The organism is Vibrio mytili, from assembly GCF_000830505.1.
Lineage (GTDB): Bacteria > Pseudomonadota > Gammaproteobacteria > Enterobacterales > Vibrionaceae > Vibrio > Vibrio mytili.
On the sequence record NZ_JXOK01000049.1, the window covers coordinates 173,015 to 230,685 of the forward strand.

54 protein-coding genes, 1 tRNA gene, 6 pseudogenes and 2 riboswitches (2 of these 63 running past the window's edge) are annotated in these 57,671 nt (G+C 42.2%); of the genes and pseudogenes, 26 read left to right on the forward strand and 35 right to left on the reverse strand.

The window, feature by feature from the left end:
- Both SU60_RS13065 and SU60_RS13070 read right to left on the reverse strand, forming a co-directional pair.
- On the reverse strand, positions 1-199 hold the start of the coding sequence (locus SU60_RS13065; RefSeq protein WP_041155885.1) for a beta-glucoside-specific PTS transporter subunit IIABC. Its footprint begins 1,697 nt before the window's first position; 199 of the gene's 1,896 nt are visible here — the first part of the coding sequence; the start codon lies at positions 197-199; its stop codon lies off the left edge, out of view.
- Positions 200-634: 435 nt separating this feature from the next.
- The gene (locus SU60_RS13070; RefSeq protein WP_041155886.1) at positions 635-1,747 is read right to left on the reverse strand and encodes an alkene reductase; all 1,113 of its coding nucleotides are present in this window, start codon (positions 1,745-1,747) and stop codon (positions 635-637) included.
- A gap of 144 nt (positions 1,748-1,891) precedes the next feature.
- Here SU60_RS13070 and SU60_RS13075 point away from each other — a divergent pair, with 144 nt between their 5' ends.
- Positions 1,892-2,806, forward strand: a complete 915-nt coding sequence (locus SU60_RS13075; protein ID WP_041155887.1) for a LysR family transcriptional regulator — start codon at positions 1,892-1,894, stop codon at positions 2,804-2,806.
- A gap of 248 nt (positions 2,807-3,054) precedes the next feature.
- Here SU60_RS13075 and SU60_RS13080 read toward each other — a convergent pair.
- The 4 genes and pseudogenes from SU60_RS13080 to SU60_RS13095 form a co-directional block, all read right to left on the reverse strand.
- A pseudogene (locus SU60_RS13080) lies at positions 3,055-4,577 on the reverse strand (DEAD/DEAH box helicase).
- 181 nt (positions 4,578-4,758) lie between these two features.
- Entirely contained in the window at positions 4,759-5,472 is a 714-nt protein-coding gene (locus SU60_RS13085) for a lipoate--protein ligase family protein (RefSeq protein ID WP_041155888.1), read from the reverse strand.
- A 114-nt stretch (positions 5,473-5,586) separates the two neighbouring features.
- Complete coding sequence (locus SU60_RS13090) at positions 5,587-6,615, reverse strand: hypothetical protein (RefSeq protein ID WP_041155889.1); 1,029 nt, start codon at positions 6,613-6,615, stop codon at positions 5,587-5,589.
- 363 nt (positions 6,616-6,978) lie between these two features.
- Complete coding sequence (locus SU60_RS13095; protein ID WP_041155890.1) at positions 6,979-8,130, reverse strand: aminotransferase-like domain-containing protein; 1,152 nt, start codon at positions 8,128-8,130, stop codon at positions 6,979-6,981.
- Between the two features lie 127 nt (positions 8,131-8,257).
- Here SU60_RS13095 and SU60_RS13100 point away from each other — a divergent pair, with 127 nt between their 5' ends.
- Together SU60_RS13100 and SU60_RS13105 are read left to right on the forward strand one after the other, a co-directional pair.
- On the forward strand, positions 8,258-9,127 hold the full coding sequence (locus SU60_RS13100) for an AraC family transcriptional regulator (protein WP_041155891.1): 870 nt from the start codon (positions 8,258-8,260) through the stop codon (positions 9,125-9,127).
- Between the two features lie 123 nt (positions 9,128-9,250).
- Positions 9,251-9,490: an HP1242/YdcH family protein gene (locus tag SU60_RS13105; RefSeq protein ID WP_041155892.1), complete on the forward strand. Its 240-nt coding sequence runs from the start codon at positions 9,251-9,253 to the stop codon at positions 9,488-9,490.
- Positions 9,491-9,551: 61 nt separating this feature from the next.
- Here the strand turns inward: SU60_RS13105 and SU60_RS13110 are convergent, their stop codons facing one another.
- On the reverse strand, positions 9,552-10,199 hold the full coding sequence (locus SU60_RS13110; RefSeq protein ID WP_041155893.1) for a cupin domain-containing protein: 648 nt from the start codon (positions 10,197-10,199) through the stop codon (positions 9,552-9,554).
- A 245-nt stretch (positions 10,200-10,444) separates the two neighbouring features.
- Here SU60_RS13110 and SU60_RS13115 point away from each other — a divergent pair.
- A pseudogene (locus SU60_RS13115) lies at positions 10,445-10,939 on the forward strand (glutathione S-transferase); the annotation flags it as partial.
- Positions 10,940-11,098: 159 nt separating this feature from the next.
- Positions 11,099-11,959 carry a glutathione-dependent disulfide-bond oxidoreductase gene (gene yghU / locus SU60_RS13120; protein ID WP_041155894.1) on the forward strand — a complete coding sequence of 287 codons (861 nt, stop codon included), beginning with the start codon at positions 11,099-11,101 and terminating at the stop codon, positions 11,957-11,959.
- Between the two features lie 89 nt (positions 11,960-12,048).
- Here yghU and SU60_RS13125 read toward each other — a convergent pair whose 3' ends face one another.
- Positions 12,049-12,594, reverse strand: coding sequence for a hypothetical protein (locus SU60_RS13125; RefSeq protein WP_041155895.1), 546 nt, complete (start codon positions 12,592-12,594; stop codon positions 12,049-12,051).
- 1,127 nt (positions 12,595-13,721) lie between these two features.
- Here SU60_RS13125 and SU60_RS21020 point away from each other — a divergent pair.
- The 5 genes from SU60_RS21020 (at position 13,722) to SU60_RS13150 (ending at position 16,212) form a co-directional block, all read left to right on the forward strand.
- Positions 13,722-14,621, forward strand: coding sequence for a hypothetical protein (locus tag SU60_RS21020; RefSeq protein ID WP_052481534.1), 900 nt, complete (start codon positions 13,722-13,724; stop codon positions 14,619-14,621).
- Positions 14,622-14,661: 40 nt separating this feature from the next.
- On the forward strand, positions 14,662-14,874 hold the full coding sequence (locus tag SU60_RS13135; RefSeq protein WP_041155896.1) for a hypothetical protein: 213 nt from the start codon (positions 14,662-14,664) through the stop codon (positions 14,872-14,874).
- A gap of 26 nt (positions 14,875-14,900) precedes the next feature.
- Positions 14,901-15,260, forward strand: a complete 360-nt coding sequence (locus SU60_RS13140; protein WP_041155897.1) for a ubiquitin family protein — start codon at positions 14,901-14,903, stop codon at positions 15,258-15,260.
- 157 nt (positions 15,261-15,417) lie between these two features.
- A complete protein-coding gene (locus tag SU60_RS13145; protein WP_041155898.1) occupies positions 15,418-15,804 on the forward strand; it encodes a hypothetical protein in 387 nt (128 codons plus the stop codon).
- 57 nt (positions 15,805-15,861) lie between these two features.
- Positions 15,862-16,212 (forward strand): hypothetical protein, encoded by a 351-nt coding sequence (locus SU60_RS13150; RefSeq protein ID WP_052481535.1) that lies wholly within the window; start codon positions 15,862-15,864, stop codon positions 16,210-16,212.
- A 60-nt stretch (positions 16,213-16,272) separates the two neighbouring features.
- Here SU60_RS13150 and SU60_RS13155 read toward each other — a convergent pair whose 3' ends face one another.
- The 3 genes from SU60_RS13155 to SU60_RS13165 all read right to left on the reverse strand — a co-directional run bounded on the left by SU60_RS13155 (position 16,273) and on the right by SU60_RS13165 (position 18,993).
- Complete coding sequence (locus SU60_RS13155) at positions 16,273-17,700, reverse strand: zincin-like metallopeptidase domain-containing protein (RefSeq protein ID WP_041155899.1); 1,428 nt, start codon at positions 17,698-17,700, stop codon at positions 16,273-16,275.
- Between the two features lie 82 nt (positions 17,701-17,782).
- Complete coding sequence (locus tag SU60_RS13160; RefSeq protein ID WP_041155900.1) at positions 17,783-18,400, reverse strand: hypothetical protein; 618 nt, start codon at positions 18,398-18,400, stop codon at positions 17,783-17,785.
- Positions 18,355-18,993 (reverse strand): hypothetical protein, encoded by a 639-nt coding sequence (locus SU60_RS13165; protein ID WP_041155901.1) that lies wholly within the window; start codon positions 18,991-18,993, stop codon positions 18,355-18,357. Before SU60_RS13165 ends, SU60_RS13160 begins: the two co-directional genes overlap by 46 nt.
- 444 nt (positions 18,994-19,437) lie before the next feature.
- On the opposite strand from SU60_RS13165, the gene SU60_RS13170 reads away from it, so the two are divergent.
- The 5 genes from SU60_RS13170 (at position 19,438) to SU60_RS13190 (ending at position 22,074) form a co-directional block, all read left to right on the forward strand.
- Complete coding sequence (locus tag SU60_RS13170) at positions 19,438-19,821, forward strand: MazG nucleotide pyrophosphohydrolase domain-containing protein (protein ID WP_041155902.1); 384 nt, start codon at positions 19,438-19,440, stop codon at positions 19,819-19,821.
- Positions 19,822-19,885: 64 nt separating this feature from the next.
- Complete coding sequence (secG, locus tag SU60_RS13175; RefSeq protein WP_041155903.1) at positions 19,886-20,182, forward strand: preprotein translocase subunit SecG; 297 nt, start codon at positions 19,886-19,888, stop codon at positions 20,180-20,182.
- Positions 20,183-20,190: 8 nt separating this feature from the next.
- A tRNA-Leu gene (locus tag SU60_RS13180) sits at positions 20,191-20,274 on the forward strand.
- A 227-nt stretch (positions 20,275-20,501) separates the two neighbouring features.
- Positions 20,502-20,879, forward strand: a complete 378-nt coding sequence (locus SU60_RS22780) for a hypothetical protein (protein WP_041155904.1) — start codon at positions 20,502-20,504, stop codon at positions 20,877-20,879.
- A 187-nt stretch (positions 20,880-21,066) separates the two neighbouring features.
- Complete coding sequence (locus SU60_RS13190) at positions 21,067-22,074, forward strand: DNA cytosine methyltransferase (RefSeq protein WP_041155905.1); 1,008 nt, start codon at positions 21,067-21,069, stop codon at positions 22,072-22,074.
- A 93-nt stretch (positions 22,075-22,167) separates the two neighbouring features.
- On the opposite strand, the gene SU60_RS13195 is transcribed toward SU60_RS13190, so the two are convergent.
- The 3 genes from SU60_RS13195 to mobC all read right to left on the reverse strand — a co-directional run bounded on the left by SU60_RS13195 (position 22,168) and on the right by mobC (position 25,350).
- On the reverse strand, positions 22,168-23,058 hold the full coding sequence (locus SU60_RS13195; RefSeq protein WP_052481536.1) for a hypothetical protein: 891 nt from the start codon (positions 23,056-23,058) through the stop codon (positions 22,168-22,170).
- An 85-nt stretch (positions 23,059-23,143) separates the two neighbouring features.
- Entirely contained in the window at positions 23,144-24,991 is a 1,848-nt protein-coding gene (locus SU60_RS13200; RefSeq protein WP_084735807.1) for a relaxase/mobilization nuclease domain-containing protein, read from the reverse strand.
- Positions 24,991-25,350: a plasmid mobilization relaxosome protein MobC gene (gene mobC / locus SU60_RS13205; RefSeq protein WP_041155906.1), complete on the reverse strand. Its 360-nt coding sequence runs from the start codon at positions 25,348-25,350 to the stop codon at positions 24,991-24,993. Before mobC ends, SU60_RS13200 begins: the two co-directional genes overlap by 1 nt.
- A gap of 369 nt (positions 25,351-25,719) precedes the next feature.
- Here mobC and SU60_RS13210 point away from each other — a divergent pair, with 369 nt between their 5' ends.
- Positions 25,720-26,127, forward strand: coding sequence for a hypothetical protein (locus tag SU60_RS13210; RefSeq protein WP_245228408.1), 408 nt, complete (start codon positions 25,720-25,722; stop codon positions 26,125-26,127).
- 121 nt (positions 26,128-26,248) lie between these two features.
- Here SU60_RS13210 and SU60_RS13215 read toward each other — a convergent pair whose 3' ends face one another.
- Entirely contained in the window at positions 26,249-27,997 is a 1,749-nt protein-coding gene (locus SU60_RS13215) for a recombinase family protein (RefSeq protein ID WP_245228409.1), read from the reverse strand.
- A 50-nt stretch (positions 27,998-28,047) separates the two neighbouring features.
- Between SU60_RS13215 and SU60_RS13220 the strand changes: the two are divergent.
- Positions 28,048-28,422 (forward strand): annotated as a pseudogene (locus SU60_RS13220) (glutathione S-transferase C-terminal domain-containing protein); the annotation flags it as partial.
- A gap of 223 nt (positions 28,423-28,645) precedes the next feature.
- Here SU60_RS13220 and SU60_RS13225 read toward each other — a convergent pair.
- The 4 genes and pseudogenes from SU60_RS13225 to cspE all read right to left on the reverse strand — a co-directional run bounded on the left by SU60_RS13225 (position 28,646) and on the right by cspE (position 31,611).
- Positions 28,646-29,118, reverse strand: a pseudogene (locus SU60_RS13225) (redoxin family protein).
- Between the two features lie 87 nt (positions 29,119-29,205).
- Positions 29,206-30,213 (reverse strand): adenosine deaminase, encoded by a 1,008-nt coding sequence (locus SU60_RS13230; RefSeq protein ID WP_041155908.1) that lies wholly within the window; start codon positions 30,211-30,213, stop codon positions 29,206-29,208.
- A gap of 116 nt (positions 30,214-30,329) precedes the next feature.
- Positions 30,330-30,429: riboswitch (purine riboswitch) on the reverse strand.
- A gap of 303 nt (positions 30,430-30,732) precedes the next feature.
- A complete protein-coding gene (locus SU60_RS13235; protein ID WP_041155909.1) occupies positions 30,733-30,873 on the reverse strand; it encodes a hypothetical protein in 141 nt (46 codons plus the stop codon).
- 528 nt (positions 30,874-31,401) lie between these two features.
- The gene (gene cspE / locus SU60_RS13245) at positions 31,402-31,611 is read right to left on the reverse strand and encodes a transcription antiterminator/RNA stability regulator CspE (RefSeq protein WP_041155911.1); all 210 of its coding nucleotides are present in this window, start codon (positions 31,609-31,611) and stop codon (positions 31,402-31,404) included.
- A 470-nt stretch (positions 31,612-32,081) separates the two neighbouring features.
- Between cspE and SU60_RS13250 the strand changes: the two are divergent.
- Positions 32,082-32,932: pseudogene (locus SU60_RS13250) on the forward strand (pirin family protein).
- Between the two features lie 111 nt (positions 32,933-33,043).
- Here the strand turns inward: SU60_RS13250 and SU60_RS13255 are convergent.
- From SU60_RS13255 to SU60_RS13310, 11 genes and pseudogenes are all read right to left on the reverse strand, one after another.
- On the reverse strand, positions 33,044-33,892 hold the full coding sequence (locus SU60_RS13255; RefSeq protein ID WP_041155912.1) for a patatin-like phospholipase family protein: 849 nt from the start codon (positions 33,890-33,892) through the stop codon (positions 33,044-33,046).
- 314 nt (positions 33,893-34,206) lie between these two features.
- Positions 34,207-34,638: a YccF domain-containing protein gene (locus tag SU60_RS13260; protein WP_041155913.1), complete on the reverse strand. Its 432-nt coding sequence runs from the start codon at positions 34,636-34,638 to the stop codon at positions 34,207-34,209.
- Between the two features lie 277 nt (positions 34,639-34,915).
- Positions 34,916-35,842, reverse strand: coding sequence for a Gfo/Idh/MocA family protein (locus SU60_RS13265; protein WP_041155914.1), 927 nt, complete (start codon positions 35,840-35,842; stop codon positions 34,916-34,918).
- Between the two features lie 81 nt (positions 35,843-35,923).
- On the reverse strand, positions 35,924-36,229 hold the full coding sequence (locus SU60_RS13270; RefSeq protein WP_041155915.1) for an isoamylase early set domain-containing protein: 306 nt from the start codon (positions 36,227-36,229) through the stop codon (positions 35,924-35,926).
- A 278-nt stretch (positions 36,230-36,507) separates the two neighbouring features.
- The gene (gene ribB, locus SU60_RS13275) at positions 36,508-37,164 is read right to left on the reverse strand and encodes a 3,4-dihydroxy-2-butanone-4-phosphate synthase (RefSeq protein ID WP_041155916.1); all 657 of its coding nucleotides are present in this window, start codon (positions 37,162-37,164) and stop codon (positions 36,508-36,510) included.
- A 157-nt stretch (positions 37,165-37,321) separates the two neighbouring features.
- A riboswitch (FMN riboswitch) is annotated at positions 37,322-37,462 on the reverse strand.
- A gap of 178 nt (positions 37,463-37,640) precedes the next feature.
- Positions 37,641-38,258 carry a lipase family protein gene (locus tag SU60_RS13285; protein ID WP_041155918.1) on the reverse strand — a complete coding sequence of 206 codons (618 nt, stop codon included), beginning with the start codon at positions 38,256-38,258 and terminating at the stop codon, positions 37,641-37,643.
- 87 nt (positions 38,259-38,345) lie between these two features.
- Positions 38,346-40,205: an MFS transporter gene (locus SU60_RS13290; RefSeq protein ID WP_041155919.1), complete on the reverse strand. Its 1,860-nt coding sequence runs from the start codon at positions 40,203-40,205 to the stop codon at positions 38,346-38,348.
- 144 nt (positions 40,206-40,349) lie between these two features.
- Positions 40,350-41,099 (reverse strand): helix-turn-helix domain-containing protein, encoded by a 750-nt coding sequence (locus tag SU60_RS13295; RefSeq protein WP_041155920.1) that lies wholly within the window; start codon positions 41,097-41,099, stop codon positions 40,350-40,352.
- A gap of 432 nt (positions 41,100-41,531) precedes the next feature.
- Positions 41,532-42,877: pseudogene (locus tag SU60_RS13300) on the reverse strand (magnesium transporter).
- A gap of 194 nt (positions 42,878-43,071) precedes the next feature.
- Entirely contained in the window at positions 43,072-44,388 is a 1,317-nt protein-coding gene (locus tag SU60_RS13305) for an ABC1 kinase family protein (RefSeq protein ID WP_041155921.1), read from the reverse strand.
- 151 nt (positions 44,389-44,539) lie between these two features.
- Positions 44,540-45,211, reverse strand: a complete 672-nt coding sequence (locus tag SU60_RS13310) for a pyridoxamine 5'-phosphate oxidase family protein (RefSeq protein ID WP_041155922.1) — start codon at positions 45,209-45,211, stop codon at positions 44,540-44,542.
- A 103-nt stretch (positions 45,212-45,314) separates the two neighbouring features.
- On the opposite strand from SU60_RS13310, the gene pdxR reads away from it, so the two are divergent.
- Complete coding sequence (gene pdxR, locus SU60_RS13315; RefSeq protein ID WP_041155923.1) at positions 45,315-46,745, forward strand: MocR-like pyridoxine biosynthesis transcription factor PdxR; 1,431 nt, start codon at positions 45,315-45,317, stop codon at positions 46,743-46,745.
- On the opposite strand, the gene yjeH is transcribed toward pdxR, so the two are convergent.
- Positions 46,737-47,999 carry an L-methionine/branched-chain amino acid transporter gene (gene yjeH / locus SU60_RS13320; RefSeq protein WP_041155924.1) on the reverse strand — a complete coding sequence of 421 codons (1,263 nt, stop codon included), beginning with the start codon at positions 47,997-47,999 and terminating at the stop codon, positions 46,737-46,739. The two genes, pdxR and yjeH, sit on opposite strands and share 9 nt — an antisense overlap.
- A 178-nt stretch (positions 48,000-48,177) precedes the next feature.
- Between yjeH and SU60_RS13325 the strand changes: the two genes are divergently transcribed.
- The gene (locus SU60_RS13325) at positions 48,178-48,639 is read left to right on the forward strand and encodes an Lrp/AsnC family transcriptional regulator (RefSeq protein ID WP_041155925.1); all 462 of its coding nucleotides are present in this window, start codon (positions 48,178-48,180) and stop codon (positions 48,637-48,639) included.
- Positions 48,640-48,662: 23 nt separating this feature from the next.
- Complete coding sequence (locus tag SU60_RS13330; RefSeq protein WP_041155926.1) at positions 48,663-49,277, forward strand: LysE family translocator; 615 nt, start codon at positions 48,663-48,665, stop codon at positions 49,275-49,277.
- 95 nt (positions 49,278-49,372) lie between these two features.
- Here SU60_RS13330 and SU60_RS13335 read toward each other — a convergent pair whose 3' ends face one another.
- Together SU60_RS13335 and SU60_RS13340 are read right to left on the reverse strand one after the other, a co-directional pair.
- Positions 49,373-49,594 (reverse strand): hypothetical protein, encoded by a 222-nt coding sequence (locus tag SU60_RS13335; RefSeq protein WP_041155927.1) that lies wholly within the window; start codon positions 49,592-49,594, stop codon positions 49,373-49,375.
- Positions 49,595-50,110: 516 nt separating this feature from the next.
- Positions 50,111-51,544 carry a glyceraldehyde-3-phosphate dehydrogenase gene (locus SU60_RS13340; protein WP_041155928.1) on the reverse strand — a complete coding sequence of 478 codons (1,434 nt, stop codon included), beginning with the start codon at positions 51,542-51,544 and terminating at the stop codon, positions 50,111-50,113.
- A gap of 514 nt (positions 51,545-52,058) precedes the next feature.
- Here SU60_RS13340 and SU60_RS13345 point away from each other — a divergent pair.
- Positions 52,059-53,066: a Gfo/Idh/MocA family protein gene (locus SU60_RS13345; RefSeq protein WP_041155929.1), complete on the forward strand. Its 1,008-nt coding sequence runs from the start codon at positions 52,059-52,061 to the stop codon at positions 53,064-53,066.
- Positions 53,067-53,215: 149 nt separating this feature from the next.
- Here the strand turns inward: SU60_RS13345 and SU60_RS13350 are convergent, their stop codons facing one another.
- Positions 53,216-54,541: an MATE family efflux transporter gene (locus SU60_RS13350; protein ID WP_041155930.1), complete on the reverse strand. Its 1,326-nt coding sequence runs from the start codon at positions 54,539-54,541 to the stop codon at positions 53,216-53,218.
- 148 nt (positions 54,542-54,689) lie between these two features.
- Positions 54,690-55,010 (reverse strand): DUF496 family protein, encoded by a 321-nt coding sequence (locus SU60_RS13355; protein ID WP_041155931.1) that lies wholly within the window; start codon positions 55,008-55,010, stop codon positions 54,690-54,692.
- A gap of 253 nt (positions 55,011-55,263) precedes the next feature.
- Between SU60_RS13355 and SU60_RS13360 the strand changes: the two genes are divergently transcribed.
- The 4 genes from SU60_RS13360 to SU60_RS13375 all read left to right on the forward strand — a co-directional run.
- Complete coding sequence (locus tag SU60_RS13360) at positions 55,264-55,479, forward strand: hypothetical protein (protein WP_052481540.1); 216 nt, start codon at positions 55,264-55,266, stop codon at positions 55,477-55,479.
- A 154-nt stretch (positions 55,480-55,633) separates the two neighbouring features.
- Positions 55,634-56,284, forward strand: coding sequence for a YceH family protein (locus SU60_RS13365; RefSeq protein WP_041155932.1), 651 nt, complete (start codon positions 55,634-55,636; stop codon positions 56,282-56,284).
- Complete coding sequence (locus SU60_RS13370) at positions 56,281-56,595, forward strand: GIY-YIG nuclease family protein (RefSeq protein WP_041155933.1); 315 nt, start codon at positions 56,281-56,283, stop codon at positions 56,593-56,595. Before SU60_RS13365 ends, SU60_RS13370 begins: the two co-directional genes overlap by 4 nt.
- A gap of 88 nt (positions 56,596-56,683) precedes the next feature.
- Positions 56,684-57,671, forward strand: partial view of an autoinducer 2-binding periplasmic protein LuxP gene (locus tag SU60_RS13375; protein WP_041155934.1) — the 5' portion only. Its footprint extends 119 nt past the window's final position; only the first 988 of its 1,107 coding nucleotides appear in the window; it begins with the start codon at positions 56,684-56,686; the stop codon falls past the right edge of the window.

The window sequence follows — 57,671 nt, forward strand, 5'->3', positions numbered from 1 at the left end:
CCTGGAACTGTCCGCCACTCATAACCACTGTAATCACGCCAGGCATTTCTTTAATTTTTTCTGCCGCGCTTTCCGGGACTTCTTTTAAAACCAAGCGTAGGCGGGTCGCACAGCGCGAAAATCGAGTTAAGTTTTCTTGTCCGCCCACTTCTGAAAGTATGTCTTTCGCAAGCTGAGTATAATCTCTGACCGCAGCCATATATTCACCTTTCCCTTATCCTGTCACTTATTATTAGATTGTTGGAACCGGTTACAAGATTAAGCTGCAAAGACTTTTTTCATCAACAGAGATAAAAAATAATAAAGAAACGGATCACACAAAAGAGCAAGTTTAGAGATAAAAACGTAACCAGGATCGCTTTTTAATGCAGGGATATTCTGATGCGAAAAGTGTTTACTTTATGCCATCAGGAAGTTTTTCCATAACGCGTTGTTACCGGTTCCATCTTGTGTTTAATCGTATAAAAGCGCATTTCACAGCCAAATAAACGACAAAAGTGAAATGTAGAGATAGAAAAAAGTTGGTGGAACACAGTGAATAACAAAGTTTTTCCTGAAGGTTTTTGCGGGATAGGAACCGCGTCAACTAAATTCGTTTGCTGACAGCCCCAACCATTCGGTTGGGGCTTGTTTGTTAAGCGTGTTCTGCACACTCTTGAAGTAGTGAAGGATAATCCGTGTAGCCACGTTCGTTTCCTCCAAACAGTGTTGAACCATCAAGCTCTGCGAGGGGGTGACGATGTCGTAAGCGAGAAACTAAATCCGGATTTGCTACAAACGGTCGCCCAAATGCGACGAGATCGGCATACCCTTTCGCGATGACTTCTTGTGCACGTTCTTGATCATAGCGGCCCGCCACAATTATCGTGTTGCTAAAGCGTTTTCTTAGCTCAACGCGAAACGCCTCTGGGATGGTTGGCGCATCTGCCCAGTCGGCTTCAGATAAATGTAGGTAAGCGATGTCGCGCGTTTGCAACTGGCGAGATGCTTCTAAAATTGTCGGCACGATATCAGGGCAGTCCATGTCTTTAAAGGTAATAAAGGGTGCCAATCTAACGCCTACTCTGTGTGCACCAACAGTAGCAATAACGGCATCTACGACTTGGATAAGAAAACGAATACGATTTTCTCGAGAGCCTCCGTAGCTGTCGGTACGATGATTTGAGTTGGTTCTTAGAAACTGGTCGATAAGGTATCCATTGCCACCATGAATTTCTACACCATCAAAACCTGCATCGATGGCACGTTTTGCTGCGTTGGCAAAGTCGCTGACAACGCGATCAATATCTTGTTGGGTCATTTCTCGAGGCTCAACACAATCAACCATATTACCGTTGCCTTGCTCATCAGCAATCCAAACTTGAGTTTCTACCGGGGCGAGTGGCGAAGGTGCGATAGGTAACCCACCTTTTTGGAATGTTGGGTGAGAAACTCTGCCTACATGCCAAAGTTGGCAAAACATTGCTGCACCATGAGATTTCACCGCTTGTGTAACCGTTTTCCAGCCCTCTACTTGCTGATCAGTGTAAACACCAGGCGTAAATGAATAGCCTTGTGAATCGTCGGAAATTTGTGTCGCTTCGGTAATGATAAGTCCGGCAGAAGCACGCTGTTTATAATACGTTGCCATCATCTCATTAGGGATGTTGCCCGGTTGACTTGTTCGCGCTCTCGTCATTGGGGCCATGACGACCCGGTTTTGTAGTGATAGTCCCTTAAGTGATACAGGTTCAAATAGTTGACTCATTGTTATGCTCCATTGTTGTACTACCACAAGTAGGTATATGCTTCATGTAGTGCGATAGGAACAGTATATGTATTAGACATAAATTGATAATTGGGTAATATCTGAAATTATTATTCCGTTTTTCCAAATAATAAGGATGTGAAGGTGGATAAGTTTTCGGATATGACGCTATTTGTCAGCATCGTTAAACACCAAGGTCTGGCGGCTGCGGGAAGGGAGCTGGGTTTATCTCCGGCAACTGTCACGGCGAGACTTCAATCGATAGAAGAGCGTTATGGGATCAAACTGCTCAACCGCAGCACACGTCATGTATCACTAACGGATGCTGGGGCCATGTACCATCAGGCTTGTCTCAATATCATTGATAGTGTGAAAGAGACGGAAAATTTGCTGCAAACCGGTGTCACAGAAGTGCGTGGCGCATTAAAGATTTCAGCGCCGCGAGATGTTGGTAAGAAAATGATCTCTCCGATGGTTTCGGCGTTCGCTGAGCGATATCCGGATGTGACACCATATCTTTATCTCAATGACAACTTATCGAATATGGCGGAGTCGGGCCTAGATTTGGTCATTCGATATGGTGAGTTGTCTGACAGCAATCTTATCTCGCGCAAGCTGGCCTCGAGTCAGCGAGTGTTGTGCGCATCTCCAGAGTATTTGGCGAAGCAAGGTGTACCAAGCAGCCCACAAGCACTCGCGCGTCATCGCTGTTTAGCCTTGGTGCGCGGTAATGAAGAATTAAAAACTTGGCACTTTAAAGATAAGAATTCACAGCAAGCTATTACTGTCACGCCAACGCGCTTTTCAGATGATGGAGAAGTGATTCGTCAATGGGCATTGGATGGCGCTGGGATTGCGTTGAAATCGATTTTGGATATCCAGCAAGATCTCAAGCAAAAGCGTTTAGTGACTATCTTAGATTCTTACACAAAAAACTTCAGCGCTCTGTCGCAAGGTGCTGAAGCCGATCTCCATGTCATCTATCAAAGCCGTCAGTATCAACCAAAAAGAATTCGTCTGTTTTTGGACTTTTTAATTGAACAATTTTCTAACGACTAAAACCAATCACAGTAAATAAGTGAACAGAAATATAGCGTAGGAAAAATGCGTGAGAACGAGGCGAAATTTTTCGATAAGTCGTTATTCTACAATCCAACATTGTAACGAAGTTATCGAGTATTTTATCGAGCTAGAATGACCAGTTATTTACTATGATTGGCCTAATGGATTGCTTAGAAAAACAAAGCCGCTGAGGTACTCAACGGCTTTGCTGTGATAGGTATTGGCTTGGTTAGCCCTTGGCTCAGTTAGTTGGCAGTTTGTGGCCGAGGCTTACGGCGCTGACCTGATGGTTTATTACCCGCAGGCTTCGTGCTGTTTGGTTTGCGGTTACCCGATGGTTGACCACCATTGCCATTTTTATTGCTCGCTGGCTTGTTGTCGTTAGGCTTACGGCCATCTGGTTTGCTGTTTGTGCGACCTTGACCCTCTCGATTGGCTTTAGGCTTGCCCGCTCCGCCTTGGTTTGTACTGCTTTTATTGCTGTTATTACCATCGTTGAAGCGACGTTTAGGCTTGTTCGCACTGTTTGCCGAATTCTTTTCCGCGACTTGATCATTCGATCCTTGTGGCTTTTTGGATTTCTTCGGTTTTTTCGGTTTGATTGGGCGTGTATCCAGTTTTGATTCTGGAACCACGTTGGTTGGTGCATAACCGTCCAACTCTTTGCGTGGCAGCAACTCCTGAATCAAACGCTCGATCGCGAACAATTCAGGCGCTTCAATCGCACATACCAACGAGATAGCTTTACCTACTTCACCTGCACGACCAGTACGACCGATACGGTGAACGTAGTCTTCAGCTACTTTAGGTAGCTCAAAATTCACAACTTGAGGAAGCTGAGGAATGTCGATACCACGAGCGGCAATGTCTGTTGCCACTAACACACGAATCTGACCCGATTTAAAGTCTGCTAATGCTTTTGTTCTCGCGCCTTGGCTTTTGTTACCGTGGATCGCGGCCGCGGGTAGATTTTGCTCGATCAAGAATTTAGTTAAGCGGTTGGCCCCGTGTTTGGTCCGTGTGAACACCAATACCTGCTGCCAATCGCCATCTTTAATGAGCTTGACCAGCATCGCTGGTTTTTTCTTCGAGTCTGATGGGTAGATACATTGTTCTACGGTTCTGGCCGTTGAGTTTTCTGGGTTAACCGATATTTCAACCGGATGATTGACCAGACCTTTGGCTAATTCACGAATTTCTTTCGAAAATGTTGCTGAGAATAATAGGTTTTGACGCTGCTTTGGCAGTAAATCAATGATCTTGCGGATGTCACGGATAAAGCCCATGTCAAGCATGCGGTCTGCTTCGTCCAAAACCAACACTTCAAGTTGGTCAAATTTCACCGCATTCTGGTTGTAGAGGTCCATCAAGCGACCTGGTGTTGCAACTAGAACATCAGCACCCTTACGTAGACGTTGCATTTGTGGGTTGATCTTCACCCCACCAAATACCACTGCGCTTGTTAACGGTAGGTGGCGACTGTACATGAAGACGCTTTCTTGAACTTGAGCGGCCAGTTCACGGTAGGTGTTAGGATTAACGCTCGAACTTGATTGCTACGAACACGAGGTCCGTTTGACAACTTTTCAAGGATGGGCAGCGTAAAGCCTGCTGTTTTCCCCGTACCAGTCTGTGCTGCTGCCATGACGTCTTTCCCTTCCAATACTGCCGGGATGGCCTGTGCCTGAATTGGCGAAGGGGTGTCATAGCCTTTTTCCTGAATTGCTTGAAGGATTGGAGCAGATAGACCTAACGAGGTAAAACCCATATGTATGATTCTCAATTGTCGAGTTAGATAACAACGCACCGAAAACATATTCGTTGCGAAAAGTGCGACATTCTGAGGCTTTTATCCTTGAGCTTCAACTAATTCTGTCATTGATTTTGAATATCGATGTCGCCAAAAAAAAGGGAAACGAATTAGAACGGTATATTAGCCATCCTTCGTATCAAGCAAACTCACCTCGGCGTGCTAAAAACGCGCTAGTAAGTTGTTGAAACAACGAATCTACTGAGGGCCTCTCGGTTATATGCGCAAACAGCGGCGTGTGAACATCAGGTCTAATATCCCCTTCTTGATTGCAAAGTTGATTACATAAGCGTACGGGTTCGACGATGTGATTGACGTCCACGTTAATTAGGATACACGCCTGCGCTAACACGACTTTTCCTCCGCCTTTTTTGAGGAGTATGCGTTGTGCAGTTCCAACAACTTTTTGCCCGGCAATATTTAGGTTGTACTCGCCATCACAATACGAGTGCGGCGTGGCGTGCACATTAACATCCACATTAAGTTGTTTGAAAAATGCGCTTAATGTTGTGCATAAATCCAAATATGCTTTCTTGATGTCGTAGGGCTGATCGTCAGGCCAATGGTAGATATGGGAAAGGTTGATAATGCCCGGTACTTGCGGAACGGGGGCGCCACCGGTTTTGCGTGAGAACAATTTCCAGCGAGAGTTTTCGAGTGCGAGTTTTAGTTCATCAGAGGCTGGCCACTTCTTTCCTGCGGGTAGTACTAGGGTTGGGCTTTTGACTTGCCAAAGAAGAAGCGCTTGCGACAGTTGATTGGATTGAACTTGTGTGAGCAGCTCTTGTTCCTTTTTAAACGCATCCGCTACTTCAGTTGCGGCATAGCGAATCAGTTTATTCTTTGAAGCCAAATGTTGCACCTAAAACCCAATTTCATGTCAGATAAATGGTTTTATCTCAGACAAGCAGAGATTGCTGCTTGTCTGCTCACTATTTGAAAATTCTATGCACAAAACCACACTCTTTTAGTTTGTTGTTGCCACAGCAATAGCGTCTGAAAATGACAATGCAAAGGCTTGTTCGGTATCGAGCGCATTGGCAGGAAACTCTAAACTTAACTGGGCATGTGGCGATACTTTTGATGCGACGCTAGTCACAAACTTGCGCGTTTCTCCTGGCATGATAGCAAGACGATCGCCTCCGCTCGAAGAAAGGAGAGCAACCCCCATCGTGGGTACCTTGTGACCTTCTGCATCCGATAACGTGAGTAATGACGTTGGATTATAGGCGAGGTTACCGCTCGTATTACGGTAGGCACTAAAGGTATTAAACTTGGGTTCCAACGACCCTTCCGCCCCAATGTTGGTGACAGAGAAGGTAATGTTTGAGCCGTCGAAGTCTTCTACCTTGACCAAAACATTTTCACTTTGATAGCTGGCAGCAGTGGCCGCGCCAGCTTGATGCTCGCTACTTTTCTGTTTTTTCTCGTTCTTGGCCTTTTCTTCTAATGCCTGGTCACTACGCTTCATTGCAAGCGCATAAGACTGATCGACGAGGGCTAGCAGTGCTGGAATAGAGTAGAATGAGAGCCCCTCTAAATGATCAAAATCGATTTTTGCATCTTGAGTTGCACGTCGGTTGGGGAATTGACAGTGCCCATCGACGAGGTTGATAAACGCTAACTCAAAGGTACTTTGTAACCTATCTATTTCCAACCAAGCGTTTTTTATATTGTTACGCATTTTGTCTATATCAGCAGGTGTTTGCTTCGGGAAGCGTCCATTTGGTGACACACTATTGGCCACAGCCACCAGTTCTTCGGTCACAAAAGGGTTGTTTTTGGCTGGTATGACGGTGGTAATACGGTTGGATTGAGTAATGTCTTCGCCCAGAAGCGCAATCATCTTCTGAGAAGTCGTGCCTCGATTTGAGGTTAAAATATCACCGCAGTATGGCTTTGTATTGGCGTAGGTGTATGAAGTCATTAAAGACAGTGATAAGAAGATGGACAAGCTGGTGATGACGAGTCGTCCTATCGATGTTCGATCGTTCATCTTGATAACCCCTCTGTAAATAAGTGCGATTGACTGACGTATTTGTCAACCAACTTGTCTGTAATTCAACTTGGTTGGCATCGCTACATTCAGAATGGTTTGGGTAATAACTCTGAATTATTTCTCTTAGAAAGATAGACGTAACAAGAGAAACCATCAAATGTAAAACTTGGGCTTGGAATTCGTTTTTTGAATTAAATGGTGAATAAAAACAGTGCTTTACTGTATTAATTTGTGTCGGTTAGAAAAGGGCTATTTTTAAAACTCGGTGGAAGTTCTTGGAGTGAGACCAATGCCAACAAGAATGAGGGAATAATGACTGGCATTGGTCTTGATTTTGCTTTTAAAAGGCAAACAGAAATATTAGCTTAACGTCTTCAACACCTGTGCCAATCGAGTGACAGCCACAACGAGTTCTTCGGGTGTTGCGTTGGTAAAGTTAAGGCGTAGCGCGGCTTTTTCTTCTGAGCCTTCCGGATAGAATACAGGGCTAGGCACGACTGCCACTCCGTTTGCTAACAGTGATTTGGCAAGCTCAAACGTGTCGCATTCTGGAATTTCCAACCAAACAAACATTCCGCCATCAATCGGTTTTACAACGCAGCTATCAGGTAACTGTTGGCTTAGCTCTGCGAACATGACGTCATAACGGGATTTGTAAAGCTCACGGATTTTTTCGATATGAAGGTCAAAGTTATCATTTTGCAGGAGCCCATGAAGCAGCGCTTGCATCGGTACACTTGAGTGCAAATCGGCGCCTTGTTTGATTTTGATTAACGGCTCCAGATAAGTGCTCTTGCCAGTCACTACACCGATACGCAGACCTGGAGATGCAATTTTTGAAAATGAACGCAGTACGATGGAGTGCTGTGGACAAAAGTCTGACACCAACGGCAGTGCCTCTCCAGAAAAACGCAGTTCTCGGTATGGAGCATCTTCAATAAACGCTACATTGTAATGGCTACACAGTTCACCGACTTTTTGACGTGTTTCTAGGCTCCAGCAAACCCCAGTTGGGTTATGAAAGTCGGGAACCGCGTAAAACATTTTAGGGCTCTGTTCTGCAAAACAACGTTCTAACTCTTCAAGGTTTGGGCCGAATTCAGTTTGTGATACGCTCAGAATATTCGCTTGCACCAAGCCAAATACTTGCATTGCACCAAGATAACTCGGTGCTTCCATCACGACCTTATCACCCGGGTTGACATAAGCGCGAGCGATCAAATCAAGCCCTTGTTGCGACCCAGTAGTGACCATGGCGATGTGGGATTCAAGTAACTGGAAATAATCATTTAAGAAGTCAAGCAAAGGACTATAGCCGGCTGTTGCACCGTACTGAAAGACCTCTGGCATGTTCGCGAGCGCTTCTAAAGTTGGCTTCATTAAGTCGATGGGGAAGGTTTTTTCATCCGGCAACCCTCCAGCAAGAGATATAACGTTTTTGTCGCTTGCGGCTGCAAGGATCTCTCGAATATAAGAAGATTTAGTTTGCTGTAATGAACGTGCGATTTCCATGCGTTGTACTTCTCTCTGGCGTTTTATTTTTCTATTTTGGAAGTCAAATAGTACATGGGAATTGCCTAATTAAGTGTGTCTGTTTATGCTGTTAAATATGTCCATTTATGCTATTTAGGCTAATCCTATGAGCCAGCAACAAGTTTCTCGAATCAATGATGTGTTGTTTTATATCCATCAAGATATCAGTCGTGAGTTGTCAGCAAAAACGTTGGCAAACGTAGCGGCTTATTCTGAGCAACATTTTCATCGAATATTTAAAGATGTTGTTGGGGAGTCGATCCATCAATATGTACGCCGTACCCGAATGGAGTACGCCGCGAACCAACTCATGTTTGATACTCAGTCATCGGTATTGGATATTGCAAACAAATCCGGTTTTAACTCGATGTCTTCTTTTAGTCGCGCATTTAAAGCGACGTTTAACATGGCACCGGGAGAATGGCGAAAGCACGATTTGCAAGTGGCGGAGAAACCTTATTTAAAAGACCCAGAAGTTGCAGAAGGCTATCATCGTGTTGCCAATCGACGGTTACCTGAGCCTAAAATTCTCGAAGTGCCTGAGCGATTAGCGGCTTATGTTAGACATGAGGGTTATAATCGTTCAATTCGCCACGCCTGGTTGATTCTCAAAGCATGGGCGAATTCTGAGGGTCGAGATTTTTCCGTACAATATGGTTTGCATCACTCGAATCCAGCCTGGGTTGAACTCGATAAATGTCGTTATGTGGCCTGCATGGCGATTGATCAGCCGCTGAAGCTGCGTGGTGTTGTGAATCAGATGCTCATTCCAGGAGGTTTACATGCTGTGTTTAGATTGACTGGAGTATATGGTGAGTTACTGCCACAGATTAGTCAGGTGTTGGAAAGGTGGTTACCTACGTCAGGCCTTAAATTACGTTCAACACCTGCCTATGTTCATTATCACAAAAACCACTTTCTTAACGAGGAAGAAATGTTTGAATTGGATTTTTATTTGCCAATTAGTTTTTTCTGAACATTGTGGTCAAAAAGTGTGCTCAATTCTACGATGTAACCGCAATTCAAGTGCTATGTTTATGCTTGTGCTGTGCAAAAATCGAACGCAGCGAAACATCAATAATCTAGCCAAGAGGTCTATATGTTAGGTGAAAATCACTCATTAACACATGAATTCCCAGAACATTTGGATACCATCGCTCAATTGAGTGAGAATGATGCATCATTTGCTAAAATCGTTAGAAACTACAACGCGTTAGATAAAGAGATTCGGGTTCTAGAGTTACAAGGGAACCCGATTGATGATCACGAAATGAATGTGCTGAAGCACAATCGCGCGGAACTAAAAGATTGGCTCCACTCTCGAATTATGGGCTCTTAAAGTAATGTTGATTTTTAACTAAGCAATGAATATCGCTCGTATCCACGAGCCGTTTTTCTATTTAATCAAGCGCTCTGGTTTTTACCCAGAGGACGGTATCTTCATCGACAGGTGGATACGTGCTTTCCAAGCGAGGTAAGCGTAGCCATGAAGATTCAGGATAGTATCCATTTGAATCTTTAAATCCCCCAGATAAGACAAATATCTCAATACCAGTAGAGTCGTGAGGAGGTTGAAAGCGTTCCCCTTTAGGGCAGAACAGCAGAGAAACGTGTTCGTGAGCGTAGTCGTGTAGATTGACGATATGCGAGCCTCCATTGTTGTCGAACTTATCCAGCGCTTTGGTGTTAATTCTTACCGTGGTGAGATCTTCTTTTTCAAACTGATTCAGTTTCACGAGAATCACGCATCCCTCTAAACTAAACGGAGAGTGGTGGCTGCCCGGAGGATTGCGAAGGTAAGTTCCTGCGGGGTAATCACCATGTTCATCTGAAAACACCCCTTCAAGTACTAAGATTTCTTCACCGAGAGGGTGAGGGTGCTCTGAAAATCGGGAGCCTGGCGCATATCTTACGATACTGGTGGTGTGCCCTGATTCTTTTGCCTCACGCTCTAATGGCTTGCGCCACACACCCTGAGCGGGACTTGCGGTCCACTCCATTTTTGCGGTGTCGACAACCACCCGTTTAGCAAAGTCCATATTTAGCATAATGAGTTAACCTGAGATCATTTGTTTTTTGGATATTGAACGTATAAGTTGAACGAATCAATACCTAGATATTAAATTATTGGTCAGAAGTGTTATGGAAGTAACTCAAATTATGTAAGCTTATGCCTTAAGGGAGTTTACAATAACTAAAGCTTCTAATTAATTGAGAGTGCAGGACTTTTTTTTTCATAATTTTGACCTAATATCTGAATTAGAAAACACTTCAAACAAAATAAGGGGTAACCATGACGGAACAATATATACCACCACGAGTTTGGACCAACGAAAATGAAAATGGTGGGCAATGGGCAAGCATCAATCGCCCTGACTCTGGCGCACGCCACGAGCAAGCGTTACCAGTAGGCGAGCATCCATTTCAACTGTATTCAATGGGCACACCGAACGGACAAAAGGTGACCATTATGTTTGAAGAGTTGCTGGCTGCTGGTGTTAAAGAGGCCGAGTATGATGCCTACCTAATTAAAATCGGTGATGGTGATCAGTTTGGTTCGGGGTTTGTGTCGGTAAACCCAAATTCGAAAATTCCTGCGTTAGTCGATCGTTCAGGTGAAGAGCCTATCAATGTCTTTGAATCAGGAAACATCCTTTTTTATCTGGCTGAAAAGTTTGGTTTGTTCCTACCAAAAGAAGGCGCGAAACGTGCAGAGGTGATGAACTGGTTATTCTGGCTACAGGGGTCTGCCCCGTACTTGGGGGGAGGCTTCGGTCACTTGTACGCTTGTCAATATCCCCACCCAAATTATCATTCTAAACATATTCATTAATTTCCATTAATTAGGCTTTACGAAGCACTATACAAAATAATTAAGTGGTATTTTGTATAGTAATAATTCAGCCACTCAACTCACTTAAACGAACAAAAATACAGGGATATAGCTATGAGCGAAAAGCAATACACTCCGCCTAAGGTTTGGAAAAACGAAGCAAGTAGCGGTAACAAATGGGCCAATATAAACAGCCCTGAATCTGGCGCTAGATTTGAACGAGAGTTACCCAAAGGTGAACACCCATTTCAACTTTATTCACTAGCTACTCCAAATGGTCAAAAAGTGACTATCTTATTTGAAGAGCTCTTGGCACTAGGTATTAAAGAGGCTGAATATGACGCATACCTCATCAATATCGGTGAATCAGATCAGTTCTCTTCTGGATTTGTAGAAGTAAACCCTAACTCTAAAATCCCTGCATTAGTTGACAAGTCGGGGGGCGAAACCGTAAACGTGTTTGAATCCGCCTCTATACTTGTTCATCTTGCTGAAAAGTTTGGCAAGTTCTTACCAAGTAATGGATCTGCACGTAGCCAAACATTTAACTGGTTATTTTGGGCGCAAGGTTCTGCCCCATTCTTAGGTGGTGGTTTTGGTCATTTCTATGCTTATGCGGACGAAAAGCAAGAGTACCCTATTAACCGATTTGCGATGGAAGCGAAACGTCAACTTGACGTGCTAGACAAACAACTTGCAAAGAACACTTATGTCGCTGGTGAAGAATATACTATCGCTGATATGGCTATTTGGCCTTGGTATGGCAATTTGGTGCTAGGCAAGTTATATGATGCTGCTGAGTTCCTAGAAGTACATGCCTATGAGAACGTTGTACGCTGGGCTAAACAAATAGAGTCTCGTGAAGCGGTACAACGAGGCATAGTGGTTAATAAAGGTTGGGGGGAAGAATGGGAACAAGTCCCAGAACGACACTCTGCTGAAGATATCGATCGTGTATTGCAAATCCGCCCATAACCTTATACACAACTCACGACTCTAAGCGGTTAAGAACGGTCGATAAGGGTTTAAAAAATGGTTTTCTAACCCTCACAACCAAGGAGGAATTACTCCTCCTTCTTTTGATTATTAAGTTCTTGTTTGATCTGCAAGTATGCCGCTCTGGACTCTTCAGAAAGCGCTTGAACTTGCTGTTGGTAGTGGAGCATCTGCATATCGAAAAGCTCTTTGATCAAAACTTGGTTTGTTAGATGGTGTTCAAACAGTTCTTTTACTTTATCTTCGACACCTTGACCGTTTTCAGTGAGTCTTTTTTTGTCTGAAATGGGTTTGATTAGCGATAGTATGGATTTCTTGGTCGGGCAAACACCTAGCAAGTTTAGTGAAAAGAAACTCATTGCCAAACACGAGAATGCGCTAAATAGTTCAAGGTGGTTGTTGATAAGCTGACTCAAGATCTGAGTAATAAGCGTGTGTTTAAACTGTCTCGTTTGTCCTGAGATTTTTCCGCCTATTCTGGCTAATTTCGGGTTTACCTCAGATAAGTAATATTGCTGCATATCCCAGTTAGAACCTCTTCGATGTTCAATCTCAATCAAAAATCCTTCTAAGATATTTTCTTTCTCTCTGTTCAATGCTGCGACTCGCAGCAAATGGCTTCGCCCTGTTTCTGAGAAAATCGCTGAAATGCTGTGGTGTTGATGTTCAATTCTGTGGTGTTATTCATAGTTCACTCCTTTAAAAACGGGTTTTTAAACCCTAAGTCAGTGATCCATAAATCAACGAAACGTCAAATTAAGTAAAAGTTGAGAGTGAGAAAAATCTCTCTACTACGGTGTTTTTGCGTTTTGAGAATATTATAGTGCTTGGAAAATTAAATGAGACGGCGAGTTTTTCAAAAAAAATATCTTAGTGAATGCCTTTTTCTAAAAGGGTTTGAGAGTGAAAAAATCCTTAGTTGTCAAGAAAAAATAAAATAAATCCTTGCGTATTGATATTTATTTTGATATGATATGAGAACACTAAACGTTGTAAGTAAGTTTAGTGTGAAAATCGCTAAGTATTCCGAAGGAAGTGGAATAATTGATAGAGTCATCGAATGACACTTTAGCGTAAGTGAAAATTATTTTCGCTTTATATTGGCTTATCTACGGACATACACCTCCGTTGTTTGCCGCCAAATAGCACGAACGAAATGTTCGAATAAAACTTAGCAGCCCCGTTGATGAGGGTAGCTACACAAAATAACTGTAAGTGCCACTTGAAGAGGAGTGTTTGACGAAAGAACAGTGAATAAACGTTGTTGATAGCTTTTAGGCTATCAGATCAATCTTATTGGGATTGATGTGCCTTCGCTTTAAGCGATAGAGAAACATAAATAGGTGTCGTGTATCACGATCCTTACGTTTATTGATTTTCAGTCTGTCTATCACTGAAAAATGCTGTGCTAATTCGTTAAAACGCCACTCATCTCAGGCTGTGTGTTTTGTGATTTGGTGACAAATTAACTTGGGAGGAAACGCTATGTCATTATTAACATCAATTCAAATTAAACCTACCTTGCACTCGTTCGTGTCTATCACTTACGAGGGATTTTCATACCTGCAATTCCATCAACACTATTCCTATTTGATGCGCTTCCCCTAGCGTATGCCCCTGAGTTCGTCCGAACTTAGTTATAAACAAAAATAGATAAATCAAAGCGTTAAAGAAGTACACCTACTGGGTGGGGGTTCTTACACCCCGAAGAAAGTTAATAAATAAAAAAGAGGAAAACATTATGACTTATAAAACTTACGAAACTCAATTAGACATCGCAATGAACCATTCAAAATCAAGAAGAACCTTGAGAAAGCACTTTGGCAAGAAATCAATTAGTTACGATGATTTTACTCGTTTAATGGCAAGAGGTGGGGAGTCTATAGATGCTGAAACGAGTGATTTACTGGGAAGAGAGAAACTGTGGGTTGATAGTGGTGAACCGACAATCTTTATCGAAAATAAGGACTTAGCTCAACAGCTTTATTTGGCTTCATTTGATGTCCAAGACTTCAATGTCGAGCCTCCATTCAAGACCTTTGCTATGTCTTTTCCGAAAAATACGGAAATTGAGGGGGTTAAGATGCACACGGCTTTGGTCAGCGTGATGACGGTTGCGGAGCATTTAAAAGCTAACCGAGATGTTTTAGGTATGCCGCAGACTTTGGGCTGTGAACTAGAAATGAGTGATGATCTAGTCGTTTGTGTCAGTGCTAATGATGGTGCTCATCTAATGCGTGGACACTCATATCTAAATACTTATGAAGATCCAACAGTCAAGCATTCGGAAAGTGATGAGATTGATATGTTACTAAAAATTGCACTGTCGTTATGCGTTTATCACTCAGCGACCGAAGGCAAGAAGCTTGAAGTGGGCTACCCAAAATCGTGGGTTAAAAAGTCAAAAAAACGACAAGGAACAAATGGTCGAGGAATGGTGCTTCGAGGTATGGGGGGCGGTTCAAAACCTTCAAAAGAGAAAAGCGCTGGACGAAAAATCACGCTTAAAGTCCCGTTCTTTCGCAACTTACGTGCAGAAAGATATTACCAAGGAGAGCATAAAAATAAGCCTATTGGTAGTCGTTGGGTGTTCGTTAAGGGTATCGATCTGAATAACAGTCAACATTCGCTGTTAGCTTAAAAAATCACATTAAATCAAACAAATATTAGAGGAGATGCTTATGTGTGAAGAAAATAAAGTCATTCAATTTGACGAGGAAATGGACATTGACCGTAGTCCGAATTACTGCTGGCGATGCAAAAGCTCTGATTCGAGTGTCGAGGAGACGGATGTCGATTTTGACACTGTAGCCGTTCATTTTGCTTGCAACGATTGTTCAAGCACTTGGGAAGTCAGATATGACGCAACAACACTGTTTATCGCAACACAATAATTTTAATAAAACATAGGAGAATAGTTATGAATATTATTGATACAACACGAAAATATGCTAATAAAAACAAAGAGTTCAGTGAGATCTGTGGCTTGATTGCCGCTTCAATGCGCTTCTTTATAGATATTGAAATGAGTCCGTTTTTGCAGAACGAGATGAAACTGATGGAGCAACTGTTCAGCTTCAGAGGATCGGTAAGTCTTGATCAGGTTCTGCAAGCTGTCGATGAGTGTGCTTTTGTGGTGAATATGCTCGAAAGAAATATAGATGCGGTTTCACAGACCGATGATGCCGATATAGTCATCCAGTTCACTATGTTGCTCAGAATGCTAAAGGCTTCAATTGCATCAATTGAGTTGGTCTTAGGATCGGAAAACATCAAGTAAAAGCTTTAATCGTTAACCACGACAAGAGTAAAAATGATGAGTAGTCATTTGAAAGAAGGGGAACTTAACGCAACAGGGATGTTAAACAATAGATATGTCGTTTAAAACACATTGGCAACATAATTTACAATAGAAGAGTCATTAAGAGAGGCATTTGATGGAAAAAATTAATACAAAAAATATTTTAGTGAAGCTAGAGAAAGCAGTCGAGAGCTATGGTGGTTGGTTTTGGCACGATGAACTAACAGGTATTGAAGAGTTAGAGGCAACAATTGATAGCTGTATTTGGGATAAAAAGCCTGACTTTGAGTATTTGGCTTTGGAAGTACTCAAATATTTAGAAGTTATTGATAGATTTCACGTTATTGAAACTGAAACAATTCGACTCAAAGGTGAGATTTGGAGTGATGAAGAAGAGTTTCTTTATTACGGAGGGGATGAAAGTTTTGACAGTTTTGATGATTATCTTGAGTGTAAAAAGACGGACATTTTTTACGGTCTAAGAGAAGTGTTGGTTCGTGAATTAATGGATATTCATAACTAAGAATAAGAAGGGGACAAACCGCAGCGGAGTCTGCACTAACTATAAGCGAGAAAAATAATGATAAAACAGAATAATGTAGTAGAAAATAAGGCTATCACAAGGGCAATAGAAACGTGGTCAATCAATGAGATTTATGAACAGTGGCAGATTGAGGAACGTATTGAGTCTAATGATTTAGACTTGATAGAAAAAGCAGTCAGAGATTTAGTGGTGTCGAACCAAATCAATGTGCTACTGGCATTTCCCAACTACACAAGGTTATGCGTCATTGAAGCACTTGACTGGTACGATCAACTTTCGATGGATAATATCTACTATGTTGAGCAACAGCTTCATCTTGCGAGGGATGAGTATCAAATAGACGATTCTGATTTTGAGGTGATGATGAGAAGGGTAAAACGACACTAAATCGAAACTTGTATGCAAAGAAGCCCGTAAAGGGCTTTTTGCGTTTTAAGGCACTTGTTTTTACAGCGATAGACGTGTCGAAGCACGAAGTTTTTGCTCTGGGCTTGTTTCTGCTGCTGGGACGGAGTCAAAATCAATTTCGTTAAATAACGACTGCTTTACGTCCAATTCAGCGACTTTCTTTTCTAATTCACTTGCGGCTGGTCCGTAGATCTTCACGGCTTTTTCTTGGCTGAATACCTCAATGCCTTTGCTTATATGGTTAAAACCGACAATTTCTTGGTGTCGCAAAGGGATCATCGTGCCATAAGTATCGGCTTGGTCATTCAAAAAATCACGTAATTCTTGACGGTATTTAGGCACAAAATCAACAGTTTGGTCTAACTGGTTAGGGATGCGGTAGTCTGGCTGATTTTCAAGTTTTAATTTATGCTCTGCTACTTTATCAGAGATGTATTTTTGTGCTTCTTTGGCTTGCTTACAGACACTCAATAACACTTTTTTCTTATCAGAGAAATTGCTTGCCCACCCTTCGATGTATCTGGCGTGTGCATTAAATGTCTCTAGTCCCTGTTCTAGACACAAAAACATAGTGCTAGTCTCAGCGATTAATTCTTCTTTCGAGTAGCCCAAAGTGCCAAAAGCGTTACTCATATCTCGACCTAGAGCTTTTGAAGTAGAATGAGATAATTCGTGAAGAGCTAAAGCCAAAAATGCTTTATCAGATGAGCATTTTTTACGCAGTGGCAATACTATAATGTGTTCCTTGGGCGAATAATAAGCACGGTCCTCGTTTTTTTCAATCACAGGAACGCCCATTGCGTCAATGATCATCAATGCTTGTTGCACAAAACGTTCATCCTTCATTTCTTGACTCATTTCCTGCTTCTCTAGCTCTTCTTGCTTTGCAAAATAGGGACGCTCATCAATGAACGTTTGAGGCAGGAGGTGTTTGATTTTTTCGAGCGGGAAGACTTTGTAAGGCTTTAAACCTTTGCGATGTTGATAGCCGTTGTCTCGCATTTCTTTGAAGCTCATACCGTGCGTTTCACGCTCGAACTGACTCTTACTTATTGCTTTACCGTCTTTTTTGAAGCTTTCGAGGTATTTAACCACAACAGAGTCTAGTTTTAATCCCTTCAATGGTTTATCTGGATCAAACGTATCGGATTTTGGTGGTAATTGGTCTTTGTGGTGTTCAAGTAGGTCAGTGGCTTGCTTGAACGTTGCGTAAATCGGTATTTTCGTTGCTTGTTCTTGTTGATCTTGAAGCAGCATTATAATGTTAATACCTGCGTATTGATCATTATGAAAATTGAGTGGTAACGCATTGAGTGTAGAGCGGTAAAAGCTCACATCAACATCACTGTCAGAGCTTGGCTTTTCGCCCTTGGGTTTTGAAAAATAATCAAATAACCTGTCCAGTATCAGATCTTGTTGGCTCTTTTTTTCGGTAGTGCGAGCCGCACTCGGTCTTGTTTGTTTCATAAGTAACTCCTTGTTTCTACGGGTTACTTATGTCGTATCACGCCCTTGTTTTTTTGAAAGTTTCAGCCGCTTGAGCGACTGTTTATTCCTGAAAAGTAAAGGGTTTTATTTTTGATTTGCTGATAATTTCTGGTGTTAAAATCACCATTTCGTTAGTAGTTTTGGACTTATCACACAAGCTCAATGCACCATTAACAGTGCGACACGCAACGGTGTTTTCGTCAGATACTGCCAAAATCCACGCTTCATCTAACTCATCAAGCTCTAAATCCAATGCCTCTTCTACTTCAGCGGTAGCAGTCTGCTTAGTTACTTTCTTCTGCTTAAATGTTGTAAAACATACTACATTCGTATGAGTGGCATTATCAGCTTCAAAAACAGCCGAATTAGAGGCAGTTTTTGTTTCGTGAGCCTCTGGCTCACTCTCTTGAATATTTTGGTTCTGAGTAGGTTTTGAGCGTTGTTTTGGTGCTTTGGCTTCGTCTTCACGCATCTTCGCTACAAAACCGTTATCGACACTTTTGATATTAAACCTAGAAAATGGTTTTGGGATACCTGGCAAGTGACACAGTTCTTTTTCATACTCAAGAACGTGCTTTTCTTTCAGCTTTTCAAAAGATACGGACAGTTTTTTGTTTAAATCGCCTTTAATGCCTAAAATGTTAGAGATGTAGCTCTTTGTGAAAAACGGAGCGTCCAACCTCTAAGGGATTGAACTATCAGGAAAATAGGGATTTGATTTTTCCTTTTGATTGCGACAAAGTCGCTTTTCTGGATAAGAGTTAAAGAATATTCACGCTCATTCATATAGTCGATAAAATCACCGTGAAGCTCAAATCGCAAAGTGTTATCGAAACGGCTGATGAACAGCTCTTCAAAGATAGTGACTGGTTCATCATTGACAAAAAACTCTATTTCCTTGAATCGCTCAATGAAGTTTTCAATCTTTTCAATTAATTGGCTGAGAGTAAAATTACCCTTTAGTTTTAACTGCTTGAAGATTTTGGAGCCTTTATCCAAGCTTAGAATCACGCACTCGTCATTTTCTTCATTGTCAGAGTTGAGATAGTAGTTATGGTGTTCAACAAGTAACAAACTGAAAAGTAGGATCTCAACAAATGTGTCGCAGTAAAGTCCATCTAGATCATAACGCTGCTGTGATAGGTTATGAGTGATCACATCAATGTTTTGTTCAGCGTTATTTCTGAAAAAACCGACCTGAAGAAGTTCTGTTGGTAATGCAAGGGCTTGGTTAGAAAGAAAATCGTATTGGGATAGTGGTTTAGTGCTCATTGGGTTACTCCTTAGTTAATTTAAACAAGAAGTCTTGACTCAAAGGTTATCCGTGATACGTTGAAATTATGAACTGCTGCAATGCACCTATTGTATTGAATAAGAACCAAGTTGACGCTTGGTGTTTCTTGTTTTTATCCCTATGTTGTACCTCAGTTCGAGAAAACTTCAAGAGCTGAACAGCAAAAAAATCCAGAAATATTATTCTGCTTTTTGAGCCTTTGTGTAATCCAATTACACCGTTTCTAAAAATCTATCTTTAATAGAAGGTATATCTATTGGTGGAGTGCTATGGAGTAGCAAAAAGAATGGTATGGAGTTTGGGTAGAATGCTATGGACTTGACGACTTCTTGTTAACTCATTGTTATACTTAGCCTATACAGAATGACTGCAATATGTTTAGACTCTATAAACCTATTTTTGAAGTGTGTAAGGTTTTATTTATGGGCAATATTTTAAGCCTAATTGAATTAGCAAATGCTAAACTTCTTCGAGATCAGCAAGGTACCTGGTCTAAAGGCAGCATAACTTATTATGAAGCCATGTTTGACGAGTTACGTGAAGTAAAAGCAGAAATTGAGTCTGGTCGACAGTGTTACCTAGAAGACGAGCTAGGTGATATCTTATGGGTTTATCTTTGTATGCTTAAGCACATGGAAGTCGAAGGAAAAATTTCATTCGAACAGGTTTTTGAACGCTCCCTCGAAAAGTATCAAACGAGAATGGTCGGCATGGAGCTGGGTAAATCTTGGGAACTAATTAAGCAAGAACAAAAAGATAGTCTAAAAAAACAGCAACTAAAGCTTGAAGAGCAAGAAAGCTGCTAGTTGTCATGTACATTGAAAGCGCCCTTGGTTATCATTGACCCAATTAAATTAGAGTTGAATTCCCATAGAAAGCATTATAACAATCATTTATCTTGTCGCTGCGCTGGCTATCATTGTGCTTGTTTTGATTCAGCAAGGAAAAGGGGCAGATATGGGCGCATCGTTTGGGTCAGGTGCCTCAAACACTGTTTTTGGTTCTTCAGGGACTGGTAACTTTTTTACTAAAATGACAACCTTTTCAGCTATTGTTTTCTTTGCTTTGAGTTTAATTCTAGGCAATATGTCAACAAATCAGGACAGTTCAAAATGGGAAGCTTCTGCACTTATTGAACAATCTCAATCTGAAGATATCCCTCAGTAGCAAAATGTGCCGAGATGGTGAAATTGGTAGAAACGCTAGCATGAGGTGCTAGTGCCTTAGGTGTGAGGGTTCGAGTCCCTCTCTCGGCACCATACAACCATATATATACGTGAAGCCTTTACTTTCAAGCGAAGAAAAAAAGCGAATATTATTCAAGGACTTTTCGTCTACTCTTCTCCTACATCTTGAATTTATTCGACTAGAACGAGCTAAACCTATCGTTCATACTGAAATAAATCAGCTCCTCTCAAATCACGCAAGGAAGCTATTAAGACTTCCTCGTTATAAGGCTCTAAACAAAAAGGTGAAAACACTTTTAGTGTCAAGTAAAAGTGTTAGTCTAGAATTGTTGTTCCTTTCAGTGATCAACTATGAAGCGCCAATCTCAGATCTGGAAGAGTACCTGCTAATGGTGCGTAGATTAGAGCGACAGTTCACCACGACAGTAATGCTCTCTAACCCCGTTGACATTGACCTAAATTACGGTGGTAAGAATGGGTTTATTTGCGTACTGTCAAAAGACTTGAACTTAAGTTTTTCTAAATCTGGTGCTTTGCTCGAAACGCTCTCTGTCTTGGTCAAGCTTTCTGCTTATGAACGCAACTCTTTGCTAAAAATACTGCGTCAATTCAACAGATTTAGTATTGATGTCGCCTACCAAGATGATGTCTTTCTACGTTTTAATCTTTCAAAGTGAGTTCCTATTCTCTATTTCAACTAGACAATTCTATTAAATCAAGTGTGTTTTAGTGGATTAATACCGCCGAAAGGGTCAGGATTGCTTCTACACGACTTAGTATTTTTATATAATCTTGAAAAAAGACTGGCCTTATATACAGTGTTTTGTTATAGTATTTCGCATATCAATTGACGGTAAAGAGAATATGTCCACTAAAATTATTTCATTTTTTGCTGGTGCTGGCGGTTTGGATCTGGGCTTTGAACAAGCTGGGTTTGATGTCGTTTGGGCTAATGAGTACGACAAAGATATTTGGGAAACCTATAAAAAAAATCATCAGAATACATATCTGGATCAGCGTAGCATTACGGACATCTCTGCTGATGAAGTCCCTGAGTGTGATGGTATTATTGGGGGACCACCTTGCCAAAGTTGGAGTGAAGCAGGTGCACAGAGAGGTATTGATGATAAACGTGGTCAGCTCTTCTTTGATTTCATACGGATCCTAGAAGCTAAGAGACCGAAGTTTTTTTTAGCCGAAAATGTTAGTGGGATGCAACACGCTAGACATAAAGATGCTCTGGATAATATCAAGAAAATGTTTAAAGATGCAGGTTATGATCTTTATTACAAAATGATGAATGCTGTTGATTATGGTGCAGCACAAGATAGGAAACGTGTTATTTTTATTGGGTTCAGAAGTGATCTGAACGTAAAGTACACATTCCCAGACCCTATTGACAAAAATGATAGGAAGTCACTAAAAAATATAATTAAAGATCTTGAAGGGTTGGCTGTACCAGCCCTAGAAGGGCAGAAACCAAACCCAGAAGTTAAAGTCTTAAACCACGAGTATATGATCGGGGGGTTTTCGTCAATGTTTATGTCTAGGAATAGAGTTAGAACTTGGGATGAACCTTCATTTACAATACAAGCAGGTGGCAGACACGCTCCTATTCACCCTAGTGCTCCAAGAATGGAGAAAGTTGAAAAGGATAAATTTAAGTTTGTTGAAGGGCATGAATACAGACGACTTAGTGTACGTGAATGTGCACGTATTCAAGGGTTTCCTGATAACTTTGAGTTTGTTTACAAAAATGTGGCGGCTGGATATAAAATGATCGGTAATGCAGTGGCTGTACCTTTTGCAAAAGCATTGGCGTTAAGCATCTTGCAACAATTGAAAGAGGTTGAATTTAACAAGGTTGCATAAAAAAACTAGACGCTACATACTAATCACTGGATTGACCCGATAATATTAACAGGTTAATCCAGTGGTTGCATAATTAGTTTTCCTACTGTTAAGCTAAAGAATTGTTGGGTGTGAGATGCCGTGGTAATGTTTCTTTAACTCGTCAAAATTAGTATTATTTATACCTAAGCTTCTCAAAATCCCTCTTACTTGCTCACCCACCTGATTTCCTTTGATTTTTAACGGAGTATCGTAGTTGATACTACCTATTAATTCACCATTACCTTCTAGTTTCCAATCAACATATACAGATAATGGGCGATCTCCATCCCATTTGTCTTGTGATGAGCGGTAGTTGAGAGCCTTACAAGCAAAGTAAATTGTCTGATTTTTAGAAAACTCAGCGATAGGTTTGAGGTTGTTGATATAATACTGTAAATCTTGAGTATCAATAGAATCGATCTCTAATATGAAATCAGCAACTCCTGAGTTAGTCACTTGTTTACCATTAACATAGGCATTTCGTTTATCGCTTGGTAGTAGATGTCCTGAATACACGTTCAACTTTTGTTCATCTGTAAGTTGAAGTATTCCTGATTTATCACCACCTTTTTTATTTACTAACTCAAACTTCCATCCTAACATCATTGTTTTTGCTTCAGTTCTTCCCATTTTTTCAAAGCAAATGAGCGGGTGTTGTAAAAAGCTAGCTTCAATGCTTTTTATACTTTGACGGAGAATGCTATCTGTATCTGGTCCAAAAATCTGAACTGCACGCTCATATGACATTTTATTCTCAAGAAAGTCAGCATTGGATTGCTTGATTGATATTTTAAATTCGGCAATATCAGTTTTGATAAAAATATCTGTTTTACATTCACCTTTTGGGGTCGTAGGTTTATAAGCTTGAAGCTCGTTATAAACTTGCCCATTTAGGGTAAATCTAGGAGTGCTATTGACTAGATCAATGAATTGTTTTTCAGTTTGTGAAAATTGAGGAGCCATATACTGAGTTGTCCTTTTGCTATCTGTATTTGTGAAAAAGATAACATGGTGAACGTATTGGGACCAAGCTTTCGCTAGGGTGTGTTCAGTATTTTTTAAGGCTGATATGATTTGAATATCTTTTTAGGTCAATAACTTGCTTTTTTTCTGAGTCTTTTTCACCTGACTTCGTGTAGGATTTGATGTCTTCCCAAAGTACCTCACGTTCTTGATTCTGGCTTTGTAACACAGTCCTTTTTTCTTCCGAAGAGTCAGTTTTACAAGGTTTATCAAAGGTATTCATTAAGTAAAATTGTCTCAATTCCTTCGGCTTTTTCTTCTCCAGTTCAGCGCAAGTAAACCCACCTTCTAGGGCGTTAGCGTAGCCTTGACGAGATAGGTTGTGCTTATCTCTTCTGAGTAGACAAGTGAGATCTTTTTGAACAGTAGCCACATCAGTTTTGCTTATCAGCTGTTTGGATAAAAACGTTTTTAGCTCATCTATGCTGAGTGGTGATTTTATCTCTTTCAGATCCGCATAACTGAGCTGATTAGGTGTATCTGGTTGAACAAAAAACAACAGTTCAGGATCTTTGTCATACGCCGCTTTCATCATACGCTTCAAAAAATCGGGACTTGAATTGGTCAGGGTTGCGGCTTTCCAGCCATTCTCTAATGCAACGTTGATTGACAACGTTAGATCATAGCTGTTCGTTGATGAACCGAACTTGATTTTGCTTCTGTCTCTAGATAGTACGATGTTGTAGTTATAAGGACGGGCAACGATGTTCTTTTTGCCAAAGTAAATCAGAATGTCGCCATTAACGTTGTTTCTTTGTTGTTTGTAATAGCGGTTGATGTTCTCGATCTGAAAATCCAGCATTTTACTCTGCTGCTTGAATGTCGCTCGTAACGATGGTGGTTTTTCTAGCGTATGAATGAAATTAGGAAAACGCTTTTTGATTTTACCTAATGTCATCGAACTTGAGATTTTACCGCCTGAAATGGTTTCTCCTTGGTAGTGGAACACAATGCCTTTATTCTTGCCTGATTTAGCGTGTTTGAGTATCTCTACGGTGATTTCTTGCTCTTCTAACTGCTCGATAAAGCCTGCTTCGTCATTAGCTGATTTGTAGAGATTAAAAATGCGCTTTTTCACAGCTTCGAGCTTTTGGTTTACTTGTGTCCTTTCTGTTAGATTTTGCTGAACTTGTTCATAAGAGGTATGCTCCGCCATTTCAGCTTCACTTTGATACTTATCTTCCATCAATAGATCATAAGATTTACGTTTAAGCTTAGTTAGTGGGGTGTCTTGCTCTTTCGCTGCACAAAGGTTTTTCTGATGTTTATATTCCGCTTCAAGTTTGCGGTTTTTCGTCACTTTTGCCATAGGGTCATTAGCAGGACGGATCTCGTTAGACACATTGTCGCCCGTTGGCGTTAGGTTGTATTTACGTTCAATTTTTTCGCACGCTACACGCATTTTTCTTTTTGAGTTTTTGACACGCTGATACTCTCCAAGGCTGTTGTGCATTCCCCTGACAAAATGGAAGTGCAAACGGCCACTATCGACTTGCGGATAGATAAGGTATGGGGTGTTTTCCATATCGTAAAGGCTTGATAATAGCTCCACGCTGATTTGAGCCAGTTCATCTTGCGTGAAACGAGCATTATCTTCATCTTCAAACGAAATCATTTCGTGAGCGTAAAGCTTTGTTTGTCGCTTATTGGTCGATTGGCTCTTGTTGAGCTTAACTTCTTCGATAAATCCATTCATAAAGCTTTGATATGCTTCTGGATCTGATATGTCGATAATCCCAAGGTTAGATAGGGCTTGAAGTAATCGAGGATTTTCAGGCGAGTTAAGGTACTCCTTGGCTACGGTGTTGTATCTAATGATATTTTTAAGCTGTTTAACCGTTTCCCCTTCGTGTAAAAGTTTCGCAATTGCCACTACTTACCTCCTTCAACAACAAAGCTTTTTAGGACTTTGCTTTTCAGTGAAGAGATCTGCACTGCCAGTTTTTTGAGTTGAGCGGTTTCTTGGGGAGTGATGGTTTTACTGCTGTTAGCGAGTTTCGTCACTTGATTGAGGTTATTTCCACAACGCTTTAATTCTGTGAGGATCTCTAAAAGGTAAACACTATCTTGAATAATGGTTTTCGGTGGTGCGATTTTTTTGCGGTGTAAGAGCTTATGAAACATCTCAAGCCACGTTCTGGCTTTAATCTGGGATTTAGCCAGTAGTAGGGCTGATTTTTCCTCTTCACTACAGCGAATTACGATTTTTGTATTGCTGCTCCTTTGCGTCATAACTTCCTCCATAAATTACACAAATATAATGAGTGTTAAGACGGCTGATAGAACATTGGATAGGCTTTTCATCGAAGATCGCTGTCTGAAATTAGCTGCAAAATATCGAATGAAATGAGATTTTTCAGGTGATTTTAGAAAGTGATCAACACTCCTTTTTAAAACGTTTTTTCTGTTTTAAAACAAGTGGTTTGGGGAACCCAAGCCTCAACTTGCCTCTTCTTTAATTGTCTTAAACTCTTATACTCAACAGAGCATATTTTTAGGCGATGTCAAATTGGGAGACCTGGGTCCCCAGTGGTCCCAGAACTGGTAAGCCCTTGCCAAACCTGATTTTTGTGGTATTTCAAAGGTATGGCTAGGAGAAAAATGATGAGTAAAAAAGATCACGAAAAGAGGCTGGAATCAACAGCGAAAAACGAATTACAAAAAACACAACAATTGGCGAACTCGGATTTCGTCAAAGGTCAGTTGAAAGAGATGATGAATAACAAACTGCGAAAAGATATTGTTATTCGTGATGAATTGCTCAAAGCTGGCACAGAGCCGTCAGAAAAACTGACGAATAGAATTGAAGGGCGACAAGAAGCACTTGATGAGTTGGTCGCTATCATCGACACGCACCAAACCCATCTTTTAAGCACCTATGACATTGCTAAAGCTGCGATTGCCGAGCTTCGCAAGTACAACCCGAAAAAAGCCGATGAGCTAGAAAACTCGCTGGCTTTGAAAGTGAAGCAAAGTGGCTCACAGACGATTAAGAAAAAGCGCCTTTAATTCTGTTGGCTTGGTTGTTTTTACCTGAGTTCGTTACTCTTAATCAATCTATCGGTTTCTATTACCATATCAAACATATTGAGTAATGGAGTATCATCTGTAGGTTTGATAATAAATCGACTTAGTCTAGCGCCATCTTCTTCATATTGATTTCGATAAGTTTTTTGTTTTCAGGAGTAAAACTTTTCTTTTTAATTTCAAAGTGCCATTCAATGTAGCGTTGTAGATTATGCCAAATATTGCTTTCTTTCGAAGTACCATTATGAATAAACTCTTCTCCAGCTAGGCGCTTGTATACACTCCCACCTGAGCTTAGACTTGATCCGCCAAAGTTATATTTGGAATCAAGAATTATTCGATGATGTTCATCATTTTCCATCACAAACTCAACCAACAAACAGTTGATGTCATTTTGGACATTTGCTCTCTTTACCTTCGTAGAAAAATTAGAGTTAAAATTAACCCGGTTGTTGAACTTTATTTCTTCATCTGGTTCATCGATCAAATCGTAAACAAGTTGATCATATCGATAGGTAATGGTTTTTTGATTGAGCTTATTTTCCATAGTTTGTATTTCAGCATCGAATCTTGCGACTTGCTCGTTAAGTTCTTGAACTTTCGTCATTATTGCTGGTGCTGTGAAGTCGTGCTCCAGTAGAGCATTAAGCTTATTGTTTGCTGAGGCTTTTTGTTCTTTTAATTTTTGAACTTGTAGATGGAGATCATTTGGCTCAACGGGTTTAGGTAAAAAGCCATTCTCTGTTACAAGGTGTAAGAGCATTAACTCCAGTTCTTCATAGCGATAGTGTCTGGAGTGGGTACAGCTGCCGCCTCGCTTCGCACTGGTACAAGTTAGATATTTTTGGCTTCGTTTTTTTGTATTGCCTTTGTCAACATATTCCATCGCATTACCGCATTCTGCACAATGCAAAAAGCCACGAAAGATATTTGAAAATCGGTACTTTCCCGTTTTGCCTTTACCAACTTTTCTCGATTGCATTGCAATCTGTGCTTTGAGAAATGTTTCCTCATCAATCACTTGTGGGTAGTAATCCGCAATTGGCTCACCGTAGGGCTTGCGGTTTTTATAGGCTCCTTTGTACATCTGCATTTCACCAATGAGCCTACGGTCAGACAGGAGCAACTGAATGGTAGATCTTACCCATAAGCCACTTTTACTTCGCTTGGATGGGGTTGGATACTGTTCAATCTTATCGTTCAAATGGCGTAAGATTTGGTTATACCCATTTCCATCAATGCAGAGTTCAAAGATTTTTCTTATCGCTCTAACTGCATCTTCTTTTAATGAGAAAGACTCCCAATCATCAGCAAGAACTAACCAGTGAGGATATGAGGTAGCAAACTTCTTTTTATCGATCTGTTGTCGTTTGGCTTCCCAACTTTCCTTTAAACGCTTGCGCTTAGTCTGGCTCTCTTCGTGAGCACGACTCATAATTAACAAACTAGTGATTATGTCGAATACTTGAGCATCGTTGTCTACATCATCGTTGCTGGTATAAAACTTTCTATCCTGTAACGTATAAATGTTAACGTAGTCAAGCAGGTGTAAAAACTGACGCATTGCTTTGTTTATCGTATCTCGTGATAGACGGTCAAGGTTCTCCACGATTAGTAAGCTGCCTTTTTCGACAATGCCAGATTTACAATCTTCAATGAAACGTTTTAGGTTTTCTTGTTCACCCTTGAAAGCCGATTTACCAAGCTCTTTGTAGACACTGAGTTCAGTATCTAGCTCGTAACCATTTTCTTCACAGAACTTTTGAGTTTGTGCGAATTGCCGCCTAAAGCTGTCCCCTTTAGCTTGCTGTGGTGATGAATAGCGAATGTAAGAATAAGCTCTTGGCTTCATAACAACCCTCAAAAAAGATACTTTTCAATTGATGGGGATTATAACATAAATACTTCTATGCTTATGCTCCCGAGAAATATGAATATCCGATTAACCGATTTACCATGGAGGCAAAGCGGCAGTTAGATGTGTTGGACAAGCGCTTGGCGAATAACCAATATCTAGCGGGTGATGAATATAGCATTGCAGATATTGCGACTTGGCCTTGGTATGGCAATCTTGTTTTAGGTCGAGCATATGACGCCGCTGAGTTTCTCGATGTAAACAGCTATAAAAACGTTGTTCGCTGGGCGAAAGAAATTGATGAGCGTGAAGCCGTGAAGCGTGGTCGCATAGTGAACCGCGCGTGGGGCGAGGAGTGGGAGCAACTCGCAGAGCGTCATAGCGCAGAAGATATTGACAATGTTCTAAAACTGAAACCATAGCGGTTACATTAAATACAATCACAATAGCGCACTATTTAACCATAGTGCGTTTTTTATTTAATGCGTTCCTTTCTAGTAAATAAGTAAATATAAATCAATTCGTAGTATTAAATGATTATTGATTGAAATTTTCTCAGGTAGAAAATGTATTTTATCTTATTTATTATGATTTAAATATAGAAACAAAAACGGGAGCCGTAACTCCCGTTTTTAGTCGAATTTTTTACAGCGCGGCTAGAATCGTTTCCGCTTTGCTGACTTCAAACTCGCTTGGTTGTTCAACATTTAGAGTGGTGACCACACCATTGTCGATGATCATGCATAACGCTGTGAGCGAATGCCACCGAAACCACCCGTATCCATCTCTAAACCGAGAGCTTTGGTGAAGCTTGCGTCACCGTCACCCAGCATCAGAATCTCTGAAGCATTTTGTGCTTCGCCCCATGCATTCATAACAAATGCATCGTTAACGGCCACACAAGCGATCAGATCAACGCCTTTTGCTTTTAATTGATCAGCATGTACCACATAACCTGGTAGGTGCGCTTCAGAACACGTTGGGGTAAAGGCTCCAGGTACAGCAAATAGCACCACCTTCTTGTTGGCAAACAGTTCAGTGACGTCATGATTTACCATTCCGTCAGCAGTCAATTCGCTTACCGTTGCAGTTGGCAATGCTTGGCCTTGTTGAATCATTATTATCTTCCTTTTTGCTTTGTTTATTTCAATCAGTCTAGCGCTAAAGTTCAACATTAACCACAGATGGTTTGTAGGGATTAGTTGTTAAGAGTATGAGGTAACATACTCTTCGACTTGCATCCGATACGTCGTTTTTAACGCGCCATCAATGAAACTGGCCTCGATGGCATTCAGTGTAAACTGAGCGAGTTCTTGTTTGCTCATTTGATGAGCTTGGCTTACCGCTAAGAAATTGTCTGTCATATAACCTCCAAAGTAAGAAGGATCATCGGAGTTGATCGTCACGGCGACTCCTTTGCGTAGCAAATCAACGATATTGTGTTGTGTCATGTCTTTGAATACGCAGAGCTTAATATTAGACAGTGGGCAAACGGTCAGTGGCATTTTACTTTCAATCAAAGATTTAACCAACGCGTCGTCTTCGACACATCGAACTCCGTGATCGACACGGCTCACTTCTAGCATCTCTATCGCGTCTGAAATATTTTGTGCAGGCCCTTCTTCTCCGGCGTGCGCAACCGTTAAAAAGCCAGCGGCCTTTGCTTGCTGAAAGACGGTTCTGAATTTCGCGGGTGGGTGTCCTTTTTCAGAGGAATCTAAACCAATACCAATAATTTTATCGCGATGCTTAAGTATTGATTGGAAAGTTTCTATTGCACTCTCTTCTGATAAATGTCGGAGGAAACAGGCGATGATTTGTGACGTGATGCCAAGCTTTTCTCTCCCATCGTCCAGAGCCCGTGAAATACCGTTAATAACCGTATCAAAGTCAATGCCTCGATCTGTGTGCGTCTGAGGATCAAAGAAAATTTCGGTATGAACAACGTTGTCAGCTTTACAGTGCTCTAAGTACTCCCAAGTGAGATCATAAAAATCTTGCTCGGTACGTAATACGTTTGCACCTTGATAATAGAGATCGAGAAAAGACTGCAAGTCTTCGAATTGGTAAGCTTCGCGTAGTTGGCTTGGTGATGAATAAGGGAGTTTGATGCCGTTTCGTTCTGCCAGCTTAAACACGAGCTCAGGCTCAAGTGAGCCTTCAATGTGTAAGTGTAATTCTACTTTGGGAAGACCCTGAATAAATGCGTTCATATTCCACCTTATGATGTTAATTGTGAAGGCAGTTACTCTAAGAATAGGTATAGATGTAAATAAGTCGAACGCTATTACAAAGAGTAAGAGACTTCACGGTACCAATAACTGCAACTGGTACACTCTCAACTCTTCGTAATCAGCACTTTGCGGGAACTGGTAGAGACCCCCAAACCATATCATTGGGGTTATACGAAGCAAACGTTTGTTATTATACACAAAATCATCAATATACCTAAAGGTTCTATATACGAACTGGAATGATTTGGGTGTTTTCTGAGCTGGTGCGAGGGGCGAAATGGTGTATCTAAGGGTGGTAATGGTCAATAAGGAAAAACAGAACTGACCACATTGTTGTTGTCGGTGATTGAGTTTATTTAAAACTCTGCACTTAATGTGTTTTCGGTAGGAAGTAATATTGTATCGCTTTAGCGATATTCATGTGGATGAAAGGTAGGTGGCGGTACCTAACACATCAATATAGAAACACATGAATGCCAAAAAAGGGGCAAGATATAATCAAAGATCGAACAGTTTATCAAACTCTCGCTGCGCCATGATATCTTCAATGCGTCGTCGAGTTTGTTGTTTTATTGCAGCCGTATTTTGTTCGGATTCTTTCTTCTCTTTTTCAATCTGCTTTTTACTTTTTTTAGCCATAAATTACTTTCCGATTATTTATTAAATGAGCCGATCGTATTCTCAGTTTTCATTAATGCATGAAAAGGGTGCTACTTGACAGTGAAACTTCCCAACTTTGAACCTGAGTCACATAGAATGGCGCCAGATTTAGTTATTTCACAATATTTAAAATCAATAAGATAGCAATTTGATTCGAGTTTTGGCAGGACATGACGTCTTAAAACGTCGCTGTTAAGCTGATGTATTTTACTTCGCCAAGTGGCTTCTGGTTGTTCTATAGTAAATTCGATTTCGAGCATTTAGTCTCCTGACTATGGGTATTTTTTACTTTATGGGTCAATTGATACCAGTGCCTTTGACGGCCTGTTCTTTTAGTGGACATGTTTTTTCCTTGAAATAAAAATAAGTAGGTATTGCGAGCATAAATCTAGCAATATCAAATGAAGCCTAGAAATTTGGCTAAACTTAGTGAGAGGATATTAGGGTATAAACAGAAAGGAAGAGAGTTTGGTGCAGCGCGGTTGCGCTACACCAAGAAAAGCAGTCTTATAGAGGAGTAACTTCAGTCGCTTGAGGACCTTTGTTACCTTGCTCTACGTTGAAGCTTACTTTCTGACCTTCAGTTAGAGTTTTGAAGCCGTCAGCAACGATTGCGTTGAAGTGTACGAATACATCTTGACCGCCGTTGTCTTGAGAAAGAAAGCCAAAACCTTTAGTTTCGTTAAACCATTTTACTGAACCAGTTACTTTAGACATAGTAATACCTTTTGAATTAAACATTAAAATTATGTGGTGGATCTTTTTTTAAGCTATTGAATGTTCTATCAAGAGGAAGTTTTACGCAGGTGTCTGAATTGGAGATTCAAGATTTTACTGAGAGGGAACTTAAACTAAATGTTGCATTAACAGCTCTTCTCTAAGAGCCAGGCATCACTATACACCTTGTTTTAAAAATAGCTACTTTTATTTTTAATTATTTTCACTATTTGAAGTTTTGCGTGAGCTATCCCTTTCTAGGAAGGGGACGGTTCAAGAAGCATGGGCCTAATACAAAGAAGGAATTTTAGCAACGTTCGAAAAAACTGAATAACTGGCTCGAATGTGCACCATCGTCTTTGTTGTTCTCTCTCCTAGAATACCTTTATACATATGACGTTTGTTTTTAAGAGCGCTTCAATGAATGGTCTTATCAAGCTGTTTGGCGTTTCAATAATGGGAGAGTCTCAATGAGTAACATAAGAAGAGAAATTCGTCAGGTAATTGCCTCTCAACCGACATCGGATGGAGACGGTGTGAAAATTAGACGTGTAGCGGCTTCAATAACGCTAACTTCTCGCCATTTCTGATGGTGGATGAGCTGAAGTCTGACGATCGTGCTGATTATGTTGGAGGCTTTCCTCCTCACCCTCATCGCGGTATTGAAACGCTGACGTATATGATGCAAGGGCATTTCCAACACCGCGACCATATGGACAACGTTGGCGAGCTTCGTTCGGGTGGCGCGCAGTGGATGGCGGCTGGTCGTGGTGTGATTCATAGCGAGATGCCAATCATGGAGGAAGGTTCGTTACACGGCTTCCAGATTTGGATTAACCAGCCTGCAAAAAACAAAATGCAACCAGCGCAATATCATGACTTCCAGCCAGAAACGATTACGGAATTTGAGAGTAAAGACTCAGGATTGGTGCGTTTGATTGCCGGGGAATTAAATGTTAATGGCGAACGAATTCAAGGCCCATTGATGGAGACCGGTGTTGCTGCAACGGTGGCGGATTGGCGAGCTAACGACGGTGATACATTGAACTTAGCGACAAAACAAGATAAGAACATGATGATTTATGTGTATCAAGGTGGCATAGAGATTCAAGGCCGGGTGATAAAACAAAATGAAATGGCGTTGTTGTCTAAAGGTGACGCCGTAACGGTGTTGGCAAAAGGGCTATCAGGAGCGCTGTTATTTGTTGGTGAGCCAATTAATGAGCCAGTGGTACATTACGGACCTTTTGTCATGAATAGCATCGATGAGATTGAACAAGCAATCCAAGACTATAACTCTGGTGTGTTTGAAACGTACTAATTTTATTTTGAGCTCAGCTTTTTGGGCTCACCGAGAAGCAAAGACGATAATCCACTGCCATCGAATTTGCATTGACCACACCGAGAGGTGTGGTTTTTTTATCTGTTGAATTTAACGAGCACACCAACTTTTTATTGCGTCTTGGCCTGCCTTTAGGCCTAGTTCATAAGCGTGACGCAATGGTTCCGGCGAACGGCTTAACCGTTTTAGCTTAAACGTCTCTGGAGGACAAACTTGAATGATTTCGACATTTTGGGGTGGATGAGCGATCAGCTCTAACGCTTGGTTATAGCGAACCTCTCTCGTTAGCATCGGAGTTATAAGAGCAGGCGTCTCTTTGAGCATACGCTTGATGATTGGTGAGAACTTAGGTTTGGGCTTACGGTAGCTGGCAGGCCGGCTGCGTAATACCATTATTTTTTTAGCGCCCCGCTTGATGGCTTCTGCTATCGGAATCGCATCAGAAACGCCTCCGTCTACATATCTGGTGCCATTTAGCATCACACCGTTACGATAAAGAATAGGTAAAGCGCTGCTTGCTTTCATCGTTTCGGTAAGCATATCGACGTTTGGCGTTAGATACTCTGCCTTACCATTATCTTGACGAGTCACACCGAGAAAGAATGGCCGAGGATCTGCGGCCAGCACGGATTTATCAATGCCAAGCTCATCAATAGTGACATCCCACATCCAATCTAAGTCCATGACATTGCCGCCGCGAAATAAGCGACTAGGAGTGATGAATTCATTCCGAAGGCTGTAATCAAGATAGATCTTGAGGTTTCTTCCAGGCATTTTCGCTAAGTAAGCTGCGAGGTTACTGGCACCTGCTGAAACGCCCCAAAAACTGTCAAAAGGAGAGAAGTCCTGGTGTAAAAACTGGTCGAGTATGCCGCAAGAAAATACGCCACGCATGGCGCCACCCTCAACAATGAGTGCGTTTGGTCCAATTTGTTTCATCTACCGTTCTCATCCATCATGAATTGAAATTTTTACGTATAAATACCGTCTTATTATTGAGACTCTCAATGGTGTACCTTTTGCTTTTTATGGCTACGCTTAAGAATCAGGCTTTAAAGCAATCTGAATAAATGAAAGCAGTACTAAGTAAGTCAAATTCTGACACGAGGTGACGGTATGAACCTGCAAGCAAAGATTATCGAATATGCTTTAGCAATTACTGGATTACTGATGACAGGCATTGCCCTCTGAATACTCTGATTCAGAGGGGCATGGTATTCGATTAGGTTTTTCTCGACGAGTTTTATAACCAGTTAGCGACGAGCGTTATATCGTGCCATAGCAGCATCTTCCGAGGAGACGACTGTTTTACCAATTGGTGCCAGGGAGATCACCGCAAGTTTCAGGTGTTGAAGCGCAAATGGAATACCGATGATTGTGACGAAGCACGCCACAGCGGATGCAATATGTCCGATCGCTAACCAGATTCCTGCAAATACAAACCAAATGATATTACCGATGATCCCGAGCGGGCTAGTGCCGATGTCCATTTCATTGGTCAGTTCATCGCGTGAAACGGCTTCTTTACCAAATGGGAAAAAGGAAAAATTACCCATAACGATACACGCGCGTCCCCAAGGAATGCCGATAATACTGATGAACGCCAAGATGCCGAAAAACCACCATAGCAATCCCATAAATACGCCACCAAACACAAACCAGATAATGTTACCGAGTGTTCTCATTTTATTTCCTATTGCTAATATACGTTTGAAGATCGACTGCGTAACTTTCTATACTAACTAACCCATGCTATACCAACTAAACCATGTTGTTATCCAGATTAAGCGACGCTAATCGATTTTAATCATTTCATATTGTTAGGTTAAGTATGTCACATAAATCTTAACAGAGTATGAATAATGTTGAGTAAAACCACGGTGAGAAAATATAGAAGACTCAACAGTAATCCTCAACAGTAATCAAAGCGGCTTGGGTTTACGAAGCATCGCGAAAGTGGCCTCATAAATCACGCTCAATTTTGTTGCAAATGGCTTCTGCAAGTTGGTGAGTCGCGATATTGCGCTCAATGACATTGCTGGCCATTTTTCCACTTTCAATGACCTTAAACCAATCTAACAGCATTGTGTGGAAGCCTTTGCTTGTTAGCATCGGGGTCCAATCTTTTAAGCTGAGTTTCTGTTCTTGGTTGCCTTGCCACAATTTACCTTCGACAAAAGAATCAAACTCGAGCGCCTTGTTTGAAAAACAAGCCTGAACGCGTTCAGAAGTAATGCCAAACTGACGATTCATCGAAGCGTGAAGCAACGTGTCACCGTGTTGCCACTGCACATCTAGGCGTGCCAATTGCTTTTCATCATACTGATGGGTGATGTACACGTCTTTGGGCTCGGTTTTTGCTCCTACGTTGACACTGTCTAATGGATGAATGAAATCATCAAAAATAAATGTACGAACATCACCAGGTTGGTTATACCGATGTTTTTCCCAGCGAAGCGATTTGAGTGCTGAGATATCACCACTTTGCACGTTGCCCATGTGTTGATTGTATAGGGGAATGTGTCGACGATTGAATCCTACGTAAAGTGGTTGAACTGCTTGTGCGGCCGTTTCATAGAGTCTTTCGACGTCTGCTGCGTTGTCCGCGAGCGGTTTATCAACAAAAGTCGGAATGCCTTGTTTTAAAAAGTATTCAGAGATTTGGACGTGGATATCTGTTGCTGCGTGAATCATGACGGCATCAACACCAAAGCTGGTTAGTTGTTGATAATTCTGACAGGTTTCTGTGATGCGGTATTGTCTCGCTAATAAGGCTAACGTTTCTGCATTCCTTGTGCACAGTACTAGCTCAACGTTGGCGAACTGAGTAATGATCGGAAGATACGCTTTTTGGGCGATATCTCCCAATCCAATGATGCCTATTTTCATCTTGATCCTTCTCTTTCTCGTTATCAGAAAACAAAAAAGGCGCACAAGTGCGCCTATAGTGCTGATTCTATTTTACTGATATTACGCGGTTTGCTGTGATGTGCAAACGACGCTGTTATCGCTACCGAGTCCGTTTGGTACGTAGGCATCTGCTTGTGGATCATTTTCCCAGTCTGATTCATCAAGTAAGTAACGAAACTGAATGTTTTGTTCCTTCGGTAAGCGTGTTTTGAACTTAAATTGACCGCTAGTCTTGACCAGTTTCATCGGTTCAGGTTGCCAGTCATTAAAATCGCCTGCAATTTTGACTGATTTCCACTGCTGTTTATCGAGTTCAAAGGTGACTTCGACTTCATCTTTGGTTTTGAAAAATCTTTTTTTAAGCATTGGTTATTCCCTTGGTTTGCGCAAAAACTGCTCTAACTATTACTCAGCTTTCATACTGATTTCAAGTTTTATCAGCGCTACGGTAGGTGAATAAGTGGGAATTATTAGCTCTAAGAATGGTTCGCGATCAAAGGAGTTTTAATCTTGAGCTTTATGTCTTACAGGTATATACGGTCTATCGTATTGATATTATTTAAGTCTGGCTCGATTGAGTTTGAGTGGATGGACAATACAAAAAGCCGCACAAGGGTGCGGCTCAGAGAAGCATTAGGGGCGCTTTAGGCCAGCTTCGAATCAAACGCTAGACGGTACGTCACCATATCTTCAATGGTTAAAACCGGCATGTTATGCAGGCGCCCAAAGGCAACGAGCTCTGGGGTTTTCGCCATGGTGCCATCGGGGTTCGTAATTTCACATAGTACGCCAGCTGGCTGAAGCCCCGCCATTTGCATTAAATCAACCGTCCCTTCTGTATGGCCTCGACGAGTCATCACACCTCCTGGACGTGCGCGTAGCGGGAATACGTGTCCTGGCCGAGCTAGGTCTTCTGGTCTTGCCTCTGGGTTGGCAGCCGTTTTGATGGTTGTCACGCGATCGGCTGCGGATACCCCAGTCGTGACACCCACTTTCGCTTCGATAGAAACCGTAAACGCGGTTTGATTCGCACTGTTGTTGTCCACTACCATTGGAGGAAGATCCAGTTTATCTGCTTGGATGTCGGTCAGACACAGACAAACGATACCGCTGCATTCGCGGATCATTAAAGCCATTTGTTCGTTGGTTAAGTGTTCAACGGAATAGATGATGTCGCCTTCATTTTCGCGATCTTCATCATCAAGGAGAATGACGCCGCGACCTTCTTGAAGGGCAGTAAGTGCGTTTTCAACACGGGTAACTGGGTTGCCAAATTCGGCAAGTAGAGATGACTGATTCATGGTTAACTCCTAAAAATGACCAGAATCAGGGCGGTATGAGAGATCACGACCTACATACGAGTAGAGCTCATGTACATAATGCGATCAAAAAGAAACACCACAGCATTTCCCTAACCACGTTAGCTTTTCTCTACGTGGAGTGGGATTGCTGGTGCATTCTTATTCTCTTTCATCCGGACTATAACCGTCGGCTCTGGCATCTCACCAGATCTGCTGACCTCGACGAATCGAGCGCTCGCGGGCTCACTCAAAAGAGTATACCGCCGGTGGGGAATTTCGCCCCGCCCTGAGAACAATTAATTGTGATGTCAGATCTTATTAACGCAGATGGCTGACGAGGGCATCTTACAACAGTTTTTTCACTAGGTTGAATAATTCGATAAAAAATTGTGTTGTTGCTATAAAAAGTTGTAGCTACAACACAAAAATTAGTACCAAAAGATTTAACGACGAGCGCTAGCAAACTATCGCAAAAGCTATCGACGAAAAAAGTCAGTGCGGATGAAGTGGTCTATCTGCGCTGGTACAAAGGTGTTGTAGAGTAGACTCGTGTGTGTTTGCTTCGCCTCGATATGATCTTGCATACCGTCTAAGCGGGTTTCTTCCACTGTGACGGTACCATCGGACATAATATTGTCGTCACGGATAAGTAACGGGCGAGCACCAATCGGCAACGTGCCCGCGATACTGCCGAGTTTCTGCGGAAAATCCCATCTGTCCTCGTGTTTATTCAGCCCATGACGTGGCGAATTACCCAAGATTGCTCCTAAACCCAGGTCTTTGATTCGAGTGACGATGGATGCGCCTTTAAGGGGAGAGCCGATGGCGACAACATGTGAAATCAAACTCGTGGCCGGTTTCCTCGAAGCAAGGTAGCGCTTAATCATCAACCCGCCTAAGCTATGCCCTACCAATACGTTACCGGTCAGTGGATTCAGTGCACGGTCAATGGTTTCGAAAAGCGTCTCTTCATTGATTGAAACGGTGTTGTAACTGATAACTTGGGTGTCGTAGCCTAACTTACGTAATTTTTTACTCAGCGGTTGCATGACCAGTCCATGCATGTATAGGCCATGTAGAATGATTATTTTCATGTAATCTCCGGCAACATATTAAGACACATGACTTAAGAAAAATTGCAGTCAAAGTGCCTTAGGTATCTTACTCTAAATCGAATATGACTACTTGCAAGTGATTAACAAATCTTGCACTTTTTGTTGAAGAGTATGGCGATTTAAGGATGCAGAGCTCTGTCGTTGACCAATGTTTACCTCAATTTTTGACCAAAATCGAGTTGGCAAACGAGTCAGTGCATGGCCGTTTTTGTGGCTAAAAAAGGACCCCCATAGACCTTTTAAAGCGATTGGAATCACTGGAACAGGCGTGCGCTGTAGGATTTTTTCTACGCCAGGTCGAAATTCACCCATTTCGCCATCTGATGTCAAACGACCTTCAGGAAAAATACAAACAATTTCACCGTTGCTTAGGGCTTGTTCTATCTGTAAAAAGGCGTTCTTGTATGTTGGTGCACATCGACGTGGAGAACAAATTGGAATGACACCTGCGTGGCGGAAAACGTGTTTCAAAAGCGGTAGTTCGCTGATTGATTTATCCATAACAAAACGGACAGGGCGAGTTGAAGCTCCCATTAAAATAAGCGCATCCACGTAGCTCACGTGATTAGCGACAATCAGAGCAGCGCCTCTGTCAGGAATGAACTGCCTACCTTTCACTGTCACGCGGTACATGAAGTGACTGAGTAAATAACTGACAAATCGTTGTGTAAACTCGGGCACTTGGTGATAAACATAAATGGCAACCAAAAAATTACCCAATGCCATCAGGCTAAAAAGCTCAACAATGGATAAACCCAATACGCTCAGTACAAATATTGAGATTAAAGCAGAGGCAACCATAAACAAAGCGTTCATAATGTTATTAGCAGCAATCGCTTGAGCACATTCTTCTGCGTTTGAGCGAGATTGAATGAACGCATACAGTGGTACGATAAACACGCCACCACTGACCCCAACGAAGAAGAGGTCAAACATAACTCGCAAGTGTTGAGGATCCGCGATAAAACGGTGTACGTCATAGTACTGACCGATAAGAACATGGTGAGGTATTGCCCACATTAAATCCATACCAAACAAGGTTAAACCAAGGATGCCAAAAGGCAGAATACCAAGCTCGACATGATTGAAAGAGAGTTTCTCACATAGCCATGACCCCGTTGCTATGCCAATAGAAAACAGTGCGAGTAACAAAGATACAACGCTGCTGTCGGCATTTATATGCACTCGAGCGAAGCTTGGGAACTGTGTTAGGTAGGTTGCCCCCATAAACCAAAACCAACTGATAGCAAGAATAGACATCCAAACACCGCGTTGCTTCTGAGCGATATTTAACGTCTTTTTGATCCCCAATATCGCAGAAAATGTGACTTGTTTTTTCGCTTGGCTCGGTAACGGAGGAATATTGACGCTACTTAGAAATCCCATGATAGAGAGAAGTACGACTAAACATGAAGCGATGGAAGGTCCGTTGGGCTGGGTTAGCAGCAGTCCTGCCGTTAATGTGCCAATCAGGATAGAAAGAAAAGTCCCCATTTCGACCCAAGCGTTGCCTTTCATTAACTCATTTGCTTTTAAAGCCTGGGGAAGCAACGCGTACTTGACTGGCCCAAAGTAAGCGGACTGTGTGCCAGTCAAAAAGAGCAGGATCAACATGAGAGTGGCACTTTGGGTCATGATAGCGATGGCGGCAAAGGTCATGATTATAAGCTCGGAAAGCTTTAAACGACGAATGAGCTTGGCTTTGTCCATGTTGTCTGCGATTGCGCCTGCGTGAGCCGAGAACAAAAAGAAAGGGAGGATAAATAAGCCCGCGGCAAGGTTAACGAAAAGATTCGTTGATAAAGGTGATGCATCCATAAAACCGTACGTCACCATTAACAATAGAATGTTTTTGTAGACGTTATCATTGAGTGCCCCGAAACACTGGGTGAGAAAAAATGGGAAAAAGCGTTTTGAAAAAAACATGTTAGCTCCATCAGAACAAAGTTATTTCGATGTGAGCACTTTATGTGTTGTGAGATGATAAGCCAGTTGCACGTTGGAAGTTACAATATAAGTAACTAATGGTGACTTATCATATGGCTTTGGCTTGTTGGGTTATCAATATTATTACTTTATGTCTGGCGTTCGCTCCCATGGTTTAAACAGTGGAAATGTCCATTGGCGCATGGCGATAACTAAAGAAGTACCGTGTTTTTCTGTCATATCCAACTCATTGTCGTTGTCACAAGCTTGATAAAATTCTTCGATCACCTTTTGCAATTTGCGCTGCAGTTTTTTGTTGGTTTGGGTGCTCATTAACCCCGTGGCCATCGATAGTTTTTCTCCTTCAGAAGAGAAATAACTATTGAAAAATGCTTCCTGAACCTGGCGCTGGAAAAAAAGCTGGATAGGACCACCTACTTGCCATTGAAAATTGGGTGATATTTTTAAACGGATTTTATTGCCGGGTAGTAGCTCAATAATGTTGAGTCGGTCTAACTGAGCCAGTTTTTGTATTAGCTCCGGAGTGCTGAATGTATATTGCTCAATGATTTGATTGAACTGATACCCATTCACAACACAAATTGCGACCAGTAATAATGCTTTGTCTTCGACGAGTTGTTTCTCTTGTTCTAAAGTGAGCGAGTCTAAGCGCTTATCTTGCGAAACTGCGATCATAAACAGCGCCGTCATGTCTATTCCGATCAATTGGCAGATACGCTCCAAGCGCTCGAGACTGATTTGGTGCCCTTCTGCCAGAAGACGTTTTACGCTTCCTTCGCTGAGTTCAAGGTGTTTTGCAACATCGGCATAGTGGATGCCAGAGAGTTTTAGTTGGCGTTTAAGTACTTTAATCAGGGCTTGGCTTTGTGACATTTATCATGTGACCTTTTTGAGCAATTGAAGCAACCATTTTCAGGTTTATTTGCGTATAGACACATAGAATAACGCTTTATTGCTCTAGATACTGATAAAAAAAGAGCCAATCGCAATTAGTGCGATTGGCTTATATATTTGTGAACAAAATAGAATTCACTAACAACGTCAGTTGGCTAGGTGACCCTCGGCTTAAGAAGGGTCAATGAATATAATGCACTAAGTGTGCCAACTTGAGATTTGCTAAAAAGCAAGCCAATAAAGGGATATTCTTTCATAAATCTCATTGTTTTTTGCAATTTGCAAATGCGATATGCAATTACTCTTTATTATGCTAATGATTGATTAATAAACAACACGAAGACATGATCTCGTATTAGTAGATTTTCTTGTTAATTAATTAAAGCATTATCAATCTACAACATGGCTGAACTAAAGCATGACCAAGCTGGCGGTGCCTAAGAAGGCAAAAAAGCTACGACGTCTGTTACGGTTGTCAAAATTACCGATCCTGCGAGCGCAGGATCTAACTTTAGTTTATCCAAAATGATTGGAATGAGGACGCCGAATAACGCCGCAGTGATGATATTGACGACAATAGCTAAAGCGATCGTGCCTCCTAGTATTGCGGATTGAAACCAAAGTCCAGCTAACCCACCGATAATGATAGCCCAAGCGAGTCCATTGAGAGAGCCAATGCCGAGCTCATTCTTTAACAGCTTAAATCGGTTACCCGGTGTAATTTGATTCAGTGCCATTGAACGGATCATTAGAGTCAACGTTTGGCTACCTGCTATTCCCCCCATAGAAGCAACGATTGGCATTAACACCGCGAGCGCGACAACTTGGGCGATCACATCTTCAAACAAGCCAATAGTGACGGAGGCTAAAATTGCAGTGAGCAGATTGATCCCTAACCATACCCCACGTTTTTGAGAGCTTTTTAGAACGGGTGCAAATAAGTCATCACCTTCGTCCATACCCGTACCAGCCATGAGTCTCGATTCGTAGATTTCTCGTTGGGTACTTAAGGCAAATTGCCAGTCTACTTCACCAATTAATGTCTGGTCTGAATCCGTCACAGGCAAGGCAGAAAGAGCACTGTGCTCCATTGCTTCGACTGCTTCCGATAACGACATTTTGCTGTCTAGAACTGTAACGGTGTCCAACGCAAGGGTTTTCAAGCGGACTTCAGTATCACTACGCAAAATTTCGTAGTAGTTCACCACACCACGAAACTGCTTATTCCGGTTGATGAGATACACTTGTTGAGGTGTATCGTAGCTGTAGCGTTCTATCAACTGCTTTGCTGTTGCAACAGTAATATTAAAAGGCAACGTGATAATCTTTCGTTCAGCCCAGTGGCCGAGCTCTTCATCTTCGTATTCTTGGGCTTGATCGTAGAGTTCGAGCTCGTCTTTTTCGATCAGAGCTAATGCTTCGTTAATGATCGTCTCAGGCAGAGAGTCAGCCCACTCGATCAGAGAAAGGTTATCTAGCTTTGCAAGGGTAAGCTTAAGTTCGATTTCCGATAATGCATTGATGATAGAAAAGCGAACATCTGCACGCATTTCGGTTAGTACATCGATATGGCGTTCTAGCGGCAGCGCTCGCCATAGTCGAACACGGTCCTCAATTGGAAAGGCTTCCAGAACTAAAGCGACGGAACCCGGTTCCAGACCGGCTTCTATCGCTTCATTGAGCTCGGAGGATTGCTCCGCCTCGTCGGCTTGACCAATGTGTTGTATTAGTGAGGAGATATCTTGAAACTTACTCACCGAGTTCCCCAGTAGTTAGTTAATGTGAATACCCAAGCTTTTTTTAAAAGTGTTTGGGTATCGGCATTTTGCCGAGTTATAAATGCGATAAGAAGTCCAACCACTCATGCTTAACAAGCTCTGATACCCCGAAGTCGTCGATGTTCGGGATGGTTGTTATTCAAAGTACTCGAAAGTAGCAGAAAAACAATAGTCTATTCGATATTAAGATAAGGAAGAACTAATTGACGGATGTTTACTTTTGCGCCGAGCCTAGCGGCAAGTAAGTACATCCCGGCGATTTTTCGGTGTAAGAAAATGGCATCCGCTGGGGGAGTGTGCCAATAGTTTTGTTCCATGCTAAGAATGGTGCCCGCTTGGCGTAGTCGCTGCGAAAGTCCACTGGCTTTGAAGTCATAGTCATCATCGATGAGCATAGGTTCACAGGCCATTTTGACCAGATCCAATACCGCTTTTCGCTGTTCAGGTTGAATCGCTTGTGCAAAGAAGCCAATTTGTTCCAATGCGTGATTGAGGCTTTGTTCGTCATGGTTCACCACTGCGCGAAATGCTTGACGATACCCAGAACTAAATCGTTGGCTGTATTCACGAGTAGCCCCGAAGTCTAACAGACCAATTTGTCGAGTCTCTTCATTGTACAAATAGTTGGCGAAGTTGGGGTCGGTCTGAACCATTCTAAACTCAAACAACTCTCGAAACATAAGGTCAAGCAGATGATGCATTACCATGTCTCGAGTGTATTGGTCGTGATTATCAAGCGTGTCGATAGGACGGCCTTCGATAAAGTCCATCGCTAAGACGGATGACGAAGAACTTTCGTGGTGGATTTTAGGTACAACAAAGTGAGGATCGGTTTTTAAAGCATCGCAATAGTGCTTGACGAATTGGGCTTCGCGCTGATAATCGGCTTCGTCATGAAGTTGCTTTTTGGCTTCTTCCAATAGTCCTTTATAGTCTACGGATTCGGGGATCAGACCAACGACTTTAAGTAATGTGCCAACGTTGTTGACATCACTGTTGATGCTTTTACGGATTCCGGGGTACTGAACTTTGACGGCCAGTTTATCTCCGGCATCACTATAAGCTTGATGCACTTGTCCGATAGAGGCACTCGCCATGGGCTTGAAGTTAAAGGCTAAAAAAGCGTGTTTCCAGTGCTCTCCAAGCGCATTTTCCATCACGGCGTTTAATTGCTTTGCTGGCATAGGGTCTGCGTCGGAGCGAAGTCTCGAAAGGATCTCCGCTAACTCTGGCTCTAGAATGTCACCAGCATCCATCGATAACATTTGACCGAGTTTCATTGCCGCACCACGTAGGTGAGCAAGTTGCTCGGTCAGTCTAGTGATGTTTGACGGTGTAAGAAGAAGATCTTTTGCTTTGGGCTTGTTGCCTTTAGCCAGTTGTTTGGTTCCTTCAGCGAGCACATTGCCAGCCACTCGCGTGGCAAGAGAGGCAAATTTACCGAACCTAGAAATGCGATGTGTGGGTAACCCTTTTTCCTTGTCTGACATGGAGACCTTCCCGTTTTATTCAAACCATGTTGAACACCGTTTGTGGTTTATTCATGTTATACGGGAAAATGAAGAGGTTGGATACAATTGGAAGCAGAACCGCCAGCAAGACTAGCGGTTAGCGTGCAGTAACTGAACGTCACTTCCGTACTTATTCTGGCGCTTTGGTTTCATGCCAGCGACTCGGATAAGCACTGCTGTAATCAGGCTCAACGAATCCTTCATACAATCCATCAGTCGCTTCGAGTGGACCAACGATAGTTCGGTATGGTAATACACCAGCCCACACCGGAATATCCAGGTCTTCAGCGTCATCGTTTACACCAAAGTTGCTGATTTTTACTGATGTTTCTTTAAGGGGGATTTTTAAGAGCAACGTCGCGTTCAGTTCTTTTTCGTTGCTTAGTCTTATCTGCTCCGTTCTTCCGGGTGCTATTTGTTCGATAAAGTGATTGAGTAAGCGATCTTTCTCTTTGTTGTCAGGTACGACTTCAAATTGTCCAAATACAACAGCGCTGCGATAGTGAGCGCTATGATGAAAGGCTGAGCGAGCCAGAACCCATCCATCAAACAAAGTGAAAGTAAGACAGGTTTGCTGTCCTTGTTTGAGTGTGCGTAGCAAACGGCTGTTGTTCGCGCCATGGATGTAAACACAATCATCTACACGCCATGCCAGCATGGGAATCACCACAGGTCCAGATTCATTGGTAATGGCAATATGAGCAACCAAGCTTTCGTCTATGATTTCATGCAACTTTTCAATTTCAGTGACCGCTTTATGGGCTCCTTTCTTAATCTCTGTTCTTTTTGTACTTAACAACATGAATGCTCTCCTCAGCTAATCGTAAAAATCGAAATGTTTATTTCGCGTGCCTTGTTGCAATGTACTGTTTAACTGGTAGCTTAAGGAGAGCCAGTTTTAAACAATGGATGGATCCGGTTTGTCGTTGATTGATGTTGGGGATTTGCAGTTAAATACTGAGGCGGAGACGCTTCAGCAGTCGGTATTTCTTTCGATTAGAGATAAGATCGTTAAAGGGTTTTGGGCAAAGAATGGCAAGTTGCCCTCGACGCGTAAATTAGCCCAAGAACTAAATTTGAGTAGAAATACGGTTATTTTTGCGTATGAGCAGCTAGTGGCAGAGGGCTACTTAAACAGTCGGAAAGGCTCTGGCTTTTATGTTGCAGTGGAGTTACCTGAGCAATATTTACCTAGCATTGAACCAACGGAAGTGCATACTGTTAACCAAAAGGTGCTTGACGTTAACGCGGCATTTGCACCGGGTGTCCCTGATCTAGCGCTCTTTCCTAGTGTTCAGTGGCAAAAGTATCTTAACCGCCACTTAACGCGAACCTCTTTGCTTGGTAATCAAGACATTCAAGGAAGCTGGGCGCTTCGGTGTTCTCTTTCTGATTATTTAGCCTCTAGCCGCTCCGTTCACTGCTCACCGAGTAGAATCATCATTACCTCAGGCGCTCAGCAGGCTTTAAGCATTGCAACAATGGCAACATTGAAACGCGGTGACAAAATATTAATGGAGCAACCTGGTTACGCCCAAATGCGTAAGTTAATCCAGTTCATGCAGTATCAGTTTTCTCCTTTGTTTGTAAAAGAAAAACTTGGGTTTGACGTGGAATCCGTAACAAACTCAGATGCTGATGCGCTATACATTACTCCGAGTAATCAGTATCCAATGGGCACCACTTTAGATACTGAGCAAAGGGGAAAAATAATCGATTGGGCGGTACAGAATTCCGCTTGGATTTTAGAAGATGATTATGACAGTGAATTTCAATTCGCTCACCGCCCCTATACCAGTCTACAAGGGTTAGCAGCACAATTAGGACGTGGAGAGCGCGTTATCTATATCGGTTCGTTCAGTAAAGTGATGTTTAACGGTTTGAGGATGGGCTATCTTGTCGTGCCTGATTCACTGGTTGAGACATGTTTAATGATTAAAGATGCCCTAAGTGGTGATTCGCCTAGTCACGTGCAAGAGGCAATGGCGGACTTTATTGTTGAAGGGAGTCTGTTACGTCATATCAGGAAAATGCGCCGTATTTACAAAGCAAAGCATGAACAAATGAGCCTTTCAATTAATGAATGCTTTGGAGACAAAGTCAGCGTGATTAGTCAGGCTGCAGGGTTGCACATCACTCTGAAATGGCGCAACGGAATTGATGAGCATACATGGGCGCAACGCGCTGCAAATGAAGGTATTGTACTGCGTCCACTGAGCTACTATGAGCACCCTGAATACATAAATCGAGATTGGAATGGGGCAGTGCTTGGCTATGGAAACACTGCCTTATCGGAAATAGACTCGCTTATAAAACGACTCTCGGATTTATTCTAGAACCTTAGATTCATGTTTGCGATTCAGGCGTTTCCAAGGAAGGGACAGCAACGCGAAAATGGAGAGTGCGTAGAACATAGACCAACCTAGGCAGATAAACACGCCGGTGCAGAGTAGCAGAGAAATACCTGCTAATACTTTCCCGACCCCTTTAAGCAACTTAAATGCTGCCAACATTGCTAGCAGGTAAACTAAGACAAAAATACTATTGGCGAGCTTTAGGAAAAACTCCAGGTCGAGACCTGAAAGGGTACCCACGACACAGGAGAGCAACAAAATGCCGCCAACCACTAGCGTGGCAGAAGAGGGAACTCCTCGACGGGATATTTTGGCTAGCTTGCTGTCTGAACGGTGTTCGCGAGCCTGAGCCCAAACCATTCTCGCCAAGCTTTGAGTGTAAAGGTTGATGCTGGCAAAGCACGCTGAAAAGCCAATCACACTGATGAGCCACTTGGCGTGTTCACCCAGTAGATGCTCACTTAACCACGGGATAGATGCGTTATCAAACTGTGGACTACCGTAGGCGCCAAACTTTAATATTACTACCGAACAGGCCCAATACGTGAGTCCTGCTACGAGGCAGCCAAAAACAATCGCAATAGGGAAATCACGCTGTGGGTTTTTAAACTCTTCTCCCATATGAGCGAACGCCTCGATACCAACAAAACACCAAAACATCACGCCAAGGACTGCGGTGATTGACCATATGGAGTCTGACGTGATCTCTGGCATAACCAGATCTGCACTGGTAATTTCCCCTTTCCATAAAAATGAGCCGACTAAAGCAAAAACACTTAACGCAATGACAGTTTGTAAACGGCCCGATGATTTTGTTCCCAATAAATTGACGAAAATAAGAAGTAAAATGGTCACGATCTGGGCAAATAGGTTGCTGTTTAGTGATGATGGGAGAAGCTGTTGCAAAAATCCGGCTGCCAGGGCAATCGCTGGTGGAATACCCACGGGGATGATACTGACGAATAGCCAAGCGACACTACTTTCTAGTTTGCTATTAAATGCTTTACGAACAAAGAAAGCAGTGCCACCAGCGTTGGGGTAGCGCTTTCCAAGTTGAGAGAAAGTCAAAGCAATAGGGCATATTGCAATAAACAATAAAATCCATGCCCATAATGAAAAATGACCTGCGATACCCGCAGCAATTGCTGGGATCATAAACAAGCCAGTTCCCATTAACGTTGTGGAAAGTTGAGCGATGCCGGAAATGAGTGAGATGTCTTTTTTAAGCTGTTCCATGCTGGTCTCTGACGGTGTCGAACGAAGAAACTCTAAGAATAAATGAGTTGTGAAATACAAAATGCGTTACTGAGCCGACAATATGACGGTTGTTTCAAATAATTCCAACAAAATGTTGGTTTCTTATGCATTTAAAATCGTTGTAAAATAAACGAAATAAGGAATAAGCGGTAAGTTTATGGACAAGTTTGATCACAAGATCATTGATATCCTCCGGCATAATGCTCGACTTTCGGTTACTGAAATTGCTGATAAAGTTAACTTATCTCGCTCAGCGGTAACTGCTCGAATTCGTAAGCTAGAAAATGACAAAGTTATTTTGGGCTATCATGCAGAAATTGCACCGTCGGCAGAGGACTCGATTTGTGCTTATTTTGCGTTAAAGTTTGATACGTCTACCTCAACGTATTATTGCGAATCCTACGCAGATGAGTTGTACAAAATTGATGGCGTCAAGTGGTGTCATGCCATTAGCGGAGAGACCGACATGATGGTTTTTGTTCAAGTGCCCAATATGAATCGTTTGAATGAAATCAGAGATCAAATTCAACGGTATCCAGAACTTCGTCACTTAATGACACATACGGTCTTGACCGAATTTTTTAATACCACAGGGTCACCCTTCGTTAAGTCTGCATGAGAGTCTGTTAAGGAGAGGCATTTATGACACTAACTATTTGGTTATCACTTTTTACCGTCTGTTTATTGGGGGCGATGTCGCCGGGTCCGAGTCTTGCTATTGTTGCGAAACACTCGTTAGCTGGTGGCAGAGTTAATGGCTTGGCAACGGCTTGGGCACATGCTTTTGGGATAGGCATATATGCGTTTATCACATTGATTGGCCTAGCGGTGGTGCTGCAACAAAGTCCGATTCTATTTAAAACAATAAGCTTGCTAGGGGCGGGATATCTCGCCTATTTAGGATTTAATGCGTTGCGTTCGAAAGGGGGCGTGGCGGCAAAGCTAGAATCAGGAAAGGAAACGACGGTCGGTCAATCTGCACGAGAAGGCTTCTTTATTTCCATTCTAAGCCCTAAAATTGCGCTGTTTTTCATTGCACTATTTAGTCAGTTTGTTGCTCTGGGTAATGATCTCAGTAATCAAATGATCATTGTTGCGACACCATTTGTTGTTGATGGCTTGTGGTACACCTTCATTACAATTGTATTATCCAGCTCAAAAGTCGTAGATAAAATTCGCGCAAAGGCGGTGCTTATTGATCGTTTGTCTGGACTTGTCTTGATCCTACTGGCCTTGCGCGTTGTTTTTACTATTTAGGTCAGGCTAAATAAAAAATACCCAGTCTAGCTATCAAGACTGGGTATAAAAAAGAAGTATCTCAGGAACAGTTGGGGGCTGGAAACACTTCACTTTTAACGGTTCACTTCTTCAAATTCACCTTCAATAGCTTCGGCTTTGCCAGTGTTGAATTTATATTCTTCATTCATTTCTTGTTGCATGCGGTATACGCGCTTCTCGATGCGTTTACCAGTAATCAGGGCTGCAATGGTCAATGGAATCGCAAGGACTAGGCTAAGTAGCAAAGTAAATACGCCAGTAATCAGAGCCAGTGCGGTAACAATAATCCGATTCATATTTGTGACCTCTTTTTCAATCTATGGGTTCATATTACTCGTGTGAACATGAACAAAACATGAACGTATACTTAAGTGACTTTATTGATGAACAGCCAAAGAGCGAGCTTCTCACTTCGCCGTTGAATTTGGCGCTCTTGAATTTCATGATCTAGTGCTACGTTACTGCTTTTTTACGTAGAATGACGATGTATTCAAATCAGTGCCTTGCCTAAGAGCGAATAAATTCTCGCCGATGAAATTACTTGAGTCTATAAGTGAAAAAAGCACGAGAAAGAAAAAACGCCTGAGGTTAGTCAGGCGTATAAAAGAGAGTTAAGAGAGTGGTACGCTATGGGATTAACGTTGTGGAGCAATGTTTATCTAGCGTGTTATTGTTATCTTAGGTGTATGTAATTGTTATATAAAGTATAATTATTATCTAGCCTAACGTTGTTTTCTGCGCATATGATGGTTTACTTTGCGTATTGTTATTTACTTTTCTTATTGTTATTTACCGAGCGTGAGGCGGTCTATTTAACGCGGGAAAGTTTGGTAACGAACCCCCATCATTTGTTCCATACAGTGCACGACTTGGCAGCTGTAACCAAATTCGTTGTCATACCAAATGTACAGTACGCAGCGTTTATCTTGTGCGATCGTTGCTTGACCATCCACGACGCCAGCATGGCGCGAGCCAACTAAATCACTGGATACGATTTCAGTCGAATCTGTGTAATCAATTTGTGCGGAAAGCTCAGAGTTTAATGCCATTTCTCGTAGATATTCGTTCAGTGAATCACGATCCACTTCTTCACCTAGGTTCAGGTTTGCAACTGCCATCGATACGTTTGGCGTCGGTACGCGAATTGCGTTACCTGTTAGTTTACCGGCGAGTTCAGGCAGTGCTTTTGCTACTGCTTTGGCTGCGCCAGTTGAAGTCAGAACCATGTTCAGAGAAGCACTGCGTCCACGGCGATCACCGGAATGGAAGTTATCAATCAGGTTTTGGTCATTGGTGTAAGAATGAACCGTTTCAATGTGACCTGACAGAACGCCATATTTGTCGTGCAACGCTTTCAATACTGGTGTGATCGCGTTGGTCGTGCAGCTTGCGGCTGAGATGATGCGATCGTCTTCTTGGATAACAGACTCGTTAACACCGAACACAACGTTCTTTATGTCACCTTTGCCTGGCGCTGTTAAAAGAACTTTTTCTGCACCTTTACACGCTAAGTGTTGACCTAAGCCTTCAGAATCACGCCATACCCCCGTGTTATCTACAACAAGCGCATTGTGAATACCGTACACGGAGTAATCGACGTCACTTGGGCTATTTGCATAAATAATTTGGATGTAGTTGCCGTTAACAATCAGTGCTTTTCGCTCTTCATCAATGATAATGCTACCATTGAACTGACCATGTACCGAGTCGCGACGAAGTAAGCTCGCTCGTTTCTCTAAGTCACCTTTCTTGCCGCCGCGCACGACAATAGCGCGTAATCTAAGTGGGTAACCCGGACCGCTCTTTTCGATTAGCAGACGCGTTAACAAGCGCCCAATACGACCAAAGCCGTAAAGAACAACATCACGCGCTTCTAGAGAGGAGTCTGCATCACGCGCGCCAATTAGCGCAGTTTGTAGAAAATCATTTAGAGCATTGGTGTCTTCATGCTCTTTCCAATATTGAGTTGCCAATTGGCCGATATCGACTCGGCAAGATGAAATACTCATCTCACACAGTGCTTGAACGATAGGCATTGTGTGTTCGAGAGAAAGAGGACTTCCAGCATATCTTCTTGCTACACGGTGAGTTTTGAGAATGTCTATGGTTGTTGCATTGATAAGAGTTTTACCAAACAGAACCACTTCGATTCCTTTTTGGCGATAAAGCATACCGATTAGAGGGGAAATAGATTCTGCGATAGTCTGGCTTGTTTGCCAATCTTGGAGATATTTCTCTGGACTCATTGTCGTATTGGACCTTTCACGTTTGAGGGCTAACACTACTCTTAACCGCCATTTAGCTGCGATAAAGAGTAAAGTTTAGGGGGGTGTAAATGGTTTGTAATAATTATGGGTGCGGATTCTAAAGTTGAATGCCTTATTCTGCTAGGAAAAATAAATCTAGATTATAGTCCTGTATAATGGCGTTATCGTGGAGAATTGGTGCGATCAATACCATGGATTCAGAGTATTGACATCTTGATAATAGGTGACTTATTTCGTGACAATAACGAGTAACTTCAAATTTAGAACGTAATTTTGCGTTGAATTTCAAGTTTTCGTTGTGATATGTGTCCATAAGACAACGATATTGGTAAACGTAAATGTTAGTAATTAAGCTTTTTAATATTACGCTATTTGTATGCGTGTGATTCCTCCCAATGAGGTTGTCACAAAAGTTGAAAAGTTTGCATGATGTCACGTTTTAATCCTAAGAGTGATGGTGGCTCTGCAGTAACTAAATGATAAAGGGAAAGAGATGTATAAACTTGCGGTAATTGGAACCAACTGGATTTCTGACCAATTTGTATCGGCTGCTATTCAAACCGGACAATTTTGTTTAAAAGCCGTTTACTCGAGAGATCTAGAGAAAGCGCGAGCATTTGGAATCTCTTACAATGCGGAGGCTTTTTACGATCGTTTGGAGAGCTTAGCGAATGATCCCGAAGTTGATGCAGTATATATCGCGAGCCCGAACTCCTTACATGCCCCACAAGCGATGCAAATGCTAACCGCGGGTAAGCATGTTATTTGCGAGAAACCGCTGGCATCTAACTATCCGTTAGCGCAGCAGATGTTTGAATGTGCTGAAGAAAATAATGTGGTGCTTTTTGAGGCTTTCATGACGCCATACACACCTAATTTTAGTGTATTGAAGAGCAGTCTAGAGCGCATCTCTCCACTAAGGCATGCAACGATCAGCTATTGTCAGTATTCTTCGAGATATCAAAAATATTTGAATGGCGAGAACCCCAATACGTTCAATCCGGACTTTTCAAACGGCTCCATTATGGACATCGGCTACTACTGTGTCGGCGCGGCTATTGAATTGTTTGGTGAACCCCACCAAGTAAAAGCCAGCGCTCATCTTTTATCCTCTGGCGTGGATGGATGTGGGAGTGTCACGCTTACGTACAGCGGGTTTAATGTCAATTTACTTCATTCTAAAGTGAGTGACTCGCTGATTCCAAGTGAGTTCCAAGGGGAGCAGGGTAGTGTATTGGTCGACATGATTTCCATTGGCCGCTCCGTTGAGCGGGTGTTAAGGGGGCAAGAGAAGGAGACTTTGACCCAACCGCAAGTGGAAAATCCTATGTTTTATGAAGCACAAGCGTTCGCTCAGCAAATCAAGTTGGGTGTAATGGAGAAAGACGCTAAACAGCGTTCTTTGTTAATCGCTAAAGTGTTAACTGAAATCAGAAAACAAACTGGCGTTATTTTTCCTGCGGATAATCCTCACAAAGGCAATATTTCACAAACTCGTTAATTCATTTCAGCGTTAATCTGAGTTCAGAAGCCACAACGCTCTGTACAAACAAAGCCCACAGTTCATGGGGTCACTTCAGTCCTGAGGGCTTTGTTAATTATGAGCTACTTTAGTTGCTACTGTTTAACGTAGAACAACACCTGTGAGCATTACGCCACTGACAACTTTGCGATGGTGTTGCGATAGGTAAGATAGGCGGCAAGGCCTGCGAAAAGGTTACCAAGACAAGCGCCGAGCAAAAGGCCTTGAATACCACCTAGTTGAGATCCTATCCATAAACACGGTAGAAAGAACACAAACAGTCGTAGCGCTGATATCGTAAGGGCAGTGTAAGATTTACCTAAAGCATTGCAGACCGATACCATCAGCATACAAACCCCTAGAGATCCTAAACTGAGTGGCACAATCGTTAAGTGCATTTCTAACACATTTTCAACTTGGATATCGCTCGTCATCAAAAGCGCTAGAGGGTTAGCAAGTGCAAAAGTGATTATCGCGATGAGCAATTGGAAGCCCATAATAAATTTAACCGCAATACTTACCAGAGATTGAATGTCTTTGTAATTTTTCGCCCCAAGCAAACGACCCACCATCGGTGGGAGAGACATCGTAAGCGCAAGTACGGATACGATGGCGAAAAACTCATAGCGAGATCCAATTGCCCATGCTGCGACGGCAGCGGTCCCGATTCCAGCGAGGAGTTTGGTTGCTAACATCGATGATAATGGCGGCAATAGCTGGCTTATCATCGCTGGTCCCATGATGTTGCCAATCGAACGAACACTCGCCATCACATCTAAATCTTGCCATTGAGTGGTGGCCCAGTGATTTTTTTTGACTCGCGGAGCCACAACAAGGATACCGATGCCAAAAGCCAAAATGGTTGCAATTGCGGCGCCGTTGATACCTAGATCTAAAGTGAAAATAAAAATTGGATCTAAAATGAGGTTGATGACGCTGGTGACCATCATCATGGTGCCGGGTAACATCGTATTCCCGTTTGAGCGACAAATACTGTAATAAAAGTAAAGAACAGCACCGGTCCAAGAGCTCAATAGCCATAACGGCCAGTAGCTATCAATGATTGGTAAAACACTATCTGGAGCGCTCAATAGCGACAAAATCGGGCAGCGCAACAACCAAATCAAAACACCGATAAAGGCGACACCAATCGATCCTATCATCAATACCAGGCCGCCGAGCTGTTTAGCATAGCGAAGGTCATTCGCGCCAAGTGCTTTTGAAATCACCGCTGTCGTGGCAATTCCTAAACCGACCTGGATACCAATAACGACCATCTGAAGCGGTAGGGTAAAACCTTGTGCAGCCAGGGGTAAAACACCCAACTGTCCGATAAATGCACTGTCTACCAGTTGAAAGCTCATCAGTGAAAGTACACCAAAAAGCATTGGCCAGGTCATAGTGAATAGCTGCTTAGCAAGAGAAGCAGTAGAGCTTGATGTATTTGAAGGCATAGAAGCGAAACTAATTTCTGGATGTTGAGGAACGAAAGTAGATGAAATTGTACATCGGCTTTAGAGCGGTGACAAAAAGAAACCCCGAGCAACTGGTTTTTGCTCGGGGTTTTAGCAGGACTTAACCTAGGTTAACCACTTATGGTGATTATTTCTTATTACCTGTTGTCAACTGCTTATCTTCTTCTGTGAGCTCACGAATACGACGGCTGATATCACGACGAGCTTTTGAAATCTCAGCGCTCTTAATGATGTGGTCGTCAACACGATCTTCGTAATCTGCTTTCATGTTCTTGATGATTGCTAGCATTTCATCTTGAGTCATTTCTGGCTTGATGTAGTCTAGTAGGTTTTCTAAAAGGTCGACACGCTTACGGTTGTCACGAACTTTCTTTTCATTATCAATAAGTTCACGCTTTAGCTTGTTTTTACGACGCGCTTGGCTAACGATCTCAAATACGCTACTCATAGTTCCCTTTCCTAATTTATGAATATTTATCACGATTAAAGCACAACATCACGTGGCATAACAGTCTTTAGATCAATCTCAACGTTAAGTTGCACATTTATCAATCAATGATGACGGCGCATCGGACCTTGCCCTTCTTTAGTTGGTTCGAGTCGCTACTGACGGTGTATGCGTAAATCCTCATTAGGAATACATCGTCTCATTGTCATCATAAGATCTTCTCTATATTATCAACATCATTGAATACAAAATGATGAAACGTGATATGGACTCTGGTCATACAGCGGAGCAAATCGATACTCAGAAGAGTGAACCTTCAACTCATCCTCAAGCAGAAAAATTGAAAGATGCGTACATTCAAGAGCGCGCACAACTTGAGATCACAGAAGTTGAACTTAATCGTTCTAAGATCATGATGATAGATGAAAATGGCAAGATGAGGCCAGTACCTATCTTATCAGAGCATTAAGGGCGTTGTTAAAACGTATCCGTGTGGTCAGCCTTTTCTTTTGCCTGACATCGATACCAACCTCCTTTTCGCTCGTGTAATGAGAGAGTAGCGCAAAGCGCTTCAACCCAATTTAGGTATCAATTCAAATACAAAAATAATAAGGAAATGCATTATGAAAGTTGAGCTAACAGCAACAGAAGCACGCGTCATTGGCTGTTTGATAGAAAAAGAAGTGACAACGCCCGAACAGTACCCTCTGAGTCTTAATGCACTGACTAACGCATGCAATCAAAAAAGTAATCGTGATCCTGTGATGACGCTGTCTGAATCTGAGGTGTTGGACGCGGTGGATGCGTTAATTGGACGTCGTTTAGTGAGTGATGAAAGTGCTTTCAATAGCCGAGTAAGTAAATACCAACATCGTTTTTGTAATACTGAATTTGGTGACTTGCAGCTGAGCAAGCAAGAGAAAGGTATCGTGTGTTGTATGTTGTTACGTGGCGCACAAACACCGGGTGAGCTCCGCACGAGAACGAATCGCTTAGCCACATTCCATGATGTAAAAGAAGTTGAAACCGTGTTGGAACACTTAGCAAGTGAAGATAAGGGCCCTCTTGTTGTGAAACTTCCTCGAGAAGCAGGAAAGCGCGAGTCACGTTATATGCACTTGTTCTGTGGGGACGTGGATGTGTCTACCTTCGTTTCCACTGCATCTGCTGCTTCGTCAGATGTTAGTCGCGTAACCCAACTGGAACAGGATGTCGCACAACTTCGTGAAGAACTGAATACCTTGAAAGCGCAAGTTGAATCTTTACTTTTATGAGTGAACGGGCGACTCCTATCTGGAGTGTTTATCTGATTCGAACAAACCGTAATGCGTTGTATTGCGGTGTCACAATTGACGTTGAACGACGGTTTCGACAGCATCAGGAAGGGAAAGGGGCAAAAGCTTTAAAAGGCAAAGGCCCTTTGCATCTAGAGTGGTCAATGAGCTTTGATTCGAAAATGCTGGCCATGAAAGCAGAGTATTTTATCAAACAGCTTACCAAGTCTAAGAAAGAGCGACTGGTTGCATCGCAAGCGTTCATCGAGGTGGCGGAAGATCAGCAGTTGTTATTCTCTTCAAAAACTTAGTCGTGCAATATATTCATATAGTTATAAAGTGTTACATTGTACTTCAGTCTCGTCAGAAGGTCTCAACATCAATTATAAAGAGCGAGAGATGAAAAAAGCATTATTATTCTCCCTAATTTCACTCACAGGTATGGTTCCGGCAACGCAAGCTGCTCAGGCTTCAAAAGTCTTAAGTGGTTATTGGTCTTATCAACAATTTTTGGATGAGTTTCCGCAACAGAGGCAACTTACCGATGCGCTCACTCAATCCGTGCGAGAAGCCCCAGTACCATTAAAAAAAGAAGATAGACGTCGACTTAAAATCTCAGTGGTCTATCCAGGGCAGCAAATATCAGATTACTGGAGCAGAAACATCACTGCGTTTGAAAAACGTCTAGACGAGCTCCAAGTGGATTACCAGCTTAATCAGGTTTTCACTCGGCCGAACTCTGATGCCAAACAACAAAGTTTATCATTGATGGAGGCGTTAAAAAGTAACTCTGATTACTTAATCTTTACGTTAGACACGACGCGCCATCGTAAATTTGTCGAACACGTTCTAGACTCTCGAAGTACGAAACTGATTTTGCAGAACATCACAACGCCGATAAAAGATTGGGAGACACGTCAACCATTTTTGTACGTTGGCTTTGACCATATCGAAGGAAGCCTCAAATTGGCCGAAGAGTTTGGCAAGCGATTCCCTGAGCATACACGCTACAGTGTTCTCTACTTTTCAGAGGGGTATGTGAGTGACGCGAGAGGCAGCACCTTTATCCAACAAGTCAATCAACATAACAAGTTTGAACTACAATCCGCTTACTATACTAAAGCGACAAAGCGATCCGGCTATGAAGCGGCAAAAGCCAGCCTAGAAAAGTATCCAGACATTCAATTTATCTATGCTTGCTCTACGGATGTTGCGCTAGGTGCATCGAAAGCTTTAGCTGAATTGGGGCGTGATGATGTCATGCTCAACGGTTGGGGAGGCGGCTCTGCCGAACTAGAGGCGATGTCGAAAGGAGAACTAGATATTACGGTGATGCGTATGAATGACGATACTGGTATTGCGATGGCGGAAGCAATTAAAAGGGATT

Excerpts from the sequence above, each read along its gene's own strand:
- SU60_RS13255 (WP_041155912.1), bottom strand. The coding sequence starts at position 33,892 with ATGAAACAAATTGGACCAAACGCACTCATTGTTGAGGGTGGCGCCATG.
- yjeH (WP_041155924.1), bottom strand. The coding sequence starts at position 47,999 with ATGGAACAGCTTAAAAAAGACATCTCACTCATTTCCGGCATCGCTCAA.
- SU60_RS13095 (WP_041155890.1), bottom strand. The coding sequence starts at position 8,130 with ATGGAAATCGCACGTTCATTACAGCAAACTAAATCTTCTTATATTCGA.
- SU60_RS13155 (WP_041155899.1), bottom strand. The coding sequence starts at position 17,700 with ATGAAACAAACAAGACCGAGTGCGGCTCGCACTACCGAAAAAAAGAGC.
- SU60_RS13365 (WP_041155932.1), top strand. The coding sequence starts at position 55,634 with ATGAAAGTTGAGCTAACAGCAACAGAAGCACGCGTCATTGGCTGTTTG.
- SU60_RS13330 (WP_041155926.1), top strand. The coding sequence starts at position 48,663 with ATGACACTAACTATTTGGTTATCACTTTTTACCGTCTGTTTATTGGGG.
- SU60_RS13350 (WP_041155930.1), bottom strand. The coding sequence starts at position 54,541 with ATGCCTTCAAATACATCAAGCTCTACTGCTTCTCTTGCTAAGCAGCTA.
- SU60_RS13100 (WP_041155891.1), top strand. The coding sequence starts at position 8,258 with ATGAGCCAGCAACAAGTTTCTCGAATCAATGATGTGTTGTTTTATATC.
- SU60_RS13285 (WP_041155918.1), bottom strand. The coding sequence starts at position 38,258 with ATGAAAATAATCATTCTACATGGCCTATACATGCATGGACTGGTCATG.
- SU60_RS13110 (WP_041155893.1), bottom strand. The coding sequence starts at position 10,199 with ATGCTAAATATGGACTTTGCTAAACGGGTGGTTGTCGACACCGCAAAA.
- SU60_RS13310 (WP_041155922.1), bottom strand. The coding sequence starts at position 45,211 with ATGTTGTTAAGTACAAAAAGAACAGAGATTAAGAAAGGAGCCCATAAA.
- SU60_RS13105 (WP_041155892.1), top strand. The coding sequence starts at position 9,251 with ATGTTAGGTGAAAATCACTCATTAACACATGAATTCCCAGAACATTTG.
- SU60_RS13260 (WP_041155913.1), bottom strand. The coding sequence starts at position 34,638 with ATGAGAACACTCGGTAACATTATCTGGTTTGTGTTTGGTGGCGTATTT.
- SU60_RS13170 (WP_041155902.1), top strand. The coding sequence starts at position 19,438 with ATGGGCAATATTTTAAGCCTAATTGAATTAGCAAATGCTAAACTTCTT.
- SU60_RS13190 (WP_041155905.1), top strand. The coding sequence starts at position 21,067 with ATGTCCACTAAAATTATTTCATTTTTTGCTGGTGCTGGCGGTTTGGAT.
- cspE (WP_041155911.1), bottom strand. The coding sequence starts at position 31,611 with ATGTCTAAAGTAACTGGTTCAGTAAAATGGTTTAACGAAACTAAAGGT.
- SU60_RS13090 (WP_041155889.1), bottom strand. The coding sequence starts at position 6,615 with ATGAACGATCGAACATCGATAGGACGACTCGTCATCACCAGCTTGTCC.
- SU60_RS13235 (WP_041155909.1), bottom strand. The coding sequence starts at position 30,873 with ATGGCTAAAAAAAGTAAAAAGCAGATTGAAAAAGAGAAGAAAGAATCC.
- pdxR (WP_041155923.1), top strand. The coding sequence starts at position 45,315 with ATGGATGGATCCGGTTTGTCGTTGATTGATGTTGGGGATTTGCAGTTA.
- SU60_RS21020 (WP_052481534.1), top strand. The coding sequence starts at position 13,722 with ATGACTTATAAAACTTACGAAACTCAATTAGACATCGCAATGAACCAT.
- yghU (WP_041155894.1), top strand. The coding sequence starts at position 11,099 with ATGAGCGAAAAGCAATACACTCCGCCTAAGGTTTGGAAAAACGAAGCA.
- SU60_RS13195 (WP_052481536.1), bottom strand. The coding sequence starts at position 23,058 with ATGGCTCCTCAATTTTCACAAACTGAAAAACAATTCATTGATCTAGTC.
- SU60_RS13265 (WP_041155914.1), bottom strand. The coding sequence starts at position 35,842 with ATGAAAATAGGCATCATTGGATTGGGAGATATCGCCCAAAAAGCGTAT.
- SU60_RS13150 (WP_052481535.1), top strand. The coding sequence starts at position 15,862 with ATGATAAAACAGAATAATGTAGTAGAAAATAAGGCTATCACAAGGGCA.
- SU60_RS13325 (WP_041155925.1), top strand. The coding sequence starts at position 48,178 with ATGGACAAGTTTGATCACAAGATCATTGATATCCTCCGGCATAATGCT.
- SU60_RS13230 (WP_041155908.1), bottom strand. The coding sequence starts at position 30,213 with ATGAACGCATTTATTCAGGGTCTTCCCAAAGTAGAATTACACTTACAC.
- SU60_RS13290 (WP_041155919.1), bottom strand. The coding sequence starts at position 40,205 with ATGTTTTTTTCAAAACGCTTTTTCCCATTTTTTCTCACCCAGTGTTTC.
- SU60_RS13355 (WP_041155931.1), bottom strand. The coding sequence starts at position 55,010 with ATGAGTAGCGTATTTGAGATCGTTAGCCAAGCGCGTCGTAAAAACAAG.
- SU60_RS13370 (WP_041155933.1), top strand. The coding sequence starts at position 56,281 with ATGAGTGAACGGGCGACTCCTATCTGGAGTGTTTATCTGATTCGAACA.
- SU60_RS13165 (WP_041155901.1), bottom strand. The coding sequence starts at position 18,993 with ATGAGCACTAAACCACTATCCCAATACGATTTTCTTTCTAACCAAGCC.
- SU60_RS13140 (WP_041155897.1), top strand. The coding sequence starts at position 14,901 with ATGAATATTATTGATACAACACGAAAATATGCTAATAAAAACAAAGAG.
- SU60_RS13270 (WP_041155915.1), bottom strand. The coding sequence starts at position 36,229 with ATGCTTAAAAAAAGATTTTTCAAAACCAAAGATGAAGTCGAAGTCACC.
- SU60_RS13305 (WP_041155921.1), bottom strand. The coding sequence starts at position 44,388 with ATGTCAGACAAGGAAAAAGGGTTACCCACACATCGCATTTCTAGGTTC.
- SU60_RS13070 (WP_041155886.1), bottom strand. The coding sequence starts at position 1,747 with ATGAGTCAACTATTTGAACCTGTATCACTTAAGGGACTATCACTACAA.
- SU60_RS13135 (WP_041155896.1), top strand. The coding sequence starts at position 14,662 with ATGTGTGAAGAAAATAAAGTCATTCAATTTGACGAGGAAATGGACATT.
- SU60_RS13335 (WP_041155927.1), bottom strand. The coding sequence starts at position 49,594 with ATGAATCGGATTATTGTTACCGCACTGGCTCTGATTACTGGCGTATTT.
- SU60_RS13215 (WP_245228409.1), bottom strand. The coding sequence starts at position 27,997 with ATGAAGCCAAGAGCTTATTCTTACATTCGCTATTCATCACCACAGCAA.
- ribB (WP_041155916.1), bottom strand. The coding sequence starts at position 37,164 with ATGAATCAGTCATCTCTACTTGCCGAATTTGGCAACCCAGTTACCCGT.
- SU60_RS13145 (WP_041155898.1), top strand. The coding sequence starts at position 15,418 with ATGGAAAAAATTAATACAAAAAATATTTTAGTGAAGCTAGAGAAAGCA.
- SU60_RS13345 (WP_041155929.1), top strand. The coding sequence starts at position 52,059 with ATGTATAAACTTGCGGTAATTGGAACCAACTGGATTTCTGACCAATTT.
- SU60_RS13295 (WP_041155920.1), bottom strand. The coding sequence starts at position 41,099 with ATGTCACAAAGCCAAGCCCTGATTAAAGTACTTAAACGCCAACTAAAA.
- SU60_RS13340 (WP_041155928.1), bottom strand. The coding sequence starts at position 51,544 with ATGAGTCCAGAGAAATATCTCCAAGATTGGCAAACAAGCCAGACTATC.
- mobC (WP_041155906.1), bottom strand. The coding sequence starts at position 25,350 with ATGACGCAAAGGAGCAGCAATACAAAAATCGTAATTCGCTGTAGTGAA.
- SU60_RS13360 (WP_052481540.1), top strand. The coding sequence starts at position 55,264 with ATGAAACGTGATATGGACTCTGGTCATACAGCGGAGCAAATCGATACT.
- SU60_RS13210 (WP_245228408.1), top strand. The coding sequence starts at position 25,720 with ATGATGAGTAAAAAAGATCACGAAAAGAGGCTGGAATCAACAGCGAAA.